This is a genomic window from Serratia sp. B501 (assembly GCF_051172315.1).
In the GTDB taxonomy this organism is placed as follows: Bacteria; Pseudomonadota; Gammaproteobacteria; order Enterobacterales; family Enterobacteriaceae; genus Serratia; species Serratia ureilytica.
The window spans coordinates 172,868-219,643 of record NZ_JBPIZB010000009.1 but is presented as its reverse complement, the minus strand read 5'-3'; the positions used below and the strand labels follow the sequence as shown (position 1 = coordinate 219,643).

Here is a 46,776-nt window from a genome sequence, read left to right as displayed (position 1 = left end):
CGTAGTGACGAGTCGGGGTGTCATACTCAACGTGAGAGGTGTTGATGGTGATACCACGAGCTTTTTCTTCTGGCGCGTTATCGATCTGGTCGAAAGCACGTGCAGAACCGCCGTAGGTTTTAGCCAGAACGGTGGTGATCGCTGCAGTCAGGGTAGTTTTACCGTGGTCAACGTGGCCGATAGTACCAACGTTAACGTGCGGTTTTGTACGTTCAAATTTTTCTTTAGACACGGCTATATTCCTTACTATAGCGCTCTCCCCTTCTGGAGAGAGCACGGGACTTTGGTTTTAACCCTGCGGCTTATTTGCCACGGGCTTCGATTACGGCCTGAGCGACGTTGTTCGGTGCATCATCATACTTCAGGAATTCCATGGTGTATGATGCGCGACCTTTAGTCAGAGAACGCAGCTGAGTTGCGTAGCCGAACATTTCGGACAACGGTACTTCAGCGTGGATCTTAACGCCAGTCACTTCAGATTCCTGACCGCGCAGCATGCCGCGACGACGGCTCAAGTCACCGATAACGTCACCGGTGTTCTCTTCTGGAGTCTCAACTTCAACCTTCATGATAGGCTCAAGCAGAACTGGTTTCGCTTTCTTAAAGCCTTCTTTAAAGGCGATAGATGCGGCCAGTTTAAACGCCAGTTCAGAGGAGTCAACGTCGTGGTAAGAACCGAAGTGCAGACGAATACCCATATCTACTACCGGGTAACCAGCCAACGGACCAGACTTCAGCTGCTCCTGGATGCCTTTATCAACGGCAGGGATGTATTCGCCAGGAATTACGCCGCCTTTGATGTCGTTGATGAACTCGTAACCTTTCGGGTTAGAGCCCGGCTCCAGTGGGTACATGTCGATCACAACGTGACCGTACTGACCGCGACCACCAGACTGCTTGGCGTGCTTACCTTCAACATCGGTAATCTTCGCGCGAATCGCTTCGCGGTAAGCTACCTGAGGCTTGCCCACGTTAGCTTCAACGTTGAATTCACGCTTCATGCGGTCAACGATGATGTCGAGGTGCAGTTCACCCATACCGGCGATGATGGTCTGGTTAGACTCTTCGTCAGTCCATACGCGGAATGACGGGTCTTCTTTAGCCAGACGGCCCAGAGCCAGACCCATTTTCTCTTGGTCAGCTTTGGTTTTTGGTTCAACGGCGATAGAGATTACCGGCTCAGGGAATTCCATACGCTCCAGGATGATTGGAGAATCTGGATCACACAGGGTGTCCCCGGTGGTCACGTCTTTCAGACCGATCGCAGCGGCGATGTCGCCTGCGCGAACTTCTTTGATCTCTTCACGCTTGTTGGCGTGCATCTGAACGATACGGCCGAAACGCTCGCGCGCAGCCTTAACGGAGTTCAGCACGGTGTCGCCGGAGTTAACAACGCCGGAGTACACGCGGAAGAAGGTCAGGTTACCTACGAACGGGTCGGTAGCGATTTTGAACGCCAGAGCAGAGAACGGCTCGTCATCACTTGCGTGACGCTCAGCCGGGGTGTCTTTACCGTCGTCCAGGATACCGTTGATCGCAGGAACGTCAGTTGGCGCCGGCAGGTATTCGATTACCGCATCCAGCATCGCCTGTACGCCCTTGTTCTTGAACGCAGAACCACAGGTAACCAGGATAATTTCGTTGTTCAGCACGCGCTGACGCAGAGCGGATTTGATTTCTGCCTCGGTCAGCTCTTCGCCGCCCAGGTATTTTTCCATCAGCTCTTCGGAAGCTTCCGCAGCGGATTCGATCAGGTTCTGGCGCCATTCTTCAGCCAGTTCCATCATGTCAGCCGGGACGTCTTCGTATTCGAAGGTAACGCCTGCGTCTTCTTCGTTCCAGTTGATCGCCTTCATCTTCACCAGGTCGATAACGCCGGTGAATTTGTCTTCTGCGCCGATAGCCAGCTGCAGAGGAACAGGGTTAGCGCCCAGACGAGTTTTGATCTGGCCAACAACTTTCAGGAAGTTAGCGCCCATACGGTCCATTTTGTTAACGAACGCGATACGTGGCACTTTGTATTTGTTAGCCTGACGCCATACGGTTTCAGACTGTGGCTGAACACCACCAACAGCACAGTAAACCATTACCGCGCCATCCAGCACACGCATGGAACGTTCTACTTCGATGGTGAAGTCAACGTGCCCTGGGGTGTCGATGATGTTTACGCGGTGCGGTTCGAACTGCTTGGCCATACCAGACCAGAAGGCAGTCGTCGCTGCAGAAGTGATGGTAATACCACGCTCCTGCTCCTGTTCCATCCAGTCCATGGTGGCAGCGCCGTCATGAACTTCACCGATTTTGTGGTTTACACCGGTGTAGAACAGAATACGTTCGGTAGTGGTGGTTTTACCGGCGTCGATGTGAGCACTGATACCGATGTTACGGTAGCGTGCAATGGGTGTTGTACGAGCCATTTGATTCCTCTATTCCTAGGGCGTTCAAGTTCAGTTAACCCAAGCGGGCCGATTTGACGCGCCCGCTTGGTTAGCATGACTACAGCCAGATGATTACCAGCGGTAGTGGGCGAACGCCTTGTTGGCTTCGGCCATACGGTGAACGTCTTCACGCTTCTTAACAGCAGAACCTTTGTTCTCTGCTGCGTCAGACAGCTCGTTCGCCAGGCGCAGAGCCATGGATTTATCACCGCGTTTACGTGCAGCATCAACGATCCAACGCATTGCCAGAGCATTACGACGAACCGGGCGGACTTCAACTGGTACCTGATAAGTAGAACCGCCAACGCGACGCGACTTAACTTCTACAGTCGGGCGAACGTTGTCGAGAGCGACTTCGAAAGCTTCCAGGTGATCTTTACCAGAACGCTGAGCCAGGGTCTCCAGCGCGGTATAGACGATTGCTTCTGCAGTAGATTTTTTACCGTCTACCATCAGGATATTTACAAATTTGGCCAGCAGCTCAGATCCGAACTTAGGATCTGGCAGGATTTTACGTTGGCCGATTACGCGACGACGTGGCATGGAAATACTCCGTTGTTAATTCAGGATTGTCCAAAACTCTACGAGTTTATTTTGACATTAAAGTTAAAACGTTTGGCCTTACTTAACGGAGAACCATTAAGCCTTTGGCTTCTTCACGCCGTACTTGGAACGAGCTTGCTTACGGTCTTTAACACCGGAGCAGTCAAGTGCACCACGGACGGTGTGGTAACGCACACCTGGCAGGTCTTTTACACGACCGCCACGGATCAGGATTACGGAGTGTTCCTGCAGGTTGTGGCCTTCGCCACCGATGTAGGAAGTCACTTCGAAACCGTTGGTCAAACGCACACGGCAAACTTTACGCAGTGCGGAGTTTGGTTTTTTCGGGGTAGTGGTATATACGCGGGTGCATACGCCACGTTTCTGCGGGCAGGCTTCCAGCGCTGGAACGTTGCTTTTAGCAGCCTTCACAGAGCGTGGTTTGCGAACCAGCTGGTTAATTGTTGCCATTAAAAAAGCTCCTGGTTTTTGCTTCGTACTAGCTTCGTAAACATGTGATAAATCCCCTCGTATGCACTACTGGCAAAGTACGAGGACGCAGAATTTTAGGGCTGACCAGTATGGGTGTCAAGAAATATACAACATCACCGTCATCACCAGGCCATTTGGCTGCGGTGTTGTTCGGTTAATTCAACGAAGTGATTATAGCCGACGACAGTGATTTTGTGCGAAAAATGACCAATCAACCCCCTGGCTTCCAGGTCGTCCTGCAGCGCATAAAGGGATATGGGGGCGGCGAGCAGCGATTCAAGATGGGCGCTACCAACAAGGCCTGCGAGCACGCCATCCTGCAGCAGCAGCAGCGCGTCGCCCTCCGCGGTCAGGCGCAACAGCGCGGGCAGGTCACATTGGTTTGGCGAATGGCTCAGGGTATACAACATCAGAAGATCCTAAAACGTCATTACGGCGTCGTAGCCGGCCAATTCACGGCGCAGTTCGTCCGGCGCCAGCACCTCGGCATCCAGCACCCAATCGGTCACCTGACTCAGCCCGCGTTCCTGCAGCGAAGCCTGGCACAGATAACACCGCTCCACGTCATACAGCGGCAGTACGCCGAAAGTGGCGATATAATTGCGCGCCAAAATCTTTTCCGGTTGCTGGCCCGGCAACAGCTGCAACACGCCATCACCGATAAAAAACACCCCCAAATCCTCACTGAGCGCCGACGTGGCGAGCAGCGCATCCAGCCCTTCCCTGCCGCCGGCGCCGCCATGCGGCCCGTGGGTGAAAACAAAAGCGACTCGTTTCATCATTTCCTCAGAACTGCACCAGACGGTCGCAACTCAGCGACGCTTCGGCCAGGGAACCCAGCCCGCTCAGGGTAAAACCGGGCTGCAGGTTGGCACCGGCCAACCCCTGCTGCTGCGCCTCCTGCTCGTCGGTGACGCCCCGACGCAGCGCGGCGGCCACGCAGACGTTGAGCGCCACGCCGTGTTGCTGCGCGAGCTGCGTCCAGCCGCGCACCAGATCGAACTCGTCGCTGGCGGGCGCGGTTAACCGGTTGGCGTTCAACACCCCTTCACGGTAGAAAAAGACGCTGGAAAGACGGTGCCCTTTCGCCAGCAAAGCCTGAGCGAATTGATAGGCGCTGCTGGCCTGCTGCGTGCCATAAGCCGGGCCGGTAACCAACAGACAATAGTCGAGCATCAGCGGTCGCTTCCCACCAGATCGCCGCTTTTAAACTGGCGAATGTACAGATAGACGGTGTGTTTGGAGATATTCAGACGATCCGCCACCTGGTTGATCGCATCCTTGATGTCGAAGATGCCTTTCTCATAGAGATTGAGCACCACCTGTCGATTCTTGGCGTTATTGGACACCGAGCGGTCGGCGTTCACCTCTTCGATGGTGAACTCCAGCGTCTGCGCCACCAGATCGTCGACGGAAGAGGCGAAGTTCACCGACGACGGCACGTCCTGCGCTGTCGGCGGCATAAAGGTTTGCATGATTTGCGAGAACGGCACGTCGAGGTTCATGTTGATGCACAACAAACCAATCACCCGCTGCTCGCGATTGCGAATGGCGATAGTCACCGATTTCATCAATACGCCGCTCTTGGCGCGGGTAAAGTAGGCTTTCGACACGCTGCTGTCGTCGCCGGCCATGTCGTGCAGCATGCGCAGCGCCAAGTCGGTAATCGGCGAGCCGATTTTGCGCCCCGTGTGTTCCCCGTTGGCGATGCGCACCGCCGAGCTGTTCAGGTCTTCCAGCGCGTGCAATACGATTTCGCAGTGGCCGCCGATCAACATCGCCAGCCCGTCGACCACCGCTTCATAGGATTTCAGGATTTCATGATCCGTTTGAGTAAACGGACGTTCATTCAGCAAATCAAGTTCGCTGGCTTCGCTGGATAAAAGCGAATTCGACATCGAAGATACCACCCTCATAGATCGCCTGTGCCAGGGGGCGCAGCTAAAACCGCTCGGGCCGGATCGCTGCCACCGTCGGCGCGCTGCAGCGCGGCTGGCTGAGAGCGGCATAAAACGGCGCGATGACATCCGCGGGCGAGGCGGCCGGGAACAATTTTAGGTACACGCCCTAAGGGGCAGACGCATGACTGATAAGTCAGAATTATTAGTCTAGCAAAGCGGCCGGAGCAAAGTCCTTGCGTTTGCGCGTGGTATTGACGTTAAGCCCGATGCCCGGCAGGCGTCAAGCGTTCAATGGAGAGAGCGGTAGCGGCTGCCGAAATGAAAACCGCCGCGGAGGGCATCCGCGGCGGTGGCAAACAGAGCGACGAGATTATTTCGCTTTGGCGTCGGCTTTGGCGTCGGCCGGTTTTTCGGCTTTAGCGTCAGCTTTCGGCGCCGCTTTCACATCCAGCAGCTCGACGTCGAAGACCAGCGTGGAGTTAGCCGGGATGCCCGGAACGCCGGTTTTACCGTAGGCCAGCGCCGGTGGGATCACCAGCTTGATTTTGCCGCCTTTCTTGATGTGCTTCAGGCCTTCGGTCCAGCCAGGGATCACGCCATCCAGACGGAATGACAGCGGCTCACCGCGGGTGTAGGAGTTATCGAACTCGGTACCGTCGGTCAGGGTGCCTTTGTAGTTCACCACCACGGTGTCGCTGTCTTTCGGCGCTTCACCCGCGCCCGGTTTCTCTACCTGATACAGCAGGCCGGATTCGGTTTTCTTCACGCCTTTTTCTTTAGCGAAGCTGTCGCGATACTTGGCGCCTTTGGTTTCGTTGTCCTTGGCGTCCTGCTCCATCTTCGCCTGTGCGGAAGCCTTCACGCGCGCTTCAAAGCCCTGCAGGGTCTTTTCGATGTCGGCGTCGTTCAGCTTGCTCTTGTTAGCGAAAGCGTCCTGAACGCCGGCGATCAGCTGATCTTTGTCCAGCTTGATGCCCAGCTTCTCTTGCTCTTTCAGAGAGTTGTCCATGTAACGGCCAAGAGAGGCGCCCAGTGCGTAAGCCGCTTGCTCGTCGTCGTTTTTGAACTTGCCGGTGCTTGGCGCTGCTGCCGCGTCTGCCGCCGGTTTAGCGGCATCGGCTGCCATGACCTGGGTCGCATTCAGAGCAAAAGCCATGGTGGTTGCCAGAAGCGTGACTTTAAACAAAGATTTCATCCATTTCTCCAGTGTCTGAAGCAATGCCCCAAACAATCATTAGGTAAGATAACCGGGCTACTATAGCTGCCTGAAACAAAACAAAACAGTCGCACAGGTAACCATTCGAGTCAAAGTGTGACTCCCGCTTTGCCAAGAAGTTTCCCGCTGCGTGCTACTCACATGATAAATCAGATTTTTCTTGCAGAATATTCGGCGAGGTTAGCAAAAAACGGCGAATCAGGCGTGCAGCTTTTCAGCACTTTACACTGCCGATCGCAACGTTGCGCGCCGCCCAAAGAAATAGCGCGGGCAAACCCGACGCCAGCTGTTACCATAGCGCCGAATCAGGATTTTATCGCGTCAGAGGTAGCCTCATGCACAACGCCGACATTCAAAGCCTGCTACAGCGGCTTGAAGAACTGGAAAGCCGTCAGGCTTTTCAAGAGCTCACTATCGAAGAGCTCAACCAGACCGTCACCCAGCATCAGATGGAAATGCTGAAGATGCGCGAGCACCTGCGCATGTTGACCGACAAACTGCGCTCGACCCAAACCTCGATGATCGCCTCGCAATCGGAAGAAACCCCTCCGCCGCACTATTGAGGGGCGCCGCGCATAAAAAAGGGCAGCCAATGGCTGCCCTCTCGTCTCGGGATTGCGTTCTGCTTAGTGGCAGCCGCAACCGCCGTTGCCGCAACCGCCTTTACCGTGGTCGTGACCATGGTCGTGATCGTGGCTGTGGCCGTGACCGCCGCAGCAGCCTTCACCGTGCTCGTGGTGATGATCGTGCTCGCCGTGTACGTGACCGTGCGCCAGTTCTTCTGCGGTCGCTTCGCGGATCGCGACAACTTCCACGTTGAAGTTCAGGTTTTGGCCGGCCAGCATGTGGTTGCCGTCAACCACAACGTGGTCGCCGTCAACTTCGGTGATTTCAACCGGTACCGGGCCCTGATCGGTGTCAGCCAGGAAACGCATGCCGACCTGCAGTTCGTCAACGCCCATAAAGACGTCTTTCGGTACGCGCTGCACCAGGTTTTCGTCGTAGTTGCCGTACGCGTCGTTCGCGCCGACGTGAACGTCAAAACGATCGCCAACGTCGTGGCCTTCGAGCGCTTTTTCCAGACCTGCGATCAGAGAACCATGCCCGTGCAGATAGTCCAGCGGTGCGCTCACCGGAGACTCATCAACCAAAACACCGTCTTCTGTACGTACTTGGTAAGCCAGGCTGACCACCAAGTCTTTTGCTACTTTCATGATATCTCCTACCGTTGGCTACTAGGACGCGCACCGTTATCGGGATGCGCGCCTTTTCCGGACAGATTGTAACGGAAATCTGCCTCGCTGTACCCTCCGGGATAAAAAAACGCTACTTCGGCTGAAAAATGCCGATCACCTGCTCTTGCGGTCGAACGTGTTTTTCCACCTGTTGTTCGGTCTGGCGCTGGTGATGGCCGCACTTGACGCACTCCACCACTTCCACCTGATCCTCCCGCCATACCGCCAGCGTATCCATGGCGCTACAGCTCGGGCACACCGCTCCGGCGATAAATCTCTTACGTGTTGCAGACATCGTTATGCTCCCGCTTATTCGTATTCATCCCAGCCGTCAAACTGGCGACTTTCTTTTTGCATTTCGCGATGGAAGAGCTCTTCCAGCTCGCGCCGCGCCTCTTTCACGCGAGAAATTTGCGCCACGTCGCCCTGATGCGGCGGCATCAGCTCACGCAGCATGCGCATATCCAGACGACGGAAATGCTGCTGGGCGCGAAAGGCCTGATGCGGGTGCATGCCCAATTCCATCAGCGCCTTGCGCCCCAGTTCCAGCGCGCTGGAGAAGGTCTCGCGGCTGAACTGTTTTACGCCCGCCTGCAGCAGCTCATGCGCCTCCACGCGGCCACGCGCGCGCGCCAGGATGCTCAGGTTCGGGAAGTGCTGCTGGCACAGCCGCACGATCGCCATGGTGTCTTCCGGCTCATTGCTGGTGATCACGATCGACTTGGCCTTCTCTGCGCCTGCCGCGCGCAGCAGCTCCAGCTCGGTGGCGTCGCCGTAATAGACCTTGTAACCGTAGCGACGCAGCACGCCGACGGCGCTGACGTCGCGTTCCAGTACGGTAATGCGCATTTTGTTGGCCATCAGCAGGCGGCCGATCACCTGGCCAAAACGCCCGAAGCCGACGATGATCACCTGCGGATCGTCATCTTCCACGTACGGCGTCTCCTCGTCTTCGTCTTTGGCGTTATAGCGGCGCGCCAAAATGCGATCGATGGCCTGCATCAACAGCGGCGTGGTCATCATCGACAGCGTCACCACCACCAACAGCAAAGAGAGTTGATCCGGCTGCAGCACCTTTTGGGCGCCCGCCGCCGAAAACAGCACGAAGGCGAACTCACCGCCCTGGCTGAGCACGCCGGCGAACTGCAGGCGTACCGAACTGCGCAGGCCGAACAGGCGCGATACGCCGTAGAGCACGCCGGATTTCACCGCCACCAACGCCAACACGCCGATCAACACCTCGGCCAGATGGGTGTAGAGCACGCCGATATTCAACACCATGCCCACCGAGATAAAGAACAGCCCCAGCAGCAGCCCTTTAAACGGCTCGATGGAGATCTCCAGTTCGTGGCGGTATTCGCTCTCCGCCAGCAGCACGCCGGCGATGAAGGTGCCGAGCGCCATCGACAGGCCGAGCGTCTCCATAAACAGCGCCGAGCCAAGCACCAGCAGCAGCGCCGCGGCGGTAAAGATCTCACGCACGCCGGAAGCGGCGATATAGCGGAACAGCGGCCGCAGCAGGAAGCGGCCGCCGATCAGCATGCCGCCGAACGCCGCCACCTTGAGCGCGATCTTCGCCCAGTCGTCGCTGGTGCCGCCGGCGCCGGCCAGAATGGGGATCAACGCCAGCGCCGGGATCACCGCCATATCCTGGAACAGCAGCACCGAGAAACCCAGCTGCCCGCCTTCGTTGCGGTTCATGCCCTTTTCGCGCATCAGCTGCAGCGCCATGGCGGTGGAAGACATCGCCAGGCCAACGCCGCCGATCACCGCCGCCTGCCAGGCGAAGTGCGTCAGGTACAGCAATGCGCCCAGCACCGCCGCGGTGATCAGCACCTGGCCGGCGCCGGCGCCGAAAATCGAGCGCCGCAGCTCCCACAGCTTGCTGGGGTTCAGCTCCAGGCCGATGATGAACATCAGGAACACCACGCCCAGCTCGGAGAAGTGCAGGATCTCGTCAACGTCGCGAATAAAACCCAATCCCCACGGGCCGATGGCGATGCCGGCGATCAGATAACCCAGCACCGCGCCGATCCCCAGGCGACGGGCGATCGGCACCGTCACCACCGCGGCGAACAGGAACAGTAAAATGGCGGTCAGTAAGGTCGATCCTTCCATGATCACCGCCCCCCGTGCGGCAGCGGGTGGCTCAGCCACTCCCCGTAGGCGTCTGCGTGGCTGCGCAGCACCTCCGGCTTTTGCCGCCGCGCCCAATAGACCACGAACGGCGTCAACCAGTGCATATGGCACATCCCGGCGGTCAACTCGAACGGCCGCAGGATATCTTCCATCGGATAATGGTTATAACCGCCGGTGCGGTAGGCGCCTTCCGGCTCGCCGGTGGTGATCACCGAACGCCAGTATTTGCCCGCCAACGCATTGCCGCCCACGCCGCTGGCGAAGCCGCGCGCCAGCACGCGATCCAGCCATTCCTTCAGCAGCGCCGGGCAGCTGTAGGTATACAGCGGGTGCTGAAACACGATGACCTGATGCTCACGCAGCAGCTGTTGTTCGTGATGAATATCGATAAAAAAATCAGGGTAGTGCGCGTAGAGATCGTGCACGGTGACATGTTCCAATTGCTGCGCCGGTCGAAGCAAAACCCGGTTCGCCACCGAGTCATGGGATTCCGGATGGGCATACAGCAGCAAGACCTTGGGCGGCTGCGACATCATTCCCCTCCAAAGCGTCGTCAGGGTAGCGGTTTTCCGTTACCATGCATCGCAAAGACAAAAACAGCGCGCGGTGCGCGTTCTGTTACCTTAATGATAATTTAACATACTCTGAACATACGGCGCTTTATGATTGTATTCTCCTCGCTACAAATCCGACGCGGCATCCGCGTCCTGCTGGACAACGCCACGGCGACGGTTAATCCTGGTCAGAAGGTCGGCCTGGTCGGCAAAAACGGCTGCGGCAAATCCACGCTGTTGTCGCTGCTGAAGGGCGAGATCGCGGCGGACGGCGGCAGCTTCACCTTCCCCGGCAACTGGGCGCTGGCCTGGGTCAACCAGGAGACGCCGGCGCTGGACGTGCCGGCGATCGAGTATGTTATCGACGGCGACCGCGAGTTTCGCCAGCTCGAAGCCGAACTGCAGGCCGCCAACGACCGCAACGACGGCCACGCCATCGCCACCCTGCACGGCAAGCTGGACGCCATCGACGCCTGGACCATTCGTTCCCGCGCCGCCAGCCTGCTGCACGGTCTCGGCTTCTCCAACGAACAGCTGCAAAGCCCGGTGCGCGACTTTTCCGGCGGCTGGCGCATGCGTCTTAACCTGGCGCAGGCGTTGGTGTGCCGTTCCGATCTGCTGTTGCTCGACGAACCGACCAACCACCTGGATCTCGATGCGGTGATCTGGCTGGAGCGCTGGCTGAAAAGCTATCCCGGCACGCTGGTGCTTATCTCGCACGACCGCGACTTCCTCGATCCGATCGTCGACAAGATCCTGCATATCGAACAGCAGACGATGAACGAGTACACCGGCAACTACTCGTCGTTCGAACGCCAACGCGCCACCAAACTGGCGCAGCAGCAGTCGCTGTATCAGCACCAGCAAGAAAAAGTGGCGCACCTGCAAAGCTATATCGACCGTTTCCGCGCGCAGGCGACCAAGGCCAAGCAGGCGCAGAGCCGCATCAAGATGCTGGAACGCATGGAGCTGATCGCCCCGGCGCACGTCGACAACCCGTTCACCTTCAGCTTCCGGCCACCGGAAAGCCTGCCGAACCCGCTGCTGCGCATGGAAAAAGTCAGCGCCGGGTACGGCGACAAGGTGATCCTGAAGTCCATCAAACTGAACCTGGTGCCCGGCTCACGCATTGGCCTGCTCGGCCGCAACGGCGCCGGTAAATCGACGCTGATCAAACTGCTGGCCGGCACCCTGGAGCCGCTGAGCGGCGAGATCGGCCTGGCGAAAGGCATCAAGCTGGGTTACTTCGCTCAGCACCAGCTGGAATTCCTGCGCGCCGACGAGTCGCCGCTGCAGCACCTGAGCCGCATCGCGCCACGGGTGTTGGAGCAGCAGCTGCGCGATTATCTGGGCGGTTTCGGCTTCCAGGGCGACAAGGTCAGTGAAATCACCGAACGCTTCTCCGGCGGCGAGAAGGCGCGGCTGGTGCTGGCGCTGATCGTCTGGCAGCGCCCGAACCTGCTGCTGCTCGATGAACCGACCAACCACCTGGATCTCGACATGCGCCAGGCGCTGACCGAGGCGCTGATCGATTTCGAAGGCGCATTGGTGGTGGTCTCGCACGACCGTCACCTGCTGCGCTCCACCACCGACGATCTGTACCTGGTGCACGATGGCCAGGTCGAGCCTTTCGAAGGCGATCTCGACGATTATCAGCAGTGGCTGATCGATCTGCAGCGCCAGGAAAGCCAGCAGGACGCGCCGGAAAAAGAGAGCGGCGCCAACAGCGCGCAGGCGCGCAAGGATCAAAAACGCCGCGAGGCGGAGTTCCGTACGCAAACCCAACCGCTGCGCAAGCAGATCGCCAAGCTGGAACAGCAGATGGAAAAACTGGGCGCCGAACTGGCGGCGGTGGAAGAGCAGTTGGCGGATTCTGCACTGTACGACATCAGCCGCAAGGCCGAACTGACCGACTGCCTGCAAAAGCAAAGCCAGGCCAAATCCGCGCTCGAAGAGACAGAAATGACCTGGCTGGATGCGCAGGAACAGCTGGAGCAGTTAACGCAGGCGTTCGACGCCTAACCGTTGTTACGCCTTGTAAAAGGGCTTGTCCCCCAGAATGGTCGCGCGGTGCATGATGCGCCGCTGCGGCAGATAATCCGCGTTGGCGTAGTGCTGCGTCACGCGGTTATCCCAGATCGCCACGTCATTCTCCTGCCAACGCCAGCGCACCTGAAACTCCGGTTTGGTGATGTGAGCAAACAGGAAATTCAGTAAAGCGTCGCTCTCCTTCGGCGCCAGATCGACGATCCGCGTGGTGAACCCTTCATTGACGAACAGCGCCTGCCGGCCGCTGACCGGATGGGTACGCACCACCGGATGCAACAGCGGCGGGTTTTTCTGCACCGCCAGTTGCCAGCGCTGATGCTCTTCTTCACTGCCGCGATGCTTGTGCTCCGGGAACGACTTGGTGAAGTCATGTTCCGCGCGCAGCCCCGCGAGCAGCGTTTTGAACGGCGCCGACAGCGCCTCATAGGCGGCGATGCCGCTGGCCCACAGCGTATCGCCGCCGGTGGCAGGCAGCGTCTTGGCCGCCAGGATCGCCCCCAGCGGCGGGTTCTCGATAAAGGTCACGTCGGTGTGCCAGTTGTCGTTATCCGGCGGGTTGTCGTCGTGGGTATCGAGCACGATGATCTCTTCCACGTCGGTGGCGTGCGGATAGACCGGGTGGATGTGCAGATCGCCGAAGCGGCCGGCCAGATCGCGCTGCTGCAGCGGCGTGATCGGCTGGTTGCGGAAGAACAGCACCTGATGCTTGAGCAGCGCATGATAAAGCTGTTCAAACTGGCCGTCGCCCAGCGGCCGGGCCAACTCGACGTTTTCCACCAGCGCCCCGATGTAAGGCCCCAGCGGGGTGATATTCAGACGTTCGTTCATTGCTGTACTCCATGCCACGGGGTCAATCGGCGCTGCAGGGCTCGCAGCCCCAGCTCCAACCCAAATGCAATCACCGCAATCACGCCGATGCCGGCCAGCACCACGTCGGTCGCCAGAAACTCACCGGCGGATTGCACCATAAATCCCAGGCCGCGCGTGGCGGCGATCAGTTCGGCGGCCACCAGCGTCGACCAGCCGACGCCCAGCCCGATGCGAATGCCGGTCAGGATCTCCGGCAGCGCGCTCGGCAGCACCACGAAACGCAGCGCCTGCCAACGCGTGGCGCCCAACGCGCGAGCGGCGCGTACCCGCACCTGCGCCACGCTGCGCACACCCGCCACGGCGGACAGCGTCACCGGCGCGAAAATCGCCAGATAAATCAGCAAGATCTTCGAGGTTTCGCCGATGCCGAACCAAATCACCATCAGCGGCAAATACGCCAACGGCGGCACCGGACGATAGATCTCAATCAGCGGATCGAGGATGCCGCGCACCGTGTCGTTCAGCCCCATGGCGATGCCCACCGGAACGCCGACGATCACCGCCGCCAGCAGCGCCACCAAAATGCGCCCCAGGCTGGCCGCCAGATGCTGCCACAGCGTGGCGTCCATAAAGCCTTGCGGGCTGGCGATGGTGATCAGCTGATGCAATACCTGCTGCGGCGCCGGTAGGAACAGCGGGCTGATCAGCTGCAGCGCCGTCACGCCCCACCAGACAATCAACACCGTCAACAGCGTGGCGCCGCTCAGCCAAACGTTGCGCGGCACGCTGAAACGGCGCGTCGCTTTGCCCTGCGGCTGCGCCGCGGCCTTTAACGTGGAATGCAGGCTCATAACAAGGCCTCGCGCTGTTGGAAAACTTTGCCCAGCACGTATTCGCGCTGCGCGATAAATTCAGGATCGGACTTAATTGAGCGGCAGGCTTCGCCGTCGGCATAGCGTTGGCCGAAGTTCAGCGACAGCCGCTCCACCACCTGCCCCGGCCCCGGCGACAGCAGCAACAGCTCGCTGGCGAGGAACACCGCCTCTTCGATATCGTGAGTGATCAGCAGCACCTGCTTGCCGGTATCGCGCCAGATGGTCAGCAGCAGCTCCTGCATCTGCTCGCGAGTGAACGCGTCCAGCGCGCCGAACGGTTCATCCAGCAACAGCAGACGCGGATCGGCGGCCAGGGCGCGGGCGATGCCGACGCGTTGGCGCATGCCGCCGGAAAGCTGCCAGATGAAATGCCGCTCGTAACCGGCCAGACCGACGCGCTGCAACATCTGCTCCGCCACCTGGCGGCGCTGCGCCTTGCCGACGCCGGCCAGCTGCAGGCCGAACTCGACGTTGTCCACCACGTTACGCCACGGCAGTAAACCCTCATGCTGGAACACCACGCCCCGTTCGGCGCTTGGGCCATGAACGGACGTTCCATCCAGCGTGATGCTGCCAGCTGAAGGCTCGATAAACCCGGCGATTAAATTCAGCAGCGTGGTTTTGCCGCAGCCCGACGGGCCGAGCACCACCACCAGTTGCCCGGCGGCGATCTGGAACGACACGTCACGCAGCGCGGGCCGCCCCTGATACTCTGCTGAAAGATGGCTGACGTTTAGCATCCTGCTTCCTTACGACTGCGGCGCAGCCTGCACCTGTTTCACAAAACGGTCGGTCACATAAGCGCTGTAATCGCTGTCGACCTGCGGGATCTTGCCCTGCTGCTTGAGGAATTCGGCGGTATCGCGGATCGCCTTGTCCACCGGCTGGCCGAGTTGGGCGACCTGATCCGCCACCGGCAGATAACGGTTCCCCTTCACCAGCTCCGGCACCTGCGCTTCCGGCACGCCGCTCAAGCGCGCCAAGGTGCTGAGATGGCTCGGATCTTTCAGCCACTGTTCCGGCGCCGCCAGGTAGGCCTTCTGCGCCTGCAGGGCGCTGGCGGCAAAGGCGGTCACCACGTCGGGATGTTTCTCGGCAAAGTCTTTGCGCACCACCCACACGTCCAGGGTTGGCGAACCCCATTCGCCCACCTGCGCGGAGTCGGTCAACACCTTGCCCTGTTTGGCCAGTTCGTTGACCACCGGCGCCCAGACGTAGGCGCCGTCGATGTCGCCGCGCTGCCAGGCGGCGGCGATGGCCGGCGGCTGCAGATTGAGGATCTTCACCTGTTCAGGCTTGATGCCCCAATGTTTGAGCGAGGCCAGCAGGCTGTAATGAGTCGTAGAAATAAACGGCACCGCGATGCGCTTGCCGATCAGATCCTGCGGGCTTTTGATGTCATTCTTCACCACCAGCGCTTCGGAACTGCCGAGCTGCGAGGCGATGAGGAACACTTCGATGGGGAGTTTTTGGCTGGCGGCCACCGCCAGCGGGCTGGAGCCGATATTGCCGATCTGCACGTCGCCGGAGGCCAGCGCACGCAGCACGCTGGAACCGCTGTCGAACTTACGCCAGTTGACCGTCGCGCCGGACTGTTTGGCGAAGCTGTTTTCCGCCTGCGCCACCTTGGCCGGTTCTGCAGACGTCTGGTACGCCACGGTCACGTCCACCGCATAGGCGCTGGCCGCGCTGAGCGACAACGCCAGCAGCGCCGCGTTACGTAAGGAAAAGAGTTTGCCCGCCATGTTCCGCTCCGTTGATAAAAATCTGTTCAGTTGCTGACAGTTTTATCTGAGCGATGACGGGCGATAAAAGAATAAAAAAGTCTTCTTTATTACCTTGAGTAATATAACCGCAGATTACAGCGCGATACTTCCGTGCAGGAACACATGAGCGTAGCCGCCGAGCAGCGTGCGGTCCCCTTGCAGTTCGCAGAACAGCTCGCCGCCGCGCGCCGAAATCTGCCGGGCGTGCAGCCGATGGCGGCCGAGACGCGCCGTCCAGTAAGGCATCAACGTACAATGCGCGGAACCGGTCACCGGATCCTCGCCGCCGTCGAGCGTGAAATAGCGCGAAACGAAGTCCACGGTGTCACCCGGCGCGGTGACGATCACCGCGCGGCCGGCCAATGCGATCAGCGCCGGGATGTCCGGGCGCAGCGCGCGCACCTGCGCCTCATTTTCCACCACCGCCAGCAGCGCTTTCGCCTGCCACACTTCCTGCGGCTGCACGCCCAGCAGCGCCGCGAGGCCCGCCGGTTCGGCGACTTTCTGCGGCGGCCTGGCGGGGAAATCAAGCACCAGCCGCTCCCCATCCCGCTCATCGCGCTTGACGAACAGCTCGCCGCCGGCCGATCTGAAGCGAATATCCTTCAGCGCCGGGTTAACCGCGCTGAACATCACATGCGCCGCCGCCAGCGTGCCATGGCCGCAAAGATCGACCTCACGCTCCGGGGTAAACCAGCGAATGGCGGTCATGTCGCCGTCATCCCAGACAAAGCTGGTCTCCGGCAGGCCGATCTCGTTGGCGATCGCCTGCAGCCGCTCCGTCGGCAGTGGCTGCGTCAGCAGGCAGACCCCGGCCGGGTTGCCGCGCAGCCCCTCACCGGTAAAGGCGACCACGTGATAATAGTTTTCCACCATCGTTCCGCTCCTTAATGCCAAATCAGTAATACACAGGCTGCAGTCAGCAGCCCCATGGAAACGTTGAAGATAATCCAGGCCTTTTTGCTGCGCAGCAGGCGGCCGATCACCGTGCCGAACGCCAGCCAGATAACGCCGGCGACGATGTTGACCGCCAAAATGCCCAGCGCGATCGCCGCAATGGAACCGTTGTACTTATCGCCCGCCAGACTGAAGCTCGCCACCGCGCCCAGCGCCATCAGCCAGGCTTTCGGGTTGAGGAACTGCAACAGCCAGCCCTGATACAGCCGCACCGGCTGCGGCGGCGCCACGTCGGTTTCCAGCTTTTCATAGGCGGCGGTGGCGACTTTCCACGCCAGCCACAGCAGGTACAAACTGCCGAGGATTTTCAGGATCAGGTGCAGCGACGGGTAAACCAGGATCAGGCTGCCGACGCCGAAGGCCACCAGCAGCAAAATGCTTTGCATGCCGAGCATGATGCCGATCATCAGCCACAGCGAACGCATAAAGCCGAAATGAGCGCCGGAGGTGGTCAGCAGCAGGTTATTGGGGCCAGGCGTGATGGCGGCGACCCACAGGAAGCCCAGCATCGAAAGGAATAAACTCGGTTCCATGGCACGGGTGCTCCTCACCCAAGGCGCTTTTTTGCAGTATCATTGTCAGTTATTGGTATTGAAGCTAACAGTGCGCCTGGGATCTCACAATAGTCGCCAACAACATTTTTACTCCGCCTATGCATGACGTCTTTCGCCCCCTGACCGGGGCCAGTAACCCGCACCTGCAAACGCTGTTGCCGCGGCTGGTGCGCCGCCGCGTGTTATTGAAACCGCATTGGCAACGGCTGGAATTGCCCGACGGCGATTTCGTCGATCTCGCCTGGAGCGAGGATCCGGCGCTGGCGCGCGACAAACCGCGCGCGGTGCTGTTCCACGGTCTGGAGGGCAGCTTCTACAGCCCCTACGCGCATGGCCTGCTCAACGCCTGGCGCGAGCGCGGCTGGCTCGGGGTGGTGATGCACTTTCGCGGCTGCAGCGGCGTGCCCAACCGCAAACAGCGCATCTACCACTCCGGCGAAACCGAAGACGCGCGTTTCTTCCTGCGCTGGCTGCGCGACAGCTACGGCGAGGTGCCAACCGCGGCGGTAGGCGTTTCACTCGGCGGCAACATGCTGGCCTGTTATCTGGCGCAGCAAGGCGCCGACAGCCTGCTGCAGGCGGCGGTGGTGGTCTCGGCGCCGCTGATGCTGGAGCCCTGCGCCTATCGCATGGAGCAAGGTTTCTCCCGCGTCTATCAGCGCTACCTGTTGGGGCAGCTGAAACAAAACGCCACCCGCAAGCTGTTGCACTACCCGGACACCCTGCCGCTCAAGCTGTCACAGCTGAACGGGTTGCGGCGCATCCGCGAATTCGACGACGCCATCACCTCGCGCATTCACGGCTTCAGCGACGCCACCGATTATTATCGCCGCTGCAGCGCCCTGCCGCTGTTGCCGGCGATCCAAACGCCGCTGCTGATCATCCATGCGAAGGACGATCCCTTCATGACCCATGAGGTGATCCCCGACGTCGCCGGCCTGCCGCGCAATATCGAATATCAGCTGACCGAGTTCGGCGGCCACGTCGGCTTTGTCGGCGGCACGCTGAAAAAACCGCACATGTGGCTGGAGCATCGCATTCCGGCCTGGCTTTCCCCTTATCTGGACATCCCGACGTGATCATTCCCTGGCAAGAACTGGCAACCGACACCCTGAACAGCCTGATCGAATCCTTTGTGCTGCGCGAAGGCACCGATTACGGCGAGCACGAACGATCGCTGGAGCAGAAGGTGGAGGACGTGCGCCGCCAGCTGAAAAACGGCGAGGTGGTGCTGGTGTGGTCGGAACTGCATGAGAGCGTCAACATCATGCCGCGCGGTCAGTTCCGCGCCGGGCAGGAAGAAATTTAGTGGCGCCCGGTTCTATGACTGACGGAAAAAATCAGGTAACAATGGGACATTGCAAACCAGCGCGCGCCATTTTTTCCTGACATAGAGAGCGTCAACAAGAGCCACAATAATCCCCTGACGCCGGCGCATTCAACACGGAGTGACAACCACCATGTCTGCCAAACATCCCGTTATCGCGGTGACCGGTTCCAGCGGCGCCGGCACCACCACCACCAGCGTGGCGTTCCGCAAAATCTTCCAACAGCTCAACATTCGCGCCGCCGAGCTGGAGGGCGACAGCTTCCACCGCTACACCCGGCCGGAAATGGACGCGGCGATCCGCAAGGCGCGCGATCTGGGCAGACACATCAGTTATTTCGGCCCCGAGGCCAACGACTTCGGCCTGCTGCAGCAGAGCTTTATCGAGTACGGCAAAAACGGCACCGGCCGTTCGCGCAAGTACCTGCACACCTACGACGAAGCGGTGCCCTACAATCAGGTGCCGGGCACCTTCACCCCGTGGGAGCCGCTGCCGGCGCCGACCGACGTGCTGTTCTACGAGGGGCTGCACGGCGGTGTGGTCACCGAGCACCATGACGTGGCCAATCACGTCGATCTGCTGGTCGGCGTGGTGCCGATCGTCAACCTGGAGTGGATACAGAAGCTGATCCGCGATACCGGCGAACGCGGCCACTCCCGCGAGGCGGTGATGGATTCGGTGGTGCGTTCGATGGAAGACTACATCAACTACATCACGCCGCAGTTCTCGCGCACCCACATCAACTTCCAGCGCGTACCGACGGTGGATACTTCCAACCCGTTCGCCGCCAAAGCCATTCCCTCACTGGATGAAAGCTTCGTGGTGATCCACTTCCGCGGGCTGGATCAGATTGACTTCCCCTATTTGCTGGCGATGCTGCAGGGCTCGTTTATCTCGCACATCAATACGTTAGTGGTGCCGGGCGGCAAGATGGGGCTGGCGATGGAGCTGATCATGGCGCCGCTGGTGCAGCGGCTGCTGGAAGGCAAGAAGATCGAATAAGCGCGTTGAGCGCGGCGGCGGGCCGCGCTCCGTCCCGATTACGCCGGCTGGCGGATCTCGAAGCTGTGGGTCACCGTGGCGGCCTTGTTGAGCATCAGCGCCACCGAGCAGTACTTCTCCGCCGACAGGTTCACCGCTCGCTCTACGATTTTGTCGGTCAGATCCTGGCCGGTGACGATGAAGTGCAGGTTGATATGGGTGAACAACCGCGGGGCTTCTGCACGGCGCTCGGAGGTCAGCTTCACCTCGCAGTCGCGCACGTCGTTGCGCCCTTTTTGCAGGATGGACACCACGTCGATCGCGCTGCAGCCGCCCACCGACATCAGCACCATCTCCATCGGGCTGGGCGCTTTATCGCCGGCGTTGCCGTCCATCAGCACCTGGTGGCCGGAGGCCGATTCACCCAAAAACGTTAACCCTTCCACCCACTTAACTCTTGCCTGCATTCTGGTCACTCCGGTTGATTTCTTAAAATCAGAGTACGCTTTCGCATAGAAACAGGCAACGTAACCTGATGCTAATCATGCTGAAGCGAGACAACACGAGACACCCGCCTTACTCTGTGCTACAAACAGAGCCGCAATAAATCTTTCCGGGACACTGAATTTCAGGGAAACGCCCAGAGAAAGGCTCCTTTACCGGTATGTTAACAGAATGTAGCTTGCAGCGCTTACGGCAAGTTAATATGCTAGAGCGACAGCGTATTTTTATGACACGCCTCAAAACTTGCCGGTAGCCCTCGCTCATAACTGCGGCTACAGGCGGGTTTTACAGGGAACTCTGACCCCTGTGACACAAGGCAGCGATAACAACAGAGGATAACAGCGAATGGTTCTCGGCAAACCGCAAACAGACCCTACTCTCGAATGGTTCCTGTCTCATTGCCATATCCACAAATATCCATCGAAGAGTACGCTGATTCACCAAGGTGAAAAGGCCGAAACGCTTTACTACATCGTGAAAGGCTCCGTCGCGGTGCTGATCAAGGATGAAGAAGGTAAAGAGATGATCCTGTCCTACCTCAACCAGGGGGATTTCATCGGCGAGCTCGGATTGTTCGAAGAAGGCCAGGAGCGCAGCGCCTGGGTTCGCGCCAAAACAGCCTGTGAAGTGGCCGAAATTTCCTACAAGAAATTCCGCCAGCTGATCCAGGTGAACCCGGACATCCTGATGCGTCTGTCCGCCCAAATGGCGAGCCGCCTGCAGGTCACTTCCGAAAAAGTGGGCAACCTCGCCTTCCTGGACGTCACCGGCCGCATCGCGCAAACCCTGCTGAATCTGGCGAAGCAACCCGACGCCATGACTCACCCGGACGGCATGCAGATCAAGATCACCCGCCAGGAAATCGGCCAGATCGTCGGCTGCTCGCGTGAAACCGTTGGCCGTATTCTGAAAATGCTGGAAGACCAAAACCTGATTTCCGCCCACGGCAAGACCATTGTTGTCTACGGCACCCGTTAATCCCTGAAGAAACGGCGCAATCTGCGCCGTTTTTTTGTCCGTTCTCTGCCATGTGGCGCCGCCTGATCTACCACCCGGAAGTCAACTACGCACTGCGACAAACGCTGGTGTTGTGCCTGCCGGTGCTGTTTGGCCTGCTGATTGGCCAGCTGCAGCTCGGCCTGATGTTCTCTCTGGTGCCCGCCTGCTGCAATATCGCCGGTCTGGACACGCCGCATAGGCGCTTCTTTAAACGGCTGATCGTCGGCGGTGCGCTGTTTGCCCTCAGCAGCCTGCTGCTGCAACAAGCCCTGCTGTGGCACGTGCCGCTGCCGGCGCTGATGCTGGGCCTGGCGCTGCTGCTCGGCGTCACCGGCGAAATCAGCCCGCTGCACGCCCGGCTGTTGCCGGCGGCGCTGGTGGCCGCCATCTTCTCCCTCAGCATGGCCGGCACCGTGCCTCTCTGGCAGGCGCCGCTGCTGTACGCGATCGGCACCGCCTGGTACGGCTTATTCACCTGGTTCTGGTTCCGGCTGTGGAAAGAGCAGCCGATGCGCGAGACGCTGAGCCAGCTCTATCTGGAACTGGCGGACTACTTCGAAGCCAAATACTCGCTGCTGACTCAGCACACCGATCCGCAGACCGCGCTGCCGCCGCTGCTGGTGCGCCAGCAAAAGGTGATGGATCTGATCAGCCTGCTGTACCAACAGCTTAATTTCCTGCCGCACGCCAACAACCTCGATCAAAAGCGTCTGCAACGCGCCTTTCAGGTGGCGATGGATCTGCAGGAGCACATCACCGTCAGCCTGCACTTGCCGGAGGAAGTACAAAAACTGATGGAGCAGAGCCAGGCCGAAGCGATCATTCGCCGCAACGCTCAGGTGATCGCCGGGCGGTTGCGCGTGGTGGCGCACGATATTCTCTACCATCAACATTCGAAGCGCTTTTCCATGACGCACGAACTGGCGGCGCTGGAAAAAATGGCGGCGCAGCATCCCGACAACCCGGTCGGCCAGTTTTGTTACTACCATTTCAGCCGCATTGCCCGCCTGCTGCGCACCCAGCATCCGCTGTACCGCCGCGATTTGATGCCCAGCCAGCATCGCCTGCCGTTTTGGCCGGCGTTGGCCAGCTACCTGTCGTTCAAATCCACGGCGCTGCGCAACGCCGCGCGGCTGGGGGTGACGCTGGCGGTCGGCAGCAGCCTGGGGGCGGTATTCAATCTGCCGAAGCCGTACTGGATACTGCTCACCATCATGCTGGTGAGCCAAAACGGCTATAACGCCACCCGGGTGCGTATTCAGCACCGTGCGCTCGGCACGATCGCCGGTCTGTTGCTGGCGGCCGGGCTGTTGCAGCTGCAGTTACCGGAAGCAGAAACACTGAGCATCATGCTGATGATCACGCTGCTGGCCTACCTGGTTTCGCGCAAGAACTACGGGCTGTCGGTGATTGGCTTTACGGTCACGGCGGTTTACACCTTGCAGCTGCTGGCGCTGAACGGCTCGCATTTTTTGGTGCCGCGTCTGATCGATACGCTGATCGGCTGCGTGCTGGCGTTCGGCGGCACCATTTGGCTGTGGCCGCAGTGGCAAAGCGGGCTGCTGCGCAAGAATGCCCATCAGGCGCTGGAAAACGATCAAGCCGCGCTGCGGCTGATGCTGAAGCAACCGGAGCCGGACGCCACCGCGTTGGCCTATGCCCGCATGCAGGTCAACCAGGCGCACAATGCGCTGTTCACTTCGCTCAATCAGGCGATGCAGGAACCGGGGTTCGCCTCGAACTATCTGGCGGACATGCGGCTGTGGGTCACTCACAGCCAGTTCATCGTCGAACACCTGAATGCCATGACCATCCTGGCGCGCGAGCACTACATGCTGACGCCGAAGCTGGCGGAAGCGTATCTGCAAACCTGTGAAATCGCGCTGCAAAGCTGCCAGCAGCGCTTGGAATACGACGGCCCGAGCAGTGACAACAGCGGCATCATGCAGCCGCCGGATCTGCATCCGGAGATGCCCGTCACCGAGATGGAACGTCATTTGCGGCGTATTCTGTCGCACCTGAGCGTCATGCACACCATTTCGTCGCTGGCCTGGCGCCAGCGCCCGCACCACGGCATCTGGCTCAAGCGTAAACTGCGCGATCAATAAGGGCGCGGCATGCCGCGCCCCGTTATTCGCCGCAGGTGCTTCAGGCGTTGATCACATCCTGCACCGCCAGCTCGAACAGCGCCATGCCGGCCTCGATGTCCTGCAGCTCCACCACCAGCGACGGCGCGAAGCGGATCACGTTCGGCCCGGCGTTGAGGATCATCAGCCCACGCGCGGCGGCGGCGGTGAGGAAATCGCGCGCTCTGCCGTGATAATGCGGCGTCAGCTCGGCGCCGATCAGCAACCCCATACCGCGAATGGCGGTGAAAATACCGTATTTATCGCCGATATTCTGCAAAGCCTGCACATACAGCGCATGGCGCTGCTCGATGCCGCTCAGCACCTCCGGCGTATTGATCACATCCAGCGCCGCCTCCGCCACCGCGCAGGCCAGCGGGTTGCCGCCGTAGGTGGTGCCATGAGTGCCCACCTGCATCACCGACGCAATCTCTTCGGTAGTCAGCATGGCGCTCACCGGGAAACCGCCGCCCAGCGCCTTGGCGGTGGTGAGAATGTCCGGCGTCACGCCATAATGCATATAGGCGAACAGCTTGCCGCTGCGCCCCATGCCGCTTTGCACTTCATCGAACACCAGCAGCGCCTGATGTTGGTCGCATAGTTTGCGCACGCCTTTAAGGAAGTCGGCGTCGACCGGCGTAATGCCGCCCTCGCCCTGAATCGGCTCCATCACCACCGCGCAGGTGTGGTCGTCCATCACCGCTTTCACCGCCGCCAGATCGTTGAACGGCACGTGCACGATGTCGGCCGGCTTCGGCCCGAACCCATCGGAATATTTGGCCTGCCCGCCCACCGACACGGTGAACAGCGTGCGGCCGTGAAACGCGTTATAGAAGGCGATGATTCTGGTTTTATAGGGGCTGTGGCGGGTGATCGCGTAATGACGCGCCAGTTTGAACGCCGCCTCGTTGGCCTCCGCGCCGGAGTTGGCGAAGAACACCCGATCGGCGAAGGTGGCGTCGATCAGTTTGCTCGCCAGGCGCAGCGCCGGTTCATTGGTGAAGACGTTGCTGGTATGCCACAGGGTTTCCCCCTGACGTTTGAGCGCCTCGACCAGCGCCGGATGGCAGTGCCCCAGCGCCGTCACCGCGATGCCGCCGGAAAAATCGATATACTCTTTTCCCTGCTGATCCCAGACCCGGCTGCCTTGGCCGCGCACCGGCACAAACTGGGCGGGTGCATAAACAGGCAGGATCACCTGGTCAAAGGTGCTGCGGCTCACTGCGGATTTGTCAGTCATTTTCGGCTCCACCCTGAAGGTTTTTCAGCGCTATCGCGATGTTATAATGAAAATATAATCACGAAATATGCATAAAAAAACACTAAAGCGCAAATGCAAAACGCCTGACGGGCGAAAAAAATGCGAAGGGATTAACGCCTGAGGAAATTATCCAACAGCTGATGGCCCTGCTCGCTGAGCACGCTTTCCGGGTGGAACTGCACCCCTTCCAGCGCCAGCGTGCGGTGGCGGATGCCCATGATCTCGTCGCGCACGCCTTCGCGTTCGCTCCAGGCAGTCACTTCAAAGCAATCCGGCAGCGTATCGGCTTTCAGCACCAGCGAATGGTAACGCGTCACGGTCAGCGGATCGCTCAGGCCACGAAACACGCCGACGCCCAGATGGCGAATCGCCGAAGTTTTGCCGTGCATCACCGCGCGGGCGCGCACCACCTCGGCGCCGAACGCCTGCCCCAGCGCCTGGTGCCCCAGGCACACGCCGAGGATCGGCAGCTTGCCGGCGAAATGACGAATGGCGGCCAGCGAGATGCCCGCTTCGTTCGGGGTACAGGGGCCGGGGGAAATCACCAGATGCTGCGGCGCCAGCCGCTCGATATCGGCCAGCTGCAGCTCATCGTTGCGCTTCACCACCACCTCGGCGCCCAACTCGCAGAAGTACTGGTAAAGGTTATAGGTAAAGGAGTCGTAGTTATCGATCAGCAGCAGCATGTTAGGTCCGGCAAAGAAAAACGCCGCCATAGTTTACTGATTTAACCCGCCGCTGCCGACGATAATTTCCGCTTACTTTTTACGGCCGCCGGTGATCGAGCCCAGTACGCCGCGCAGGATCTGCCGGCCGAGATCGCGCGCCATGCTCTTGGCGGCGGTCTGGACGATGCCGTCGCGTTTGCCGCCGCGCGGGCCGGTGGAACCGAACAGCAGCTCGTTCAATCCGTCCATCAGGCCGCCGCCCGTCTGTTGCTGCGCTTGCGCCTGCGGTTGCTGCCCCTGCTGCGCAGTGCCGACGGTGGCGAAGCCGCCCGACGACAGCTTCTCGTAGGCGGACTCGCGGTCAATCATGTCTTCATAGCGGCCATACAGCGGCGACTTGTTGATCGCGCTGTTCAGCCCTTCCGCGCCGAGCATGCCCATTTTGGATTCCGGCGCGATGACCATCGCCCGCTCCACCACGTTCGGCCGGCCCTTCTCGTCGAGGAATGACACCAGCGCTTCGCCCACGCCCAGCTCGGTGATCGCCGTTTCGGCATCGAAGGCTGGATTGGCGCGCAGGGTTTGCGCCGCCGTCTTCACCGCCTTCTGATCGCGCGGCGTGAAGGCGCGCAGCGCATGCTGTACGCGGTTGCCCAACTGGCCCAGCACGCTGTCCGGGATATCCAGCGGGTTCTGGGTGACGAAGTAAATGCCGACGCCTTTGGAGCGGATCAGGCGCACCACCTGTTCAATCTTGGTCAACAGTGCCGCCGGCGCGTCGTTGAACAGCAGGTGCGCCTCATCGAAGAAGAACACCAGCTTCGGCTGTTCAGGGTCGCCCACTTCCGGCAGGTGCTCAAACAGCTCGGCCAGCAGCCACAGCAGGAACACTGAATACAGCTTCGGCTGATTGATCAGCTTGTCCGCCGCCAGCAGGTTGATCACGCCATGACCGTTGGCGTCGGTTTTCATCAGATCGTTGATGTCCAGCATCGGCTCGCCGAAGAACTGGTTGGCGCCCTGCTCTTCCAGCGTCAGCAACCCGCGCTGGATGGCGCCGATCGACGCGGCAGAGATGTTGCCGTACTGAGTCTGGAATTGTTTGGCGTTATCGCCGACGAACTGCACCATGGCGCGCAGGTCTTTCATGTCCAACAGCAGCAGCGCATTGTCATCGGCAATTTTGAACACCAGCTGCAGCACGCCGCTTTGCACCTCGTTCAGATCCAACAGGCGCCCCAGCAGCAGCGGCCCGAGATCGGAAATGGTGGCGCGGATCGGATGCCCCTTTTCGCCGTAAATATCCCACGGGATAATGGTGCAGGCCTGCGGCTGCCAGTCGGTGACGCCGATCGCCGCCAGGCGCGCCTGCAGCTTCTCGGAAGGCACGCCCTCGGCGCCGATGCCGGACAGATCGCCCTTCACGTCCGACAGGAACACCGGCACGCCGATGCGCGAGAACTGTTCGGCCATTTTTTGCAGCGTCACCGTCTTGCCGGTGCCGGTTGCCCCGGTAATCAACCCGTGGCGGTTGGCCAACGCCGGTAAAATCACCAGATCCTGTTCCGGTTTTCCGTCTTTCATCGCCTTGGCGATAATCCGTGGTTCACTCATTTTCTGTTCCTTTGACGCTGACGCGGCGCGAAACGCGCCTGTTGATGCAATAAAGCTATAAGCGCCGCGTAACCCCGTCAAGGACAAACAAAAAGGGCGCCGTCGGGACGCCCATGATGCCTGTCTTTTCAGAATCCCCCTAAGACCTGCGTCACCCCCGCAGCCCCAGTTGCTCCTTCAGCGCTTTCAAATAGCGCCGGCTGACCGGCACCGGATCGCCGGCGGACATGATCATCTCCGCCGCACCGCCTTCTTCGAAGCGGATCTCGCGCACCTGCTCCAGGTTGACCAAATACTGCCGATGGCAGCGCACCAGCGGCGTACGGCTTTCCAGCGTGCGCAGCGTCAATTCGGTGAAACACTCCATGCCGTCGCTGCGCACCACGAATACCCCGCTCAGTTTGGAACGGATCGCCAACACCTCATCGAACCGCAGCAGATAGATGCGGCTGTGGCCGGTGCAGGGAATGTATTTCAGGTAACCGGCGCTCTCATCCAGCGCCGTCACGTCCTGCGGCGCACTGCGCTGCCGCAGGCGTTGCAGCGTCTTGCTCAGCCGCTTCGGCTCCGCCGGCTTCAGCAGATAGTCGAAGGCGTGCTCCTCGAACGCCTGCACCGCATATTCGTCGTAGGCGGTCAGAAACACGATGTGCGGCATCCGATTAGGATCCAGCATGCCGACCATTTCCAGCCCACTGATACGCGGCATTTGAATATCGAGAAACACCACGTCCGGCTGCAGCCGGTGGATCTGGCTGATGGCTTCGATGGCGTTGGCGCATTCGCCGATGATCGCGATCCCCGCTTCGGCCTCCAGCAGGTGGCGCAGGTTGTCGCGCGCGGAAGGCTCATCGTCAACAATCAGTGCGTTTAACATCATGCGGCCCTCTCCATGGGAACATTGAGCGTAATGCGGGTATAGGCGTCCGGCCGGCAATCCACCTGCACGCCATAGCCTTCGCCGTAGCGCACGCGAATGCGCTTATCCACCAGGTTCATCCCCAGCCCGCTGCAGTTCGGCTTCGGCTGGAACAGCCCGGCGTTGTCCGTCACCTGCAGCAGCAGATGCTCGCCTTCGCAGCAGGCGCCGATTTCGATGCGGCCCACGCCCAACAGATGCGAGGTGCCGTGCTTGATGGCGTTCTCGACGATCGGCTGCAGCGAAAACGCCGGCAGCCGCGCCGCCAGCAGCGCCTCCGGCAGCGATACCGCGATCTCCAGCCGATCGGCGAAGCGCGCTTTCTCAATCTGCAGGTAGGCGTTCACATGCTCAATCTCGTCCGCCAGGCTGACTTCATCATCCGAACGTTTGAGGTTTTTACGAAAGAAAGTTGAGAGGGACTGCACCAGATCGCAGGCGCGTTCGCCATCGCGGCGGATCACCGCCACCAGCGTATTCAACGCATTGAAGAGGAAATGCGGGTTGACCTGCGCATGCAACAGCTTGATCTCCGACTGCGCCAACAGCTGCTTGTGGCGCTCGTACTGTCCGGCCATGATCTGCGCCGACAGCAGGCTGGCGATGCCTTCACCCAGCGTGCGGTTGATGGTGCTGAACAGCTGGCTTTTCGGTTCGTACAGCTTGATGGTGCCGATGACCCGCTGGTTTTCGCCGCGCAGCGGGATCACCAGCGTCGATCCCAGCTTGCAGGCCGGATTGATCGAGCAGCAGTAAGAGAGCTGGTTGCCGTCGGCGTACACCACCTCGTTGTTGTCGATGGCGCGATGCGAATGCACCGAGGCGATCGGCGTCCCCGGCAGGTGGTGATCGTCGCCGATGCCGATAAACGCCAACAGCTTGTCGCGATCGGTGATCGCCACCGCGCCGATACCCAGTTCCTGATAAATCACCCGGGCGACCTTCATGCTGTTTTCCTGATCGAAGCCCTGCCGCAAGATACCCTCGGTGCGCTCGGCGATTTTCAGCGCCTTGGAAGAGAAAGCGCTGGTGTATTTCTCGAACATCGCGCGCCGATCCAGCAGGATTTGCATAAACATCGCCGCGCCGACGGTATTGGCGATCATCATCGGCAGCGCGATGTGTTCCACCAGCTGCAACGCCTCGTTGTAAGGACGCGCCACCGCCAGAATGATCGCCATCTGCAACACTTCCGCCACCAGCGCCACGCCGCCGACGAACAGCGGATTGAACAGCAGCTCGATGCGCCCGCGGCGCATGGCGATGCTGTGTACGATGCCGCCGACCAGGCCTTCCGACACCGTGGAGATCGCGCAGGCCACGTCGGTCATGCCGCCGAGCGTATACCGGTGCAGCCCGCCGGTCAGCCCGACCAGAAAGCCTACCGACGGCCCGCCCAGCAAGCCGCCCAGGACCGCGCCTATCGCGCGGGTATTGGCGATCGAATCCTGAATGTGCAACCCGAAATAGGTGCCCATGATGCAGAACACCGAGAAAATCACGTAACACAGCAGCTTGTGCGGCAGGCGAATAGTCACCTGCATCAGCGGGATAAACAGCGGGGTTTTGCTCAGCAGATAGGCGATGACGAGATAGACGCACATCTGCTGCAACAGCAACAGCACCTGGTTAAATTCATACATGGCAGCAACTCATCCAGAGACAACAAAGGGCGAACGCCGGATTTCCGGTCTGGTTATTGTCTGCCGATTAGAGCATGGGGCGCGGGAGAAAACAGTGATGAAGGCAAGGCTTCGTGAGGAAGGACGGCCGACCCCGGCGGGATCGGCCAAAAAACTTACGGCAGCACCTTGGCCGACAGAATCACCACCGGTTTGGTCGGCACATTCTGGTAAGGGCCGACGTTGCCGGTCGGCACCTGAGCGATCTTGTCCACGACGTCCATGCCTTTCACCACTTTGCCGAACACGGCGTAGCCGAAGTCACGCTGGCCGTGATCCAGGAAGGCGTTATCGGCCACGTTCAGGAAGAACTGGCTGGTGGCGCTGTCCTTGTCGGCGGTGCGCGCCATCGAAATGGTGCCGCGCAGGTTGCGCAAGCCGTTGTCGGCTTCGTTCTTGATTGGCGCCTTGGTGGATTTCTGCTGCATGTCAGCGGTGAAACCGCCGCCCTGAATCATAAAGCCAGGGATCACGCGGTGGAAAATGGTGTTGTTGTAGTACCCGCTGTTCACGTAATCGACGAAATTCTGGGTGGAAACCGATGCCTTCTGACTGTCGAGCGCCAACTCGATATTCCCTGCCGAGGTGGTCAGCATGACATGAGTTTCACCGGCGGCGAGCGCCGCTGGCGCCATCGCTGTCAGGGAACACAGCGCGACGAAGGTCACTAAAGTACGTTTGAACATTAACGGGTCCTTTCTCTGAGAGACAAACAACGGAAAAGCGCTTTGATTCTAAAGAGCTGTATCGGCAAGTGCCAGCCATTTACCTATATTTACCCAATTACGGGACATATCCTAGGTGGCCCTGAATTTTGCTGCGGAAAGTATGGGCGCAGAAGGCTTTTTTGCCAACCGCGTCACGCATTTTTTGCCCAGCGCCACCCCGGGGCGTTTTTTGCGATCTACCTCGCAGTTTGCACACCCGTTGCCGTTACCCTATATAAATGAGAGCGCTCTCATTATAAAAAGAACGGATACTGAGGTATCCCACGGCGGCGTCGCCGCGCAACCCCTGGAGAAATGACGTGAGTGAATTGATGACTGAAGTCAGCCCCGAGTTTGAAAGCACCATCATGGAACTGCTGGTGTTCTCCGGCAGCGCGCGCAGTAATGCGTTGATGGCGCTGCGGCAAGCGCGCGCCGGTGACTTCGCCGCCGCGGCCAAACACATGGTCGAATCCAAAGAGTGGGTGAAGAAGGCGCACCTGATCCAGACCGAGCTGATCGGCCTGGACGAAGGCTGCGGCAAGCTGGCGATCAACCTGATCACGGTACATGCGCAGGATCATCTGATGAACGCCATGGTGATCCAGGATCTGGCCGACGACATGATCGAGCTCTATCGCCGTCAGTCGCAAACGGAGGGCCGCTCATGAGCACGCTCAAAATCGCGGTGATTGGCGGTGGCAGCAGCTACACTCCCGAACTGGTCGATGGGCTGATCCAACGCATCGATGAGCTGCCGGTCACCGAACTGGCGCTGGTGGACGTCGAGCCAGGCCGCCAAAAAGTGGAAACCATCGCCGCCCTGACCCGCCGCATGCTGGCGCGCCACGGGCTGGAACAGGTGAAGGTCAGCGTGCACTTCGCGCTGGACGAAGCGATTCGCGGCGCCGCTTTCGTGCTGACCCAGTTCCGCGTCGGGCAACTGCCGGCGCGCGCCGCCGACGAACGGCTGGGCCTCAAATACCAGCTGCTCGGCCAGGAGACCACCGGCGTCGGCGGCTTCGCCAAGGCGCTGCGCACCATTCCGGTAATGCTGGATATCGCCCGTCGGGTGGAAAAGCTGGCGCCGGACGCCTGGATCATCAACTTCACCAACCCGGCCGGCATCGTCACCGAGGCGGTGTCCCGCTTTACCAAAGCGAAGATCATCGGCCTGTGCAACGTACCGATCAGCATGCATCACATGATCGCCAACATGCTGCAGGCGCCTTACGCCGACGTGCAGCTGCGGTTTGCCGGTTTGAACCACATGGTCTGGGTGCATCAGGTCACGCAGCAGGGGCGCGACGTCACCGGCAAAGTGATCGACATGCTGTGCGACGGCGCGGCGCTGACCATGAACAACATCAAGGAAGAGCCCTGGCAGCCGGACTTCCTGCGCGCGCTCGGCGCCATCCCCTGCCCGTACCACCGCTATTTTTACCAGACCCGCGAGATGCTGGCGGAAGAGATGGCCGCCGCCGGCGAGCGCGGCACCCGCGCCGAGCAGGTGATGCAGGTAGAAAAAGAGCTGTTCGAGCTGTATGCCGATCCGCAGTTGAACAGTAAGCCGGAGCAGCTCAGCTTCCGCGGCGGTTCTTTCTATTCCGAAGTTGCGCTGGAGCTGATCCGTGCTATCCATAATAATCTCGGCACGCAATTAGTGGTCAACACCGCAAACCGCGGCGCAATCCATGGCCTGCCGGACGATGCTGTGATAGAAATCAACTGTATCGTCGATGCTCAGGGCGCGCATCCGCTGACCTTCGGCCCGCTGTCGGAACCGATGCAGGCGCTGACGCAGCAGGTGAAAGCCTACGAACGCCTGACCATCGAGGCCGCGGTGCACGGCGATCGCCGCAGCGGCTTGCTGGCGCTGATCGCCAACCCGCTGGTGGGCAACGCCAATCTGGCGCAGCCGTTGCTGGACGAGGTGTTGACGATAAACGCGCCGTATTTGCCGCAGTTCAGGTAAGCGCCTGCGCGCGGTATGACAGGGGTTCGGCGCGCCGAACCCATTTTTTTAGCCGTAATCAGGAGTTGGACGATGGTGAGACTGGAAGATGTCGCGGCGCTGGCGGGCGTATCGCGCGCCACCGTATCGCGGGTAGTGAACGGCGACAGCAACGTCAAAGCGCCGACCCGCGAGAAGGTTGAGCGCGCCGTCGCCCAGCTCGGTTACACCCCCAACCCGGCGGCCCGCGCGCTCGCCTCCAGCCATAGCAATACCCTCGGGCTGGTCACCACGTCGTATCGCGGCGGCTTCTTCGGCGCGCTGATGGACTTCGTGCAAACCGAGGCCGAATCCCACGGCAAGCAGCTGCTGGTGACCCAGGGCCGCAACAGCGCCGAAAACGAATGGCAGGCGGTGCAGCGGCTGTTCAGCCTGCGCTGCGACGGCGTGATCCTGCACGTACGTTTTCTCAGCGACGATCGGCTGCGCCAGCTGGCGGCGGAGCAACGTCATCTCGTGTTGCTCGATCGTCTGGTGCCGGGGCTGGAAGACCGCTGCGTCACCTTCGATCATCCGCTCGCCAGCCGCATGGCGACCCAGCAACTGCTCGACGCCGGCCACCGGCGCATCGCCTGCATCAGCGGGCCGCGCGAGCGGCCGTCGAGCCGCCTGCGGCTGCAAGGGTTTGAAGAGGCGATGCAGGCGGCGAATATCGAGCCGGTGGCCTGTCTGGAGGGCGTTTACGATCTGGAAAGCGGTTACCGCTGCGCCGATCGCCTGTTGCGGCAGGCCGCGCCGCCCAGCGCCATTTACTGCTGCAACGAAGAGATGGCGATCGGCGCCCTGCTGGCGATCAACGAGCACCGCCTGCGGGTGCCGCAGGATATCTCCTTGATCTGCTACGACAGCGGCGAACGCGCGCCCTTCGTCCGTCCGGCGTTGAGCAGCGTACACTTTCCCATCAGCGAGATGGCGCAATACGCAGCGCGCAGGTTGATCGATCCCGCCACCCCGACGCACCGTTTTGAGCCAACGATCATCAATCGCGATTCCATTGTGACGGTACGCAAATAGATCACAATAATGCGTATCATCCCTTCATGGGTTGCATCAAAAAATCGACAGCCATCACAAAAAATCCCGTTGTCTGTGCTAGGATCCGCCCCCTGGTGGCCTGAACGGGACTTTTTCTGCGTTTGCCAGGAAAAGCCAGCGGCCTTATGCCAGTTTTAAAACCTCTAACAGACATATTCAGGCCTATATAATGAATGACAGTAACCGCATACGGCTTACCTGGATCAGCTTCTTTTCGTACGCGCTGACCGGTGCTTTAGTGATCGTCACAGGGATGGTGATGGGAAACATTGCAGAGTACTTTAATCTGCCGGTTTCCAGCATGAGTAACACCTTTACTTTCCTCAACGCCGGCATTTTGATTTCGATCTTCCTCAATGCCTGGCTGATGGAAATCATCCCGCTGAAGCGTCAGCTGATCTTCGGCTTTGTCCTGATGGTGCTGGCGGTGGCGGGGCTGATGCTCGGCAAGAGCCTGACCATGTTCTCGCTGTGCATGTTTATCCTTGGCGTGGTTAGCGGCATCACCATGTCGATCGGCACCTTCCTGATCACCCACATGTATGCCGGCCGCCAGCGCGGTTCACGCCTGTTGTTCACCGATTCCTTCTTCAGCATGGCCGGGATGATTTTCCCAATCGTCGCCGCGATGCTGCTGGCTCGCCATATCGGCTGGTACTGGGTTTATGCCTGCATCGGCCTGCTGTACGTGGGGATCTTCGTGCTGACCCTGTGCTCCGAATTCCCGGTGCTGGGCAAGAAAGGCGCCGACGCCGGTCAACCGGTCGAGAAAGAAAAATGGGGCATCGGCGTGCTGTTCCTGTCGATCGCCGCGCTGTGCTACATCCTTGGCCAGCTGGGCTTCATTCAGTGGGTGCCTGAGTACGCCACCAAGTCGTTCAACATGGACATCGGCCAGGCCGGTAAGCTGGTGAGCGACTTCTGGACCTCATACATGGTCGGCATGTGGGTGTTCAGCTTCATCCTGCGCTTCTTCGATCTGCAGCGCATCGTTACCGTGCTGGCCGCGCTGGCCACCGGCGCGATGTACCTGTTTGTCAGCACCGACAATCCGGAACACCTGGGCTACTACATCATGGCCCTGGGCTTCGTTTCCAGCGCCATCTACACCACGCTGATCACTCTCGGCTCGCTGCAGACCAAGGTCTCCTCGCCGAAGCTGGTCAACTTTATCCTGACCTGCGGCACCATCGGCACCATGCTGACCTTCGTGGTCACCGGCCCGATCGTGGCGAAAGGCGGGGCGCACGCGGCGCTGACCACCGCCAACGGCCTGTACCTGGCGGTATTCGTGATGTGTCTGCTGTTGGGCTTCGTGACCAAGCACCGCAGCCACGGTCACGTAACGCACTGATTTCTTCGCATCAAATACATCAAGGGCGCCCGCAAGGCGCCCTTTTTTTGCGCCTTAGCGCCGAAAATCCACCGTCTCATCCTGCTGCAGATGCAGCGTGGTTTCCGCCGGCCGCGTTTCGGCGATCACCACGCCCTGGCGAATAGAATAACGCACCGGCGTCTGGCGACGCACCGCGTCGAAACCGCTTTCCGCCGGCAGGATCACCAGGTTGGCGCTGTTGCCGGCCGCCAGGCCGTAGTCGCTCAGGTTAAGAGTGCGCGCGCTGTGGCTGGTGATCAGCTTCAGCCCGTCGTCGATTTGGCCATAGCCCATCAGCTGGCACACGTGCAGCCCCATATGCAGCACCTGCAGCATGTTGGCGGTGCCGAGCGGATACCAGGGATCGAACACATCGTCGTGGCCGAAGCAGACGTTGATCTCCGCTTCTAGCATCTCCTTCACCCGCGTCACGCCGCGCCGTTTTGGGTAGCTGTCGAAACGCCCCTGCAGGTGAATGTTCACCAGCGGGTTGGCGACGAAGTTGATGCCGGACATTTTCAGCAGGCGGAACAGCCGCGAGGCGTAAGCGCCGTTGTAAGAGTGCATCGCCGTGGTGTGGCTGGCGGTGACTTTCTCCCCCATCTCCAGCTTCAGCGCCAGCGCCGCCACGGTCTCGACGAAACGCGATTGCTCATCGTCAATTTCATCGCAGTGCACGTCCACCAGCCGATCGTATTTTTGCGCCAGCGCGAATGCCTTATGCAGCGACTCCACGCCGTACTCGCGAGTGAACTCGAAATGCGGAATGGCGCCCACCACGTCGGCTCCCAGCCGCAGCGCTTCTTCCAGCAATGCTTCGCCGTTGGGATAGGAAAGGATCCCCTCCTGCGGGAAGGCGACGATCTGCAGCGTTACCCAGGGCGCCACCTCCTGCTTAACTTCCAGCATGGCGCGCAGCGCGGTCAGCGTGGGATCGGAAACGTCGACGTGGGTGCGCACATACTGCACGCCGTTGGCGATCTGCCACTTGAGCGTTTGCCAGGCGCGTTGCTTGACGTCTTCATGGGTCAACAAGGCTTTGCGTTCTGCCCAGCGCTCGATCCCCTCAAACAGCGTGCCGGACTGGTTCCAGGCCGGCTGGCCGGCGGTTTGGGTGGTATCCAGATGAATATGGGGTTCGACGAATGCCGGCAGCGCCAGCCCGCCCTGCGCATCCAGCACGTCGCTGCGCCACTCCTGCCCTTCCGGCTGCGGCACCAGATGCGCAATGCGCCCCTGTTCTATCGCCAGTTGCCACAATCCTTCATGCCCGCTTAAACGCAGGTTGTCGATAAACTTCAATGGACGTTTCACCACCCTTCACCTCTGCCGTTGCGCTGGTTTTCTTCATCATACTGGCAGCGGATCGCGCTGACAAAGTCGCCGTTGCATGCCGGCCTGCGCGTCTACTCCCAGCGGGGTAGTTGGTGCGCGACCTGACTCGCTTCAGCTAAAGGTGAATAAAATCCGCAACTTATCAAAAAACGTGGAAAATCATTCATATACCACGTTGTGGGTATATAAAGGCGCGATTGATTTGCATCAATAAATTGCCCCTCGGGAGGGATAAGGTAAGCCTAGGAAACCCGAATTTTGAGGCAATAATGAGCAGAGTCAAACTTGCCGTGATCGGCAATGGCATGGTCGGCCACCGGTTCATCGAAGATCTGTTGGATAAAGCAGACAAAGACCTATTCGACATCACCGTGTTTTGCGAAGAGCCGCGCATCGCTTACGATCGCGTGCATCTCTCTTCCTATTTCTCGCACCATACCGCCGAAGAGCTGTCGCTGGTGCGCGAAGGCTTTTACGAAAAGCACGGCGTGAAGGTGCTGATCGGCGAACGCGCCATCACCATCAATCGCGACGAGAAAGTCATCCACTCCAATACCGGACGCACCGTCTATTACGACAAGCTGATCATGGCCACCGGCTCCTATCCGTGGATCCCGCCGATTAAAGGCTCGGATAGCCAGGACTGCTTCGTTTACCGCACCATCGAAGACCTGAACGCCATTGAAGCCTGCGCGCGCCGCAGCAAACGCGGCGCGGTGGTCGGCGGCGGGCTGTTGGGGCTGGAAGCCGCCGGCGCGCTGAAAAGCCTGGGGGTGGAAACGCACGTGATCGAGTTCGCTCCGGTGCTGATGGCCGAACAGCTCGACCCGATGGGCGGTGACCAGCTGCGCCGCAAGATCGAGCGCATGGGCGTCAAGGTACACACCGGGAAAAACACCCAGGAGATCGTCAACGGCGGCGGCACGGCGCGCAAAACCCTGCATTTCGCCGACGGCAGCCTGCTGGAAGTGGATTTCATCGTTTTCTCCACCGGCATCCGCGCCCAGGACAAGCTGGCGCGTCAATGCGGACTGGAGATCGGCCGCCGCGGCGGCATCGCCATCAACGACTGCTGCCAGACATCGGATCCGGACGTGTACGCCATCGGTGAGTGCGCCGCCTGGCGTGATCGCACCTTCGGCCTGGTGGCGCCGGGTTACAAAATGGCGCAGGTGGCCGCCGATCACCTGCTGGGCCGCGAAAACGGCTTCCAGGGTGCCGATATGAGCGCCAAACTGAAACTGCTGGGCGTAGACGTCGGCGGCATCGGCGATGCCCACGGCCGCACCGAGGGCGCCCGCAGCTACGTTTATCTGGATGAGAGCAAAGAGGTCTACAAACGCATCGTGGTCAGCGCCGACAACAAAACCCTGCTCGGCGCAGTGTTGGTCGGCGATACCAGCGATTACGGCAACCTGCTGCAGCTGGCGCTGAACGGCATCGCGCTGCCGGAAAACCCGGACGGCCTGATCCTGCCGGCCCATGCGGGCAGCAAGCCGGCCATCGGCGTGGATTCGCTGCCGGAAAGCGCGCAGATTTGCTCCTGCTTCGACGTCAGCAAAGGCGACATCATCCGGGCAGTCAACCAAGGCTGTCACACCGTGGCGGCGCTGAAAGCCGAAACCAAGGCCGGCACCGGCTGCGGCGGCTGCATCCCGCTGCTCACCCAGGTGTTGAACGCCGAGCTGAGCAAGCAAGGCATCGAGGTCAACCACCACCTGTGCGAACACTTCGCCTATTCACGCCAGGAGCTGTTCCACCTGATCCGCGTCGAAGGCATCAAGTCGTTCGAGGCGTTATTGGCCAAATACGGCAAAGGCTACGGCTGCGAAGTCTGCAAACCGACCGTCGGCTCGCTGCTGGCCTCGTGCTGGAACGAATACATCCTCAAACCGCAGCACACGCCGCTGCAGGATACCAACGACAACTTCCTCGGCAATATCCAGAAAGACGGCACTTACTCGGTGATACCGCGCTCCGCCGGCGGCGAAATCACCCCGGACGGCCTGCTGGCCATCGGACAGATCGCCAAGGAGTACAATCTTTACACCAAAATGACCGGCTCGCAGCGCATCGGCATGTTCGGCGCGCAGAAAGACGACCTGCCGGCCATCTGGCGCAAGCTGCTCGCCGCCGGCTTTGAAACCGGGCACGCATACGCCAAGGCGCTGCGCATGGCGAAAACCTGCGTCGGCAGCACCTGGTGCCGCTATGGCGTCGGCGACAGCGTCGGTTTCGGCGTCACGCTGGAACATCGCTACAAAGGCATCCGCACCCCGCACAAAATGAAATTCGGCGTCTCGGGCTGTACCCGGGAATGCGCCGAAGCGCAGGGCAAGGACGTCGGCATCATCGCCACCGAAAACGGCTGGAACCTGTATGTTTGCGGCAACGGCGGCATGAAACCGCGCCACGCCGACCTGCTGGCCGCCGATCTCGATAGCGACACCCTGGTGCGCTACCTTGACCGTTTCATGATGTTCTATATCCGCACCGCCGATAAGCTGCAGCGCACCTCGGTATGGCTGGAGAGCCTGGAAGGCGGCATCGACTACCTGCGCAAGGTGATCGTTGACGACAAGCTCGGCATCAACGAGCAGCTGGAAGCGGATATCGCCCGCCTGCGCGAGGCGGTGATCTGCGAGTGGAAAGAAACCGTCGAGCACCCGGAAACGCAGCTGCGCTTCGCCCACTTCATCAACAGCCCGCTGCGCGATCCGAACGTGCAGGTGGTGGCCGAACGTGACCAACATCGCCCGGCGCGCCCTGACGAGCGCATTGCCGTCACCCTGATCGACACCGAGGAGAGCCAAGCATGAGCCAGTGGATTACCGTTTGCCCCATCGCCGACATCCTGCCCGGCACCGGCGTGTGCGCCCTGATCGGCGATCGGCAGGTGGCGGTGTTCCGCCCCTATGCCGACGAACAGGTGTTCGCCATCAGCAATATCGACCCGTTCGCCCAGTCCAGCGTGCTGTCGCGCGGGCTGATCGCCGAGCATCAGGGGGAGTTGTGGGTCGCCAGCCCGCTGAAGAAACAGCGTTTCCGCCTGTACGATGGCCACTGCCTGGAAGATGACAGCCGCTCCGTCGCCAGCTTCACCAGCCGGGTGGTCGACGGCATCGTGCAAGTCGCGTCATAACCTTTCGGGGGCGCATCCCGCCCCCACGCCGATAACCCCGAGGAATGCCGATGGACTACCTGCCGATTTTCTGCCAACTGCAACACAAAGCCTGCCTGCTGGTCGGCGGCGGCGAAATCGCCGAACGCAAGGCGCGCCTGCTGCTGGACGCCGGCGCGGCGCTGACCGTCAACGCCCTGGCCTTCAGCCCGCAGTTCCACCAGTGGGCGGCAGAAGGCCTGTTGACGCTGGCCGAGGGCGAATTCAGCCCGGCCCTGCTGACGGAAAAATGGTTGGTGATCGCCGCCACTGACCGGCTAGAGGTCAACGCGCGGGTGTACCAGTGCGCCAACCAGCAGCGGGTGTTCTGCAACGTGGTCGATGACCCGAAACGCGCCAGCTTTATCATGCCGTCGATCATCGATCGTTCGCCGATCGTGGTGGCGGTGTCCTCCGGCGGCAAAGCGCCGGTGTTGGCGCGGTTGCTGCGCGAGAAGCTGGAAGCGCTGCTGCCGCAACACCTCGGCAAGCTGGCGCAGCTCGGCGGATCGCTGCGTCAACGGGTGAAACAGCGCTTCAGCAGCCTCGGCGCGCGCCGCCGCTTCTGGGAGCGGCTGTTCGCTCACGATCGGCTGGCGCAATCGCTGGCCAATGACGACGCGGCTCTGGCCGAACGCCAGCTCGAACAGCTGTTCAGCGAACGGCCGGAGGATCGCGGTGAAGTGGTGCTGGTGGGCGCCGGGCCGGGCGATGCCGGCCTGCTGACGCTGAAAGGGCTGCAACAGATCCAGCAGGCCGACGTGGTGGTTTACGACCGGCTGGTCTCCGAAGCGATCATGACGCTGGTACGTCGCGACGCCGAGCGCATCTTCGTTGGCAAACGCGCCGGCCATCACTGCGTGCCGCAGGAGCAGATCAACCACATCCTGCTGCAGCAAGCGCGGCAAGGCAAACGCGTGGTGCGCCTGAAGGGCGGCGATCCCTTTATCTTCGGCCGCGGCGGCGAAGAGCTGGAAACGCTGGCGGACGCCAACGTGCCGTTCTCGGTGGTGCCGGGCATCACCGCCGCCTCCGGCTGCTCCGCCTACAGCGGCATCCCGCTCACCCACCGCGACCACGCGCAGAGCGTGCGTCTGGTGACCGGCTACGCCAAGGCCGACGGTGGATTGGACTGGGCGACGCTGGCCGCCGGGCAGCAGACGCTGGTGTTCTATATGGGGCTATCGCAAGCGGCGGAGATCCAGCGCCGGCTGATCGCGAACGGACTGCCGGCCGCCACGCCGGTGGCGCTGGTGGAAAACGGCACTTCCTGTCGCCAGCGGGTGATCGAAGGCGAGCTTGGCCAACTGGGCGCCTTGTCCCTGCAGGCCGCCAGCCCCAGCCTGATCATCGTCGGCAGCGTGGTCAGCATGCGCAGCAAGCTCAATTGGTTCGCCAGCGAAGCCCCGCCCGCCGGCCTGGCCCGAATGGCGTGATACCGACGTAAAAAAAGCGGCCCAAGGCCGCTTTTTTTATTTGCGCCGGCGTTACGCCTGCGGCGGTACGAAACCGACGGCCTGATAAACCTTCGCCAGGGTTTCCTGCGCGCGTGCGCGAGCCTTGGCTGCGCCGTCGCGCATCACCTGCTGCAGGTAGGCTTCGTCGTTGCGGAAGCGGTGATAACGCTCCTGCAGCTCAGCCAGCATGCCGGAGACGGCTTCCGCCACCGCGCCTTTCAGTTGGCCGTACATTTGGCCTTCGAACTCGGCTTCCAGCTGCGCGATGCTCTTGCCGGTGACGCCGGCGAGGATGTCCAACAGGTTGGAGACGCCCGCCTTGTTGACCACGTCGTAACGCACGACAGGCGGCTCTTCCGAGTCGGTCATTGCGCGTTTGATCTTTTTGGTCACCGCTTTCGGATCTTCCAGCAGGCCGATCACGTTGTTGCGGTTATCGTCCGACTTGGACATCTTCTTGGTCGGTTCCTGCAGCGACATCACGCGTGCGCCGGATTTAGGAATAAACGGCTCCGGCACTTTGAACACGTCGCCGTACAGCGCGTTGAAACGCTGGCCCACGTCGCGGCTCAGTTCCAGGTGTTGTTTCTGGTCTTCGCCCACCGGCACCTGATTGGTTTGATACAGCAGGATGTCCGCCGCCATCAGCACCGGATAGCTGAACAGCCCGGCGTTGATGTTCTCCGCGTAGCGTGCGGATTTGTCTTTGAACTGCGTCATGCGGCTCAGTTCGCCGAAATAGGTGTAGCAGTTCAGCACCCAGCTCAGCTGCGTGTGCTCAGGCACATGCGACTGCACGAAGATGGTGCTTTTTTCCGGATCGATACCGCAGGCCAGATACAGCGCCAGCGTATCCAGCGTGGCTTTGCGCAGCTTTTCGGCGTCTTGGCGCACGGTGATGGCATGCAGATCGACGATGCAGTAGATGCAGTCGTAGTCGTCCTGCATCTGCACCCACTGACGCAGCGCACCCATGTAGTTGCCGATGGTCAGTTCGCCGGACGGCTGCGCGCCGCTAAATACGATGGGCTTACTCATGTTTAAATTTCCTGATTCTCTAAAGATGACAGCCCAAGAGCGGGCAACAAATCGGCGAAGCGCTCCAACACCCGATCGGGGTGGCTCAGGGCGATCGATTCGCCGTAGTTATAACCGTAGGTAAAACCGACGCTCGGGCAACCGGCGCCCTGGGCGGCTTGAATATCGTTGCGCGAATCGCCGACGAACAGCAGTTCATGCGCTCGCAACCCAAGCTTGCCGAGCACCAGATACAACGGCGCCGGGTGAGGTTTCTTTTCCGTCACGTCGTCGCCGCCGATCACCAGCGAAAAATACTCGCCAATGCCCAGCGATGCCAGCAGCGGCGCCACGAACGGTGTCGGCTTGTTGGTCACCAATGCCATCGGGTAACCGTGCGCGGCCAGGCGGGCCAGCGTCTCTTGCACCTGCGGGAACAGGCGGCTGCCGCTGTCGACGGTCTGCGCGTAGAAATGATCGAAGCGCTCACGCAGCCGGCTGCACTGCTCCGGCGTGTCTTCCGCTTCCGCCCAGCGCAGCGCGCGCTGCACCAGCACGTCGGCGCCGTTGCCGATCCAGGTGCCAACTCGCTCTTCACCCGCTTGCGGCAGCCCCCTCTCTTCCAGCGCCATATCGATGGCGGCCGCGAGGCCCGGCGCGCTGTCGACCAGCGTACCGTCAAGATCGAAGGCCAGTGCGCGGATCGCGCCGAAATCAGCCATGGGAAACCTTCGCCAGCTCGCTGCGCATTTCGTCGATCACCTTGCGATAGTCCGGCTGGCCAAAGATGGCGGAACCGGCGACGAACATATCGGCGCCCGCGGCGGCGATTTCGGCGATGTTGTCCACCTTCACCCCGCCGTCGACTTCGAGACGGATATCGCGGCCGCTGTCGTCGATCAGCTTGCGCACCTGGCGCAGCTTGTCGAGCGTGCCGTGGATGAACGACTGGCCGCCGAAGCCCGGGTTGACCGACATCAGCAGGATCACGTCGATTTTATCCATCACGTAATCAAGATAGCTCAGCGGGGTCGCCGGGTTGAACACCAGGCCGGCCTTACAGCCGTGCTCTTTGATCAGCTGAATGGTGCGATCGACATGTTCGGAGGCTTCAGGGTGGAAAGAGATATAAGACGCGCCGGCCTTGGCGAAGTCAGGCACGATGCGGTCTACCGGCTTGACCATCAGATGCACGTCAATCGGCGCGGTAATGCCGTAGTTGCGCAGCGCTTCGCACACCATCGGACCGATGGTCAGATTGGGCACGTAGTGGTTGTCCATGACGTCGAAGTGCACCACGTCGCCGCCTGCTGCCAGCACGTTAGCGGTATCTTCACCTAACCGGGCAAAATCTGCCGACAGAATGGACGGGGCAATCAAAAACTTTTTCATCCGCTTCTCCAAACGTAGGGTCGAGTTGTTATGCGCCGGGGTGCCCCCGGCTTAGCGATACAGCGCCAAAAGCTCGTTCACTTTGCTGCGGCCGAGAATATTGCGGCTGATCGTGCGACGCGCTTTCACCACATACAGCGCAGCATGCTGGTACCAGTCGCGCGTCAGCTCGGTATCGTGATTGGAAATCAATACCGGCACCCGGCTCTCTACCGAGAGCTGATGCGCCAGATGCGCCAGGCTCTGCTGATCGGCGATGCTGAAGCTGTTGGTGTGGTAAGCGGTGAAATTCGCCGTCGCCGACAGCGGCGCATAAGGCGGATCGCAATACACCACGGCGCCGGCTGCGGCCTTCGCCATGGTATCGCGGTAATGCTCACAGACAAAAGTGGCATTGCGCGATTTTTCAGCAAACCAGTAGAGCTCTTCTTCCGGGAAGTACGGTTTCTTGTACCGGCCAAACGGCACATTGAACTCGCCGCGCAGGTTATAGCGGCACAGGCCGTTATAGCAGTGACGGTTCAGGTACAGGAACAGCAGCGCCCGGCGGTAAGGCTCGGTGCTAGTATTGAACTCTTCTCGCAGCAGGTAAAACTGATCCGAGTTATTGAATTCATCGGCGAAAAGCGTGCGGGCATCGCGCACGAAGTCATCCGTGCGCAGCTTAACGATGTTATACAGGTTGATAAGATCGCTATTGATGTCGGCGAGAATGTAGGCGTCGTAATCCGTATTCAGAAAGACGGATCCCGCACCCACGAAGGGCTCGATTAAGCAGTCTCCCGCCGGCAGATGGCGACGAATCTCATCTACCAGCGGGTATTTTCCACCAGCCCATTTTAAAAAAGCGCGGTTTTTCTTCATGCCGTCAATTAGCTACTTATACAATTCAGAGCGGCGGATTGTACTCTGTTTCAGACAGCACATCAGCGCACAAATTTAAATGATTTATTTTTTAAGATCTTGCTGCACTTGGTGTACAGGTCGAACCCATGGTTTTTTCGCCTGCACATCGGCCGGCAACGAAGCAATGGCGCGCTTCGCTTCAGCAGAAGACGCATAGTTGCCGCTCACCAGCACGTACCACGGCTTGCCGTCACGCTTGGTGGCGTACACCAGGTAATTCTGCAGCTTCTGCTGTTTGGCGTAGGCGTTCAGCGTATCGGAACGCGAAGCGCTGCTCAGTTGCAAGGTATAGTGGCTGCCCGGCGCAGACTGCACAGAACTGCCGCTGCTGGCGACCGCTCCCGCTTTCGCGGTGGAAGACGGCTTGGCCGGCGGCGTATACACCGTAGTCGGTGATTTATGCTGCGTTGCGGTCGGTTTGGCGGCGGCGGTTTTCGCCGGCGTTTTATGCTGTTGCGGGGCAGTACCCTGCACAGGACGCGTCGCTTCGCGCGCTGCGGCGCCGCTCATCACCGTCGCCGGTGCGGTCGGCAACGTCGACGCTGCGCCGGTCATGCCCTGCGTAGCGGCGTCAACCTGCCCCTGCTGCTGCGACAGCGCATCCGCCATGTTGCCCGGCAAATCGACGCGCTGCTGCGCACCGCCTTGTTGAGGCTGCGTTTGCGCTTCGGTCGGCGTGCCGGAGATCGGCGGAACGCTGACGTTCTGCGGTTGCTGCGGCTGAGTCGCGCTCACGCCGTTATTATCGTGGGTATCCGTCGTGCCGCCCGGCACGCCGTTATTGGCGGTGGTCAGCGACGAAGAACCGGACAGGTTGATATCGCGGGCCGCGCCGTTTTGCGCGCCGCTCTCCTGCGCCGCTTCATGTTTGGTCGGCGCCTTCAGGGCTGAACCGATGCCGATAATCAGCAGCAGCAGCACTAAAATGCCGATGCCAATCATCAAATGCTGGCGCGAAACGGCGAAGCGCGGCGCGGCGGCCGGCTTGCGCGAACGCGTAGGACGACGATCGCTGCTATCAGGTCTGAGATCGTCTTCCGGTTTAAACTCGTCCATCTGAAACCCTCCAACTAGAGGCAAAAGCCCACCACCGTAGACCTACCGTGGCACGGGCGGATTAACCCGATGATGGCAAAGCGACACCCGTCGTGCTCTGCTCACTGTATTAATATAGATGCTAATGGCGGCTAAGCCACTGTTACTTAGTCCGATTTAATTACGCTTCCGCTCAGGCAAGCAGGCGGCGATCGACGCCAGCACCAGCTCATGCCCTACGCCGCCGCGCACTTCCGCCGCACCGATCGCGGTCGGCAACACCAAACGCAGTTCCCCCGCCAGCACTTTCTTGTCGCGCAACATGTGCGGCAAGTAGGATTCCGGCGTCATTTCCTGCGGCCCGCAGACCGGCAAGCCGGCGCGCAGCAGCAGCGCTTTGATGCGCTCGATGTCTTCAACGGAGAACTGGCCGAGACGGTGCGCGGTTTCCGCCGCCATCACCATGCCCGCAGCCACCGCCTCACCGTGCAGCCACACGCCGTAGCCCATCTCGGCTTCGATAGCATGGCCGTAAGTATGGCCCAGATTCAGCAGGGCGCGCAGACCGCTTTCGCGTTCGTCTGCGGCCACCACCTCGGCCTTCAGCTCGCAGCAGCGGCGAATACAGTAGGCCAACGCCTGCATATCCAACGCCATCAGCGCATCGATGTTATGTTCCAACCAGACGAAAAACTCGCGATCGAGAATGATCCCGTATTTGATGACTTCGGCCAGGCCGGAAGAGAGTTCACGCGTCGGCAGCGTTTTCAGGCAATCCAGATCAACCACCACCGAAGCGGGTTGATAGAAAGCGCCGATCATGTTTTTGCCGAGCGGGTGGTTGACGGCGGTCTTGCCGCCCACGGAGGAGTCCACCTGCGACAGCAGCGTGGTGGGAACCTGAATGAAGCGCACGCCGCGTTGGTAGCACGCGGCGGCGAAGCCGGTCAGATCGCCGACAACGCCGCCACCGAGCGCGATCAGCGTGGTATCGCGCCCGTGCGGTTTTTCGAGCAGCGCCGAAAACACCTGCTCCAACACCGCCAGAGATTTGTACTGCTCACCATCGGGAAGAATCACCTGATCCACCACGACGCCGCTCTGCTCCAGCACCTGCCGGACACGCTCCAGATAGAGCGGCGCCAGGGTCTGGTTGGTGACCAACATCGCTTGTTCACCCGCCTTTAACGGCATAAAAGAAGCCGGATCGTCAAACAATCCGGCGGCGATGGTAATCGGGTAGCTGCGCTCCCCAAGCGTTACAGTAATTCTCTCCATGTCGCGCTTAGTTCTCTGTATGGTACGGCGGTGGTTGATCCCCGCAACGGCGGGGAACACAAATCAGTTTTCCGCATTAGCCGACGGCGAACGCGAAAATCGGCAATCAGTTGCTTTCCAGCATGTTGATGATCTGGTTGGCAACCACTTTAGCGCTCTGATCGTCGGTGCGAATGGTGACATCGGCAATCTCTTCATACAACGGATTGCGCTCTTTCGCCAAAGCTTCCAGCACTTCACGCGGCGGAGAATCAACCTGCAGCAGCGGGCGTTTTTTATCACGCTGGGTACGAGCCAACTGCTTTTCGATCGTGGTTTCGAGATAAACCACCACGCCGCGCGCGGACAGACGGTTGCGCGTTTCGCGCGACTTCACCGAACCGCCGCCGGTCGCCAACACAATCCCTTGTTTTTCCGTCAGTTCATTAATGACTTTTTCTTCACGATCGCGGAA

48 protein-coding genes (1 of these 48 running past the window's edge) are annotated in these 46,776 nt (G+C 60.3%); 14 read left to right on the top strand and 34 right to left on the bottom strand.

Annotated features, from left to right (window positions below):
• The 9 genes from ACSBQV_RS22350 to fkpA form a co-directional block, all read right to left on the bottom strand.
• On the bottom strand, positions 1-232 hold a 232-nt coding region (locus ACSBQV_RS22350), incomplete at its 3' end, for a GTP-binding protein (RefSeq protein ID WP_032439543.1).
• Between the two features lie 70 nt (positions 233-302).
• Positions 303-2,417 carry an elongation factor G gene (gene fusA / locus ACSBQV_RS22345; RefSeq protein ID WP_033645245.1) on the bottom strand — a complete coding sequence of 705 codons (2,115 nt, stop codon included), beginning with the start codon at positions 2,415-2,417 and terminating at the stop codon, positions 303-305.
• A gap of 93 nt (positions 2,418-2,510) precedes the next feature.
• On the bottom strand, positions 2,511-2,981 hold the full coding sequence (rpsG, locus tag ACSBQV_RS22340; RefSeq protein WP_004956203.1) for a 30S ribosomal protein S7: 471 nt from the start codon (positions 2,979-2,981) through the stop codon (positions 2,511-2,513).
• 96 nt (positions 2,982-3,077) lie between these two features.
• On the bottom strand, positions 3,078-3,452 hold the full coding sequence (gene rpsL / locus ACSBQV_RS22335) for a 30S ribosomal protein S12 (protein WP_004930426.1): 375 nt from the start codon (positions 3,450-3,452) through the stop codon (positions 3,078-3,080).
• Between the two features lie 143 nt (positions 3,453-3,595).
• Positions 3,596-3,883 carry a sulfurtransferase complex subunit TusB gene (tusB, locus tag ACSBQV_RS22330; protein WP_033645246.1) on the bottom strand — a complete coding sequence of 96 codons (288 nt, stop codon included), beginning with the start codon at positions 3,881-3,883 and terminating at the stop codon, positions 3,596-3,598.
• A gap of 9 nt (positions 3,884-3,892) precedes the next feature.
• Positions 3,893-4,252 (bottom strand): sulfurtransferase complex subunit TusC, encoded by a 360-nt coding sequence (tusC, locus tag ACSBQV_RS22325; protein WP_033645384.1) that lies wholly within the window; start codon positions 4,250-4,252, stop codon positions 3,893-3,895.
• Positions 4,253-4,259: 7 nt separating this feature from the next.
• Positions 4,260-4,649: a sulfurtransferase complex subunit TusD gene (gene tusD, locus ACSBQV_RS22320; protein ID WP_033645247.1), complete on the bottom strand. Its 390-nt coding sequence runs from the start codon at positions 4,647-4,649 to the stop codon at positions 4,260-4,262.
• On the bottom strand, positions 4,649-5,371 hold the full coding sequence (locus ACSBQV_RS22315; RefSeq protein ID WP_033645248.1) for a helix-turn-helix transcriptional regulator: 723 nt from the start codon (positions 5,369-5,371) through the stop codon (positions 4,649-4,651). Before ACSBQV_RS22315 ends, tusD begins: the two co-directional genes overlap by 1 nt.
• Positions 5,372-5,744: 373 nt before the next feature.
• Positions 5,745-6,569 (bottom strand): FKBP-type peptidyl-prolyl cis-trans isomerase, encoded by an 825-nt coding sequence (fkpA, locus tag ACSBQV_RS22310; RefSeq protein WP_033645249.1) that lies wholly within the window; start codon positions 6,567-6,569, stop codon positions 5,745-5,747.
• A gap of 356 nt (positions 6,570-6,925) precedes the next feature.
• Between fkpA and ACSBQV_RS22305 the strand changes: the two genes are divergently transcribed.
• A complete protein-coding gene (locus tag ACSBQV_RS22305; RefSeq protein ID WP_033645250.1) occupies positions 6,926-7,153 on the top strand; it encodes a SlyX family protein in 228 nt (75 codons plus the stop codon).
• Between the two features lie 63 nt (positions 7,154-7,216).
• On the opposite strand, the gene slyD is transcribed toward ACSBQV_RS22305, so the two are convergent.
• The 4 genes from slyD to kefG form a co-directional block, all read right to left on the bottom strand.
• A complete protein-coding gene (gene slyD, locus ACSBQV_RS22300) occupies positions 7,217-7,804 on the bottom strand; it encodes a peptidylprolyl isomerase (RefSeq protein WP_004930407.1) in 588 nt (195 codons plus the stop codon).
• A gap of 112 nt (positions 7,805-7,916) precedes the next feature.
• Entirely contained in the window at positions 7,917-8,120 is a 204-nt protein-coding gene (locus ACSBQV_RS22295) for a YheV family putative zinc ribbon protein (RefSeq protein ID WP_015379274.1), read from the bottom strand.
• A 14-nt stretch (positions 8,121-8,134) separates the two neighbouring features.
• Positions 8,135-9,943, bottom strand: a complete 1,809-nt coding sequence (kefB, locus tag ACSBQV_RS22290; RefSeq protein ID WP_033651722.1) for a glutathione-regulated potassium-efflux system protein KefB — start codon at positions 9,941-9,943, stop codon at positions 8,135-8,137.
• A gap of 2 nt (positions 9,944-9,945) precedes the next feature.
• On the bottom strand, positions 9,946-10,497 hold the full coding sequence (gene kefG / locus ACSBQV_RS22285; RefSeq protein ID WP_028127618.1) for a glutathione-regulated potassium-efflux system ancillary protein KefG: 552 nt from the start codon (positions 10,495-10,497) through the stop codon (positions 9,946-9,948).
• Between the two features lie 129 nt (positions 10,498-10,626).
• Between kefG and ACSBQV_RS22280 the strand changes: the two genes are divergently transcribed.
• Positions 10,627-12,540, top strand: a complete 1,914-nt coding sequence (locus ACSBQV_RS22280) for an ABC transporter ATP-binding protein (protein ID WP_033645252.1) — start codon at positions 10,627-10,629, stop codon at positions 12,538-12,540.
• 6 nt (positions 12,541-12,546) lie between these two features.
• On the opposite strand, the gene tauD is transcribed toward ACSBQV_RS22280, so the two are convergent.
• The 6 genes from tauD to ACSBQV_RS22250 all read right to left on the bottom strand — a co-directional run bounded on the left by tauD (position 12,547) and on the right by ACSBQV_RS22250 (position 17,508).
• Positions 12,547-13,395, bottom strand: coding sequence for a taurine dioxygenase (tauD, locus tag ACSBQV_RS22275; RefSeq protein ID WP_099785009.1), 849 nt, complete (start codon positions 13,393-13,395; stop codon positions 12,547-12,549).
• Entirely contained in the window at positions 13,392-14,228 is an 837-nt protein-coding gene (gene tauC / locus ACSBQV_RS22270; protein WP_099785007.1) for a taurine ABC transporter permease TauC, read from the bottom strand. Before tauC ends, tauD begins: the two co-directional genes overlap by 4 nt.
• Positions 14,225-14,992 (bottom strand): taurine ABC transporter ATP-binding subunit, encoded by a 768-nt coding sequence (gene tauB / locus ACSBQV_RS22265; RefSeq protein WP_033645255.1) that lies wholly within the window; start codon positions 14,990-14,992, stop codon positions 14,225-14,227. Before tauB ends, tauC begins: the two co-directional genes overlap by 4 nt.
• Positions 14,993-15,001: 9 nt before the next feature.
• Positions 15,002-15,997 carry a taurine ABC transporter substrate-binding protein gene (tauA, locus tag ACSBQV_RS22260; RefSeq protein ID WP_099785005.1) on the bottom strand — a complete coding sequence of 332 codons (996 nt, stop codon included), beginning with the start codon at positions 15,995-15,997 and terminating at the stop codon, positions 15,002-15,004.
• Positions 15,998-16,111: 114 nt separating this feature from the next.
• Positions 16,112-16,894: a PhzF family phenazine biosynthesis protein gene (locus ACSBQV_RS22255; RefSeq protein ID WP_099817856.1), complete on the bottom strand. Its 783-nt coding sequence runs from the start codon at positions 16,892-16,894 to the stop codon at positions 16,112-16,114.
• Positions 16,895-16,905: 11 nt separating this feature from the next.
• On the bottom strand, positions 16,906-17,508 hold the full coding sequence (locus ACSBQV_RS22250) for a LysE family translocator (protein ID WP_033645257.1): 603 nt from the start codon (positions 17,506-17,508) through the stop codon (positions 16,906-16,908).
• Between the two features lie 119 nt (positions 17,509-17,627).
• Here ACSBQV_RS22250 and ACSBQV_RS22245 point away from each other — a divergent pair, with 119 nt between their 5' ends.
• The 3 genes from ACSBQV_RS22245 (at position 17,628) to ACSBQV_RS22235 (ending at position 19,859) form a co-directional block, all read left to right on the top strand.
• Complete coding sequence (locus tag ACSBQV_RS22245) at positions 17,628-18,608, top strand: hydrolase (protein WP_099785001.1); 981 nt, start codon at positions 17,628-17,630, stop codon at positions 18,606-18,608.
• Complete coding sequence (locus ACSBQV_RS22240) at positions 18,605-18,838, top strand: YheU family protein (protein WP_004930376.1); 234 nt, start codon at positions 18,605-18,607, stop codon at positions 18,836-18,838. Before ACSBQV_RS22245 ends, ACSBQV_RS22240 begins: the two co-directional genes overlap by 4 nt.
• Positions 18,839-18,989: 151 nt before the next feature.
• Positions 18,990-19,859 (top strand): phosphoribulokinase, encoded by an 870-nt coding sequence (locus tag ACSBQV_RS22235; RefSeq protein ID WP_042785488.1) that lies wholly within the window; start codon positions 18,990-18,992, stop codon positions 19,857-19,859.
• 38 nt (positions 19,860-19,897) lie between these two features.
• On the opposite strand, the gene ACSBQV_RS22230 is transcribed toward ACSBQV_RS22235, so the two are convergent.
• The gene (locus tag ACSBQV_RS22230; protein ID WP_025304517.1) at positions 19,898-20,305 is read right to left on the bottom strand and encodes an OsmC family protein; all 408 of its coding nucleotides are present in this window, start codon (positions 20,303-20,305) and stop codon (positions 19,898-19,900) included.
• A 382-nt stretch (positions 20,306-20,687) separates the two neighbouring features.
• On the opposite strand from ACSBQV_RS22230, the gene crp reads away from it, so the two are divergent.
• Together crp and ACSBQV_RS22220 are read left to right on the top strand one after the other, a co-directional pair.
• Positions 20,688-21,320, top strand: coding sequence for a cAMP-activated global transcriptional regulator CRP (gene crp / locus ACSBQV_RS22225; RefSeq protein ID WP_004090925.1), 633 nt, complete (start codon positions 20,688-20,690; stop codon positions 21,318-21,320).
• Between the two features lie 50 nt (positions 21,321-21,370).
• Entirely contained in the window at positions 21,371-23,449 is a 2,079-nt protein-coding gene (locus tag ACSBQV_RS22220) for a YccS/YhfK family putative transporter (protein WP_047026485.1), read from the top strand.
• Between the two features lie 40 nt (positions 23,450-23,489).
• On the opposite strand, the gene argD is transcribed toward ACSBQV_RS22220, so the two are convergent.
• The 6 genes from argD to ppiA all read right to left on the bottom strand — a co-directional run bounded on the left by argD (position 23,490) and on the right by ppiA (position 30,297).
• Complete coding sequence (gene argD, locus ACSBQV_RS22215; RefSeq protein ID WP_099784999.1) at positions 23,490-24,707, bottom strand: bifunctional acetylornithine/succinyldiaminopimelate transaminase; 1,218 nt, start codon at positions 24,705-24,707, stop codon at positions 23,490-23,492.
• Positions 24,708-24,838: 131 nt separating this feature from the next.
• Positions 24,839-25,414: an aminodeoxychorismate synthase component II gene (locus ACSBQV_RS22210; protein WP_099785013.1), complete on the bottom strand. Its 576-nt coding sequence runs from the start codon at positions 25,412-25,414 to the stop codon at positions 24,839-24,841.
• Positions 25,415-25,486: 72 nt separating this feature from the next.
• A complete protein-coding gene (locus ACSBQV_RS22205) occupies positions 25,487-27,010 on the bottom strand; it encodes a helicase HerA-like domain-containing protein (protein WP_033645261.1) in 1,524 nt (507 codons plus the stop codon).
• Positions 27,011-27,161: 151 nt separating this feature from the next.
• Positions 27,162-27,887, bottom strand: a complete 726-nt coding sequence (gene btsR / locus ACSBQV_RS22200) for a two-component system response regulator BtsR (protein ID WP_046688553.1) — start codon at positions 27,885-27,887, stop codon at positions 27,162-27,164.
• On the bottom strand, positions 27,887-29,572 hold the full coding sequence (locus ACSBQV_RS22195; protein ID WP_004930349.1) for a sensor histidine kinase: 1,686 nt from the start codon (positions 29,570-29,572) through the stop codon (positions 27,887-27,889). The genes btsR and ACSBQV_RS22195 overlap by 1 nt, the downstream gene beginning before the upstream one ends.
• 155 nt (positions 29,573-29,727) lie before the next feature.
• On the bottom strand, positions 29,728-30,297 hold the full coding sequence (gene ppiA / locus ACSBQV_RS22190; RefSeq protein WP_099784997.1) for a peptidylprolyl isomerase A: 570 nt from the start codon (positions 30,295-30,297) through the stop codon (positions 29,728-29,730).
• Between the two features lie 353 nt (positions 30,298-30,650).
• On the opposite strand from ppiA, the gene ACSBQV_RS22185 reads away from it, so the two are divergent.
• The 4 genes from ACSBQV_RS22185 (at position 30,651) to tsgA (ending at position 34,721) form a co-directional block, all read left to right on the top strand.
• Positions 30,651-30,989: a PTS lactose/cellobiose transporter subunit IIA gene (locus ACSBQV_RS22185; protein ID WP_025304525.1), complete on the top strand. Its 339-nt coding sequence runs from the start codon at positions 30,651-30,653 to the stop codon at positions 30,987-30,989.
• Positions 30,986-32,293, top strand: a complete 1,308-nt coding sequence (locus ACSBQV_RS22180) for a 6-phospho-beta-glucosidase (protein ID WP_099817855.1) — start codon at positions 30,986-30,988, stop codon at positions 32,291-32,293. Before ACSBQV_RS22185 ends, ACSBQV_RS22180 begins: the two co-directional genes overlap by 4 nt.
• A 72-nt stretch (positions 32,294-32,365) precedes the next feature.
• Entirely contained in the window at positions 32,366-33,346 is a 981-nt protein-coding gene (locus ACSBQV_RS22175) for a LacI family DNA-binding transcriptional regulator (RefSeq protein ID WP_099784993.1), read from the top strand.
• A 190-nt stretch (positions 33,347-33,536) separates the two neighbouring features.
• Positions 33,537-34,721, top strand: coding sequence for an MFS transporter TsgA (gene tsgA / locus ACSBQV_RS22170; RefSeq protein WP_033636290.1), 1,185 nt, complete (start codon positions 33,537-33,539; stop codon positions 34,719-34,721).
• Positions 34,722-34,775: 54 nt separating this feature from the next.
• Here the strand turns inward: tsgA and ACSBQV_RS22165 are convergent, their stop codons facing one another.
• Positions 34,776-36,056, bottom strand: coding sequence for a cytosine deaminase (locus tag ACSBQV_RS22165; protein ID WP_181937710.1), 1,281 nt, complete (start codon positions 36,054-36,056; stop codon positions 34,776-34,778).
• Between the two features lie 290 nt (positions 36,057-36,346).
• Between ACSBQV_RS22165 and nirB the strand changes: the two genes are divergently transcribed.
• Genes nirB through cysG form a run of 3 tightly spaced genes read left to right on the top strand, consistent with a single transcriptional unit; the run spans position 36,347 to position 40,673 of the window.
• Positions 36,347-38,896 (top strand): nitrite reductase large subunit NirB, encoded by a 2,550-nt coding sequence (gene nirB, locus ACSBQV_RS22160; RefSeq protein WP_099784989.1) that lies wholly within the window; start codon positions 36,347-36,349, stop codon positions 38,894-38,896.
• Positions 38,893-39,219, top strand: coding sequence for a nitrite reductase small subunit NirD (gene nirD, locus ACSBQV_RS22155; protein WP_099784987.1), 327 nt, complete (start codon positions 38,893-38,895; stop codon positions 39,217-39,219). Before nirB ends, nirD begins: the two co-directional genes overlap by 4 nt.
• A 50-nt stretch (positions 39,220-39,269) precedes the next feature.
• A complete protein-coding gene (gene cysG, locus ACSBQV_RS22150) occupies positions 39,270-40,673 on the top strand; it encodes a siroheme synthase CysG (RefSeq protein WP_099784985.1) in 1,404 nt (467 codons plus the stop codon).
• A 51-nt stretch (positions 40,674-40,724) separates the two neighbouring features.
• Here the strand turns inward: cysG and trpS are convergent, their stop codons facing one another.
• The 7 genes from trpS to aroK all read right to left on the bottom strand — a co-directional run.
• A complete protein-coding gene (gene trpS, locus ACSBQV_RS22145; RefSeq protein ID WP_099784983.1) occupies positions 40,725-41,732 on the bottom strand; it encodes a tryptophan--tRNA ligase in 1,008 nt (335 codons plus the stop codon).
• A gap of 2 nt (positions 41,733-41,734) precedes the next feature.
• Positions 41,735-42,433 carry a phosphoglycolate phosphatase gene (locus ACSBQV_RS22140; RefSeq protein ID WP_033645272.1) on the bottom strand — a complete coding sequence of 233 codons (699 nt, stop codon included), beginning with the start codon at positions 42,431-42,433 and terminating at the stop codon, positions 41,735-41,737.
• The gene (rpe, locus tag ACSBQV_RS22135) at positions 42,426-43,103 is read right to left on the bottom strand and encodes a ribulose-phosphate 3-epimerase (RefSeq protein WP_019456160.1); all 678 of its coding nucleotides are present in this window, start codon (positions 43,101-43,103) and stop codon (positions 42,426-42,428) included. Before rpe ends, ACSBQV_RS22140 begins: the two co-directional genes overlap by 8 nt.
• 51 nt (positions 43,104-43,154) lie before the next feature.
• Positions 43,155-43,967: an adenine-specific DNA-methyltransferase gene (dam, locus tag ACSBQV_RS22130; protein ID WP_033651736.1), complete on the bottom strand. Its 813-nt coding sequence runs from the start codon at positions 43,965-43,967 to the stop codon at positions 43,155-43,157.
• 84 nt (positions 43,968-44,051) lie between these two features.
• A complete protein-coding gene (locus ACSBQV_RS22125; protein WP_033645274.1) occupies positions 44,052-45,065 on the bottom strand; it encodes an SPOR domain-containing protein in 1,014 nt (337 codons plus the stop codon).
• 156 nt (positions 45,066-45,221) lie between these two features.
• Positions 45,222-46,322 carry a 3-dehydroquinate synthase gene (gene aroB / locus ACSBQV_RS22120; protein WP_046687922.1) on the bottom strand — a complete coding sequence of 367 codons (1,101 nt, stop codon included), beginning with the start codon at positions 46,320-46,322 and terminating at the stop codon, positions 45,222-45,224.
• A 106-nt stretch (positions 46,323-46,428) separates the two neighbouring features.
• A protein-coding gene (gene aroK / locus ACSBQV_RS22115) for a shikimate kinase AroK (protein ID WP_004391482.1) crosses the window boundary here: on the bottom strand, positions 46,429-46,776 show its 3' portion. The gene runs 174 nt beyond the window's last position; 348 of the gene's 522 nt are visible here — the last part of the coding sequence; its start codon lies beyond the right edge, outside the window — the gene reads right to left on this strand; it ends in the stop codon at positions 46,429-46,431.

Excerpts from the sequence above, each read along its gene's own strand:
- fusA (WP_033645245.1), bottom strand. The coding sequence starts at position 2,417 with ATGGCTCGTACAACACCCATTGCACGCTACCGTAACATCGGTATCAGT.
- rpsG (WP_004956203.1), bottom strand. The coding sequence starts at position 2,981 with ATGCCACGTCGTCGCGTAATCGGCCAACGTAAAATCCTGCCAGATCCT.
- rpsL (WP_004930426.1), bottom strand. The coding sequence starts at position 3,452 with ATGGCAACAATTAACCAGCTGGTTCGCAAACCACGCTCTGTGAAGGCT.
- tusB (WP_033645246.1), bottom strand. The coding sequence starts at position 3,883 with ATGTTGTATACCCTGAGCCATTCGCCAAACCAATGTGACCTGCCCGCG.
- tusC (WP_033645384.1), bottom strand. The coding sequence starts at position 4,252 with ATGAAACGAGTCGCTTTTGTTTTCACCCACGGGCCGCATGGCGGCGCC.
- tusD (WP_033645247.1), bottom strand. The coding sequence starts at position 4,649 with ATGCTCGACTATTGTCTGTTGGTTACCGGCCCGGCTTATGGCACGCAG.
- ACSBQV_RS22315 (WP_033645248.1), bottom strand. The coding sequence starts at position 5,371 with ATGTCGAATTCGCTTTTATCCAGCGAAGCCAGCGAACTTGATTTGCTG.
- fkpA (WP_033645249.1), bottom strand. The coding sequence starts at position 6,569 with ATGAAATCTTTGTTTAAAGTCACGCTTCTGGCAACCACCATGGCTTTT.
- ACSBQV_RS22305 (WP_033645250.1), top strand. The coding sequence starts at position 6,926 with ATGCACAACGCCGACATTCAAAGCCTGCTACAGCGGCTTGAAGAACTG.
- slyD (WP_004930407.1), bottom strand. The coding sequence starts at position 7,804 with ATGAAAGTAGCAAAAGACTTGGTGGTCAGCCTGGCTTACCAAGTACGT.
- ACSBQV_RS22295 (WP_015379274.1), bottom strand. The coding sequence starts at position 8,120 with ATGTCTGCAACACGTAAGAGATTTATCGCCGGAGCGGTGTGCCCGAGC.
- kefB (WP_033651722.1), bottom strand. The coding sequence starts at position 9,943 with ATGGAAGGATCGACCTTACTGACCGCCATTTTACTGTTCCTGTTCGCC.
- kefG (WP_028127618.1), bottom strand. The coding sequence starts at position 10,497 with ATGTCGCAGCCGCCCAAGGTCTTGCTGCTGTATGCCCATCCGGAATCC.
- ACSBQV_RS22280 (WP_033645252.1), top strand. The coding sequence starts at position 10,627 with ATGATTGTATTCTCCTCGCTACAAATCCGACGCGGCATCCGCGTCCTG.
- tauD (WP_099785009.1), bottom strand. The coding sequence starts at position 13,395 with ATGAACGAACGTCTGAATATCACCCCGCTGGGGCCTTACATCGGGGCG.
- tauC (WP_099785007.1), bottom strand. The coding sequence starts at position 14,228 with ATGAGCCTGCATTCCACGTTAAAGGCCGCGGCGCAGCCGCAGGGCAAA.
- tauB (WP_033645255.1), bottom strand. The coding sequence starts at position 14,992 with ATGCTAAACGTCAGCCATCTTTCAGCAGAGTATCAGGGGCGGCCCGCG.
- tauA (WP_099785005.1), bottom strand. The coding sequence starts at position 15,997 with ATGGCGGGCAAACTCTTTTCCTTACGTAACGCGGCGCTGCTGGCGTTG.
- ACSBQV_RS22255 (WP_099817856.1), bottom strand. The coding sequence starts at position 16,894 with ATGGTGGAAAACTATTATCACGTGGTCGCCTTTACCGGTGAGGGGCTG.
- ACSBQV_RS22250 (WP_033645257.1), bottom strand. The coding sequence starts at position 17,508 with ATGGAACCGAGTTTATTCCTTTCGATGCTGGGCTTCCTGTGGGTCGCC.
- ACSBQV_RS22245 (WP_099785001.1), top strand. The coding sequence starts at position 17,628 with ATGCATGACGTCTTTCGCCCCCTGACCGGGGCCAGTAACCCGCACCTG.
- ACSBQV_RS22235 (WP_042785488.1), top strand. The coding sequence starts at position 18,990 with ATGTCTGCCAAACATCCCGTTATCGCGGTGACCGGTTCCAGCGGCGCC.
- ACSBQV_RS22230 (WP_025304517.1), bottom strand. The coding sequence starts at position 20,305 with ATGCAGGCAAGAGTTAAGTGGGTGGAAGGGTTAACGTTTTTGGGTGAA.
- crp (WP_004090925.1), top strand. The coding sequence starts at position 20,688 with ATGGTTCTCGGCAAACCGCAAACAGACCCTACTCTCGAATGGTTCCTG.
- ACSBQV_RS22220 (WP_047026485.1), top strand. The coding sequence starts at position 21,371 with ATGTGGCGCCGCCTGATCTACCACCCGGAAGTCAACTACGCACTGCGA.
- argD (WP_099784999.1), bottom strand. The coding sequence starts at position 24,707 with ATGACTGACAAATCCGCAGTGAGCCGCAGCACCTTTGACCAGGTGATC.
- ACSBQV_RS22210 (WP_099785013.1), bottom strand. The coding sequence starts at position 25,414 with ATGCTGCTGCTGATCGATAACTACGACTCCTTTACCTATAACCTTTAC.
- ACSBQV_RS22205 (WP_033645261.1), bottom strand. The coding sequence starts at position 27,010 with ATGAGTGAACCACGGATTATCGCCAAGGCGATGAAAGACGGAAAACCG.
- btsR (WP_046688553.1), bottom strand. The coding sequence starts at position 27,887 with ATGTTAAACGCACTGATTGTTGACGATGAGCCTTCCGCGCGCGACAAC.
- ACSBQV_RS22195 (WP_004930349.1), bottom strand. The coding sequence starts at position 29,572 with ATGTATGAATTTAACCAGGTGCTGTTGCTGTTGCAGCAGATGTGCGTC.
- ppiA (WP_099784997.1), bottom strand. The coding sequence starts at position 30,297 with ATGTTCAAACGTACTTTAGTGACCTTCGTCGCGCTGTGTTCCCTGACA.
- ACSBQV_RS22185 (WP_025304525.1), top strand. The coding sequence starts at position 30,651 with ATGACTGAAGTCAGCCCCGAGTTTGAAAGCACCATCATGGAACTGCTG.
- ACSBQV_RS22180 (WP_099817855.1), top strand. The coding sequence starts at position 30,986 with ATGAGCACGCTCAAAATCGCGGTGATTGGCGGTGGCAGCAGCTACACT.
- ACSBQV_RS22175 (WP_099784993.1), top strand. The coding sequence starts at position 32,366 with ATGGTGAGACTGGAAGATGTCGCGGCGCTGGCGGGCGTATCGCGCGCC.
- tsgA (WP_033636290.1), top strand. The coding sequence starts at position 33,537 with ATGAATGACAGTAACCGCATACGGCTTACCTGGATCAGCTTCTTTTCG.
- nirB (WP_099784989.1), top strand. The coding sequence starts at position 36,347 with ATGAGCAGAGTCAAACTTGCCGTGATCGGCAATGGCATGGTCGGCCAC.
- nirD (WP_099784987.1), top strand. The coding sequence starts at position 38,893 with ATGAGCCAGTGGATTACCGTTTGCCCCATCGCCGACATCCTGCCCGGC.
- cysG (WP_099784985.1), top strand. The coding sequence starts at position 39,270 with ATGGACTACCTGCCGATTTTCTGCCAACTGCAACACAAAGCCTGCCTG.
- trpS (WP_099784983.1), bottom strand. The coding sequence starts at position 41,732 with ATGAGTAAGCCCATCGTATTTAGCGGCGCGCAGCCGTCCGGCGAACTG.
- ACSBQV_RS22140 (WP_033645272.1), bottom strand. The coding sequence starts at position 42,433 with ATGGCTGATTTCGGCGCGATCCGCGCACTGGCCTTCGATCTTGACGGT.
- rpe (WP_019456160.1), bottom strand. The coding sequence starts at position 43,103 with ATGAAAAAGTTTTTGATTGCCCCGTCCATTCTGTCGGCAGATTTTGCC.
- dam (WP_033651736.1), bottom strand. The coding sequence starts at position 43,967 with ATGAAGAAAAACCGCGCTTTTTTAAAATGGGCTGGTGGAAAATACCCG.
- ACSBQV_RS22125 (WP_033645274.1), bottom strand. The coding sequence starts at position 45,065 with ATGGACGAGTTTAAACCGGAAGACGATCTCAGACCTGATAGCAGCGAT.
- aroB (WP_046687922.1), bottom strand. The coding sequence starts at position 46,322 with ATGGAGAGAATTACTGTAACGCTTGGGGAGCGCAGCTACCCGATTACC.